This window comes from Chloroflexota bacterium (genome assembly GCA_014360905.1).
In the GTDB taxonomy this organism is placed as follows: domain Bacteria; phylum Chloroflexota; class Anaerolineae; order UBA2200; family UBA2200; genus JACIWX01.
In genome coordinates this window covers 1-57,671 of record JACIWW010000015.1, presented here as the reverse complement: position 1 = coordinate 57,671, position 57,671 = coordinate 1, and the positions used below count along the sequence as shown (strand labels likewise).

The following is a 57,671-nucleotide window of genomic DNA, read 5'->3' as shown; positions in this document are numbered from 1 at the left end:
CACTGGCCGCGGCTATCGCCATCGTACCCCCGCTGGCTTTCCGTGCGCCGTTTTCCCTCTGGTTCTACCGCGCCTTAGTGTTGCTGGTCATCTCCTGCCCCTGCGCATTGGTTATCTCCACGCCCGTGGCCATTGTTTCAGCGATTTCCAATGCTGCCCGTCACGGCGTTTTGATCAAGGGAGGCATGTACCTGGAAGCGATTGGGCACATTCGGGCTGTGGCCTTTGACAAGACAGGGACCTTAACTGAGGGAAAAGCCGCTGTTACGGATGTGGAGTCTATCAACCTTCACACAGCCGATGAGGTCCTCGCCTTGGCTGCCTCCATCGAGGCACACTCCCAACACCCGGTCGCGCAAGCCATCTACAAAGAAGCCCAGCATCGTGGTCTCGAGCTAATGCCCGTGAGGGATTATCAAGAACTGACCGGCTTGGGCGGTCAGGCGCGTATCAATGGGCGAATTCACTACGTAGGCAACCACCCTCTGTTCTGCGAACGCGTGCCCCATGTGGAGCAAATCTGCCAGCGCATCGCACAACTGGAAGCGGAAGGCAAGACCACAATCCTGGTGGGAAGCGAGGAGAATGTACTGGGTATTATCGCCATAGCCGACCGAGTGCGGGAAGCCAGCCCAGGTGTGGTGCAGGCATTGCACGACTTGGGTATCGGACAAACCGTACTGCTCAGTGGCGACAACGAACGAACCGCGCAGGCCATAGCCAAAACAACCGGCATCAGCCATGTCCAAGCCAATCTGCTGCCGCAGGACAAAGTGCGCGCCGTGGAAAGCCTGCTGGCGGAATACGGCACTGTGGCCATGGTGGGCGATGGAGTGAACGACGCGCCGGCGATGGCGCGCGCGACCGTTGGCATTGCCATGGGCGCCGCTGGCAGCGACGCTGCATTGGAGACCGCGGACATCGTGCTCATGTCCGACGATCTGTGTCACATCCCTTATCTGATCCGTCTAGGACGACGCACCGTGCAGAATATCCAGCAAAACATTGCCCTGTCCCTAGTCATCAAAGGACTCTTTCTGGCATTGGCCCTAGCGGGCTTGGCCACTCTCTGGATGGCTGTTTTTGCTGACATGGGTACGTCCCTCATTGTTATTTTCAACGGCATGCGCCTGTTGCGCGATTCGTGATGGAGGATGAGATATCCGCAGTGTCCGCAGCAGTCCAGATACGCAAGGGATTGCGCTTTGATCCCGTCAGTACGGTGCGCGAATTGGAGCAATTCGTACAAGCGGAGGTTACGCGGCTGAACAAACGCGGTGTGGTCCTGGGACTGAGCGGAGGGCTCGATTCAACGGTCTGCGCTTATCTGTGCGTACGTGCTCTGGGCAAGAAAAGGGTCCTGGCGCTCATTTTGCCCGAACGAGATTCAGACCCACAGAACATACGGGATGCCGAACTCGTTGCACAAACACTAGGGCTGGATACGACCCGCATTGACCTGACGCCCATCCTGACCCAAATGGGCGTCTACGGGTTGATCTCAAAGGAAATGGCTGCCAATCGGCGTGTTCTCGAGTTGGGTTTACGGTGGTTGGCTCGTCTCACGCGGCAGCCATCGGCGTTCAGCCAGGGGCTGGCACTGCTCTATCATTCCCATCCCAATTGCTGGGAGCGACTTGCGCACAAACTGCTCTGGCGACCTGTTGCTCATGTCTATGCCTTTGCCATCTCTAAAGTCCGCCTGCGCATGATCCTTCTCTACTACCATGCCTTTCTGAACGACTGCTTGGTAGTAGGCACAACCGATAAATCGGAATGGAGCATAGGTTTCTACGATAAATATGGCGATGGAGCGAACGATATTGCCTTGCTGCGCCACCTGTACAAAACGCAAGTGCGTGAACTAGCACGTTACCTAGGCGTGCCACTGCAAATTGTGAACAAGGCATCCTCAGGCGATTTAGCCGCCGGACTACCGAACGAAGCGCTCATCGGTCTAACTTACGAGCAACTGGATGCGGTACTCTGGGGGATAGAGCAGGGCCTGTCCGACGAGGATATTGCCAGGCAGGCTGGAGTCAAACCAGCGATGATCAAAGCGGTGCACAGGGCAATGCGCGCGGCACGCATCCGCGATGAACTTCCAGCGTATTTGTGATCGAGCATACATCAATAACCGGCTTACTTGAACGCATTGGCATGCAGTAGCGAGATATTTTGCGGTCAAGTCATGCCGAAAACAGGGAATAGGCATCCTGATAGGATGCCCATTCCCTTTATCTACGCCAAACCTCTATGGGACGCACGTAAAAAGAAGTGAGCAACGCACCATAGCCTGTCCGCATCAACACCTCATCATCATCCACAATGTGCACATCGAGCTTAGAGCACAATGCATTGGCATGCGGGCAACTGAATTGTGTGAATCCTTGTGCCAAATGGGAACCAATCAGGCTGATAAGCGATGACAAAGCAGCACTTTTTCGAGTGACCCAGGCGATCATGCTGATGCCCTTCGAGAGGCTGCCCTTGTCGGGCACTGCCCCGTCCACGCGGTCGCATATTCGGGCTCGTACACGTAAACTGCCTTCACAGTCTGATCTGCTGAACCTAGGTATTCTGCTATCTTTTGAGCCAGGCCGTAACGCAAGTACTCACAGACAGAGCAATCTCCGCCGCGCAGTGCTTCGAGAACCTGCTCCTGATTCTTGTACCCTGTTTTCTGCGCACTGAAATCTAGTGCATATTCCATCATACTTGCCATACCAACATCGTCGGATATGAGCGCAATTTTCTCTGTGATTTCTGTTGACATTTTCCATACCTCCTAAAGATTTTGTGATTTAGATGATGCATGTAACCAACCGCGTGATTCCATCGCCTTGACCACACGATCAACCGCGATCATATAAGCTGCATGGCGCATGTATACACCTCTGATCTGAGCCATCTCTAAAACGCTTTGAACAGCTCTCGTCATTTTCTGCTCGAGCCCGGCATTGACCTCTTTTGCATCCCAATAGTAGTTCGTCGTGTTCTGCACACTTTCGAAGTAGGAGCAAATCACACCACCCGCATTACATAGAATATCTGGGATAACAAAGATCTTGCTTTTCGCCAGTACCTCATCAGCCTCAGAAGTGGTTGGCCCATTGGCTGCTTCAGCCAATACCTTGACTCTGTTGCTAATCTTATGCACGGTCTCGCCTGTGATGACTCCTTCAATCGCCGCAGGGATAAGCACATCTACCTCTTGCGATAGCCAGGCATCGCCGTCTTCAACGAGATAGCCAGCATTCTGCGCTTTTTCAATGTCAATAGTGCCATACTTATCCGTAATGGACTTGAGAAACCATGGATCTATGCCGCTTTGCTTCGTGAAAGTGTAAGCCTGTCTATCCCTGGGTGACCAGCATGAGACCGCAATGACCTTGCACCCCAACATCTCAATCAAACCAACAGCAGTATGCTGGCTGACATTGCCAAAACCTTGGATGGATACTGTACAGCCTGTTGGATCAATGCCCAAGTGTTTGAGTGCTTCTCGCACAGCTATGGTCACGCCAAAACCAGTGGCGCCAGTTCGTCCTTCACTTCCTCCAACACTCAGTGGTTTGCCAGTCACAACACCAGGGGCATATCCGCCCACTAGTCTGGAATACTCATCCATCATCCAGGCCATCATTTGAGGAGTAGTACCAACATCCGGAGCAGGGACATCCCAATTGCTGCCTATGTTTTTCCATACCTGGCAAACCCAACCACGGCACAACCTCTCCAACTCGTTTGTTGATAACATAGTCGGATCAACCACGACCCCTCCTTTGCCTCCGCCCAAGGGGATATCGGCTACCGCGCACTTCCAAGTCATCCACATCGCAAGGGCACGTACAGTGTCTATATTTTCAGCTGGGTGAAAGCGGATGCCACCCTTGGCCGGACCGCGGGCCCAGTTGTGTTGCACACGAAAGCCATCAAAGACACGCAACGAACCATCGTCCAGACGCACTGGGATGCGAAAGTGAATTTCCATCAGTGGCCAACGCAATATCTCCCGCGCTTCGTGCGAGAGAGCAAGTAGGTCGGCTACTTCGTCAAATTGCCTCTGCGCCAAAGTGAACGGGTTCACTTCTGGTCCGTGCCTCGCCTGCTTTCCTTCAGGACGAAGCTGTTTAGTCTTCTCTGGCGTTGAAACGACACCAGACACCGGTTTATGAGTTGTTTCTATAAACTCCGTTGCAATCAAATCTCCCACGCTGTTCTCCTCCTACACTGGTAGAGCGAATCGCAATATCATGACCTCAACCCCATGTGCAACAAACTATGAGCACTGGCTCTTGACCAATCGCGCTTCACACTATTCCACCTCAACAATAGCATAAAAGCCATGAGATTCGCATAAAAACATGATTCCAAAAATAAAAAATTCATAAAAAAGACGAGGCTTGCCAGCATTGGCAAGTCTCGCCTTTAATCCAGAATATAGGTTGTCGGAAGGGAACAGGCTAGTTGGATTGTTCAGTAGGACAAGCGAGCATATAGCCTACGCCAGGTGTGGTGAGAATGTATCTAGGGTTGGCTGGATCTGGCTCAATCTTGCGACGCAGGTATCGGATATAAGCCCTGAGGTAGTCGATATCGTTGCGGTATTCAGGCCCCCAAACAGCCGTGAGGAGTTGTTCATGCAACATGATGCAATTTGCGTTCAGGGCCAACCAACATGACAACGCCCATTGTTTCATTGCCAGAAAACAGAGGAAAGGCAAGAACGCTCTTGGGACAATCACAGTCGAGCATTGCTTGACTGAGGTAAGCACGATTCTGTGTGCTCATGTCTGCCATTGCCTCGGCTACCGCCTCTGGCGTAGCATATAGCCTAGCCTGACCAGAGGAAAAGACTTCGCCCGCAATGCCCTCATCAACCTGCAACTTGATTCGATAAGCGGGATCCATGTCATAGCCAATGGCGCACTCCGCCACTAGTTGGTTAGGTACTTGCCGATGGAGGAACAGTACTATAGCATCAGATTGCTCGAAAATGTCGTGCAGACTCTCCAAGATCGCTTTGAGCAGTATCGAAAAATCTGCACTGTGGGCAATGCCTCTGGTGAAATTGCGGAAAGCCAAGAGTTCTCTCTTCTCTTTTTGCTCCTCAACTTGATCCATAGCCTTTGTACGCCCTTGTGTTCTGCAACTGCCACTTCGCATGGCTACGCCTTACATGACTCCTGACCATAGAGGTGCTCTTCTATGCAAGTATACCTTAGATTATTCGGTTCTGTCAAAAGCAGCTCCCTGCCAAACCTGGTTGGTTACCTTGCATAAATCAGGCATGTGGGATAAAATTTCTTCCATCAACCTTATCACTGGAGGTTTTATTATCATGTATCAATACAAGGTCATCGTGAACCCCATCGCCGGCCGAGGTGCCGGAGAGAGAGCTATCCCGCTTATCAAGCAACTACTGAAAGGTTACGGTCTGGACTTTGACCTCATCCGCACCGAGCGCCCCTGGCACGCGGCGGAACTGGCACAACAAGCCGTTGCCGACGGTTACGAGGTGGTTGTCGCGGTGGGTGGCGACGGCACGGCAAACGAAGTACTGAATGGTCTAATGCTGGCCAAACAAGCCGGGTTAGGCACAGCCACCATGGGCTATATCAGCGTCGGAAGGGGCAACGACTTTGGCTTTGGAGTGGGCGTGCCAGCAGGGGTGGAAGCCGGCTGTAAAGTGCTCCAACAGGGCTATCGGCGGCTGATTGACGTCGGTCGGGTCGAAGGAGGGCTATACCCCCAGGGTCGCTATTTCGGCAACGGCGTGGGTATTGGATTCGATGCTGTGGTCGGCTTCGAAGCGGTAAAAATGAAATACCTAACTGGCTTCCCGAACTACCTGGTCGCTGCCCTGAAAACCATCTTCCTGTACTACCGCGCTCCGCAAGTGCAAATCGAGTACAATGAAGAGGACATCACACAGCTATCGCTGATGATTTCTATCATGAATGGGCGCCGCATGGGTGGCGCTTTCATGATGGCTCCGCAAGCACAGATTGACGATGGATTGCTCGACCTTTGCATCGCAGCGCAAACGAGCCGCCCACGGATCTTTGCGCTGATCCCCCAGTTCATGAAAGGGACGCAGTCCTCCCAGCCCGAGATCAAGACAGCGCGAACCAACCGCATTGTGGTTACTGCTCTTGAGGGTGTCCTTCCTGCGCACGCTGATGGCGAGACATTGTGCACCGAGGGAAAACGCCTGGCTGTGGAGCTTTTGCCGCGCCAGATCGAAATAATTTGCCAAGTGGCGGAGGCAACTTCATGACGTTGGTCCAGAAGATCGTGCTCTTGGTCCTGAGGGGATTGATCAATATCCTCTGCCGGGTAGATGCTGAGCAACTGAAAAAAGTGCCGGCACATGGGCCGCTCATCCTAGTGGCCAACCACGTCAACTTCCTGGACGTCCCCTTGCTTTTCGTCTACCTGCAGCCGCGACGAGTGACTGCCTTCGCCAAAATCGAAACGTGGGATAACCCCATTCTAGGCTTTCTATTCACCCTTTTCGATGCCATTCCTCTGCACCGAGGCGAAGCCGATACGGTTGCCTTTCGCCGCGCACTAGCCGAATTGGAAGCAGGGCACATCCTGGCCATAGCACCAGAGGGAACGCGCAGCAGACACGGACGGTTACAACGCGGACGTCCCGGTGCGGTCATGTTGGCCTTGCGCACAGGCGCGCCACTGCTGCCCGTCGTCTACTACGGTGGTGAAAACTTTTACCGGAATCTGTCTCGCTTACAGCGCACTGATTTTCACATCGTGGTCGGCCAGCCATTCTACATACAGGCCAATGAAGTGAAAATAACGCGAGAAGTACGCTGGCAAATAACCGATGAGGTGATGTATCAGTTGGCAGCCCTGTTGCCTCCCGCCTATCGAGGCTATTATTCCGATTTGTCGGCAGCCACAGAGACGTATCTGCGCTTTCCGCCAGGCTCGGAGAGCAATCTCCGCCGTGCGCTTGCCGATACAACGACCATGCCATAATCAATCTCAAGAGAGCCATGCATTCCTTGGGCAAACACTCACAAAGGTAAGCAAAATGTTCGTGTCACAGAGTGATTACCCACCAGTGCTCTTTCGAGACCGAGTGGAAGCGGGCAAGAAATTGGCGCAGAAACTGCTGGAGTTGAAGCTGAGCGATCCGCTGATCCTGGCCATCCCTGCGGGTGGAGTGCCAGTTGGCGCCCAGATAGCCAAGGCGTTAGGCGCTCCACTGGACCTGATGATTGCGCGCAAAATCCAGTTCCCCTGGACAACCGAGGCGGGGTTTGGAGCCGTAGTATCTGACGGCACGGTGTATCTCGGACCGCATTCTGCGCATCTCCCTAGAACGGTAGTCGAAGCGCAGACGGAGAAGGCCAGAAGAGAAGTGGAACATCGCATGAGAGAGTTTCGAGGAGATAGAGCCCCTGTTGACCTCGCAGGCAAAGAAGTCATCCTAGTTGATGATGGCCTGGCAACTGGTTCGACCATGCTTGCTGCGGTGCAATCGGTTAGAAAGAAACAGCCGAAAGCAGTGATCGTCGCCGTCCCGACGGCGTCTGGGACTGCGGTGAAGCTGCTGAAACCCCACGTAGAGGCGCTCATCGCTCTTTATGTCCACCCAGAGCATCTGCCTTTTGCTGTTGCATCCACATACGAGCATTGGTACGATCTGAGCGACGATGAAGTAAAGCAATACCTGGCAGAATGGAGTCAGATGACCCACAAAAACTCCTCTTCTGACAACAACCTGCCTCGCAAAACTGGTTAGGAGACGGATAGCAATGAAATCCTGGAAAACCCTGGAACGGCGTATTGTCTTCCAGCATAGTAAGTACTTGACCGTAGAAAGCCACACGGTGGAATTGGCAGATGGGCGCATTATCTCCGACTGGCCGTGGATCATCACGCCCGACTTCATCAATGTCATTGCTGTGACGACAGAGGGGAAATGGCTCTGTTTCCGCCAGACGAAGTACGCGGTGGAAGGCACATCGTTGGCACCAGTAGGAGGCTACATCGAGCCAGGAGAGGATCCACTAGAAACAGCAAAGCGGGAACTACGCGAAGAAATGGGCTATGAGGCTTCGCAATGGATTCATCTCGGTAGCTATAGGATGGGTGCCAATCGTGGTATCGCAACTGGACACTTTTACCTTGCACGTGATGCCCATTATGTGACAAAGCCCCAATCGGATGATTTGGAGGAGCAAGAGCTGCTCTTACTTGACTCTTCAGAAGTGGAAGAAGCGTTGGTTAAGGGCGAATTCAAAGTGCTGGGATGGGTCGCGAACGTGGCCCTCGCTCTGCTATACCTACACAGATCAAGCGAGCCATCTTGGGATCAGAAATAGCCAGCCGCCTGCAAGCGACGCATAGTTTGTATCGTATCTGCTTCAGCGGCTGACTTGTCTGACCGGAAACGGACAATACGTGCAAAGCGCAAAGCCAGGCCTGATCGGTAATGTGGACTTGCCTGGATATTGTTAAAAGCGACCTCCACCACTACCTCTGGGCGGACAAATACCGTTCCGTGCGCCTCGCAAACCTTCAGTGCCAACAGCCTTTCGGTCATCTGTTGGAACTCCTCATCGGTCAGTCCCTTAAATGTCTTTCCTACCTCCAGTAACTCGCCGCTCTCCTCGTCCCGTGCTGCCAAATGGTAGTTGGATAGCCAACCGTGGCGCCGTCCGTACCCCCAATCGGCAGCCACAATAATCAAGTCCAGCGTCACCGCTGGTTTAATTTTGAGCCAGTGACGGCCACGGACACCAGGAGTATAGGGACTGTTTAGGTTTTTGACCATGAGGCCCTCATAGCCTGCCGCCCGAGCTGCTTCTAGGAAAGCCTCACCATCGGCTACAGAAGAAGTCACTAGCCTTTTCACTAGAGGAATCGTTCCATGCACTCTCTGCAACACCTCTATGCGTTCTCGATACCTATGATCGAGCAATATTTCCCCATCAGCGTACAACGCATCGAACAAGTAGAGCTGCACCGGTACCTCTTGTTGCATGGTCACAATGTCGTGCACCCGACCTAGTCGCCGCATCAAATGCTGGAAAGGCAGCGGTCGGCCATCGGCACCAACAGCAATCACCTCCCCTTCCAGAATCGCCTCCTGTGCTGTGATCTCTTGCCTGATCAGCTCACAGACCTCAGGTAAACTGCTGGTCAAATCAGACAGATTGCGCGAGAAAAGCCACACCCGTTGGCCCTCTTTGTGTATCTGCACACGGGCACCATCCAGTTTGCACTCCAAAGCCAACTCACCACCGAGTAGGTCAAAGGCTTCAGCGATAGAAGCAGCAGTCTGAGCTAGCATGGGTTTGATGGGTTGTCCTAGCTTCACGCTGCTGCGCTCTAATCCGGCATGACCCAGGCGCAAAGCGATATCCGCTACAGCCCCGACATCGCCGATCAGCATATTGGCTCTCTGCACTAGCTCCAACGGCACACTAGCAGCGAGAGCAATGCTGTCTAGAAGCAAGCCCTCGCTTACGCCATGCCGCATTTCACCCACTGCTAGCTTGACGAGGTACTTTGCCTCCAACGGAGTAGCTCGTTGCAAAAGCGCTCGGAATCTCTCATCCTTGTATTGCCGTGACCGTGGCCCGCTGATTGCTGCAATATCCTGGAATGCCTGCCAGACCTCTCGCAGAGCAAGAGCAGGCCCCTGTGCGTGCAAACGGGCGCCTCTTTCCAACATCATCTGTACGCTCTGTCCGAAATCTACTGCTTCGCTGGCAATCTTCTGGTGCTGCTCAGCAGTGGTTTTCACCACCTCATTGACCACACGCATCACAGCCGCACCGCTCAGATTCAGTGGCCGGCCTGCCTGCTCAGGAAAGACGCGTCCAATGATCATGCGGGCTGCTAGGGCAATCTTGTCCTCTGCTACCGAACGCAGATATTGCGCCACTAGCGCGGTCATGACTTTGCGTGCGCGAGTCGCCTCTAATTGCTCCCCCAATTGCACAAAGTCGGAGAATGAAGACACGAACGCCATCTCCTCAAAACCAAGAACCGGGTTTGTGCTACAAACCCGGTTCCTCGACTGCTCATATAATGAAGTTCTGCTACCCCGGCTTACTTCGGTTCCTTATCAGGGTGGAGCTTCTTGAACTTCGCTAACAACTGTTCCTTTGTCTCCTGGTGATCCGGATCCGGCACGCAAGCATCCACGGGACATACAGACGCACACTGCTGCGTATTGTAGAAGCCCACGCACTCGGTGCACTTGTTCGGATCAATCACAAAATATTCCTCGCCCTCGCTGATTGCCTCGTTAGGGCATTCCGACTCGCAAGCCGCACAAGAAATGCAATCCTCAGTGATCTTGAAAGCCATCGGTTTTCCTCCTTACATAGTTTATTGCCGCTCTAAGGGACAACATGACCATGGTACAGGCGACAGCAGGACCACTGGTCTCCCCGAGAACTAACAGTAAAAATTATACTACCTTTCGTGCAAAGATGACAAATCAAAACCAAGGCCCGACTTACATGCCGTCGCTGTTCGTCGCTTTTTCCAGTTCCATAGCCACCAATATTTTCGCCAGTTGCTCAATCGCTATGCGCTGCTTGCGGTAAAAATCTGACTCACTGATGGCCATGCGCTCGGCAATCTCGCGAATGGGCCGCCCCTGAATGAATTTCATCTCTAGAATATTGTAGACCACCCATTCGCTGGCAGTCAAGCTACGCTCCCCTGATGGCCTCAAACGTTCAATTGCCGCTCCCAACACTGCGCGCAGTGCACGAACGGGTATGCCATCGTTCTCCTGCAGGGCCTGACGCACAAGCCGTGTGCGCATCAGCGGACTGTCCACCAAACCTGGTCCACCCCAATAATGCCTCAGTGCATCTCTCACTACTCTGGGGAAATCAGGCGCATAGACTGGATTGCTCTCCAATCGCTCCAGTCGAGCAGGGGCAGGGTAAAATGGCGCACTGCGCCAACGTTGAATCTCTTCGATCTCTGGCACGATCTGCTGCAGCGCCGTAAAGACATCCTGCTGTAAGTGCATGTCTTCCAGAGCTAGTTCAGCCTGGCTAACAAAGTTGGCCACCGTGGCTAATGCCTCCAACGTTAGGGCAGGTGCGCGATTATGCGCCTCTACCCCCAGGATGCCCAGTGTAGATTCTCTATCCTTGCTGCGCAATGGTAAAAGCCAATAGCCATTACGCTGTATGAAATCCTCGTTGCGTAGCTCGCCCCGTCGGCTGGAACTGGCCGCAAATAGAGGTAGGAGATTATGCCAGTCACACTCTTTCAGGAATCGAGCGGCTGCTTCACGGGGTCCACAGAACACTTGTAACTCAAGTGCGCCTTCTTGCATCGCAACCACAAAACCACTGTGCACCCTGAGCAGATCACACAAAGCAATTAACACGTTCTCCAGCAACTGTTCAAGGTCCGTGGTCGTCAGGAGATGGGTGTCCAACTGTTCTATCCAAGCCACTTCATCGCGATCCTTGCGGTAGATCAAGCGATCTATGTACGGCTTGGCCAGGTTAACCATCACTTGCAAGAGCACGATGCTCGCAATCACTGCGAAGATAAGCACCGTATCACGCGGTAAGCCCAATATAGCCTCGACTCTGGGAATAACCAGCATCAAGAAAATTACCACCGAGCCGACCAACGGCCCACGCAGAAGATAGTGAATCAAGTTGTGCTTGATCACGCGATCGGGCATGAACACACCCTGATAGGCTACTGTGTATGCACTGACCACAGTCATCAAAGCAATGCCTAGATTGCCAATAATAGAAAGCCCTAACACAAGGTTAGAAGACAGGGTCCGCGCCATGGTCGGCACGAGCAGATAAGGGAAAACCCCAAAGCCAGGAGCGATAATCGCTATTGATAAATAGGTCATGCGCCGCCGCGAAGTAGAGGTCAAACACCGTTGCCGCGCACGAAAGACATTGACCACAGCCGCAAAGACGGTGACGAAGAAATAAAGCGTGAATGCTCCAAAGTAAGGTCCTGGAGCCAAGTGCGAAATCTCACGAGAAGTGACCCCATCTTCTACGATCAGGTCAGTCGCTATAGCCAGAACAAGCGACACCAATCCGAGCGCATAGCTTGCCGTCACCGCTATTCGCCGCAAGGATGAGGTAGAGTTAGTCGTTCGCAACAAGGCATCGGAGAAATGGAAACAAGCTGCCGGCACAAAAGCAATGCCCAACCACTGAAAACGTAACCAAAGCAGCGTCAGCGGTTCGGAAATCACGTTGAATACGAGGATATCGCCCACATATACGATAATGATAAAGGCCAGTAAGGCGGAGAAAGCTCGGGCAACTGGACTGCGGAAGTTATTCGTGATAATGTAGGCCAAGAGCGAAAAGCCAATAATGACGTTTGCCGAAGCGAGAATCTGATTGCCCAGTGATAATACGGATGTTATCCAGTACCCTACCATGATCCAACCCCATCGAGAGCACGGATCAAGATGAGAATGAAGGGATTGATTCTATAATCTTGATTGGGTAAACCAATGCGGCAATTCACCTGTAGACTATCCACAACACAAAATAATACATGATGACGCCATTGAACAACAAACTATCTACACGATCCAACATGCCTCCATGACCCGGAATGAGAGAACTCGAATCCTTGACACCCACCTGACGCTTTATCAGAGACTCTGCCAGGTCGCCAAAGGTAGCGCCTAGAACCAACAAGATTCCCAAGAGAAGGCTCTGCCACCCCAGCAATCCCATCCAACGCCCGGATACAAGCGCTGTCACAATCCCAGCGAGGAACCCAGCCATTGCCCCCTCCTGAGTCTTATGAGGGCTGATTTGAGTAAAGAAACCACGCTTTCCCCAAAACCGCCCAGCGAAGTAAGCCGCTGTGTCACAGACCCACGTGATGGCAAAGGTCAGCAGCAACCATCCCAGCCCATTGGAGAGGTTACGCAAGGCAATGAGATGTGCGAAAAGTCCACCTACATATAATGCACCAGCCAAGGTAAGTGCCCAACTGGGCAAGAAATCTTTTATACTTCCTTTGAGAATCTGCCACACCATTGGCAGCATGACCGCAGTCGCCAATCCCCATTGCCATACCTGCCACTGTGGGTAGTAAGCATTCAACAAGAGGATTGCGATGACAAACAATCCCACAGCATAGGATGGCTGATAGCCCCCTTTGTACATGATGTGATAGAACTCATAGCCAGCTCGTAGCGCTGCTACGGCCACCAATGCAGCAAAGTACGAGCCCCCTGCGTAGGATAGAGCCAGAACTATTGGAATGAGGACAATGGCACTAAGAATGCGTTGCTTGAGCACGTTGCAGATTCTCCCGGAGCCTTCACAAGCCCCATGATATATTGCACTAGGGATCGATGTGCTATTGAGATTGGCTCATCACTGAGCAGGCAGGCCGCCGAATTTTCTAACCCGCTGACCATAAGCCAGCAATGCCTGATACAGTTCCTCAGGACCAAAATCAGGCCAATACGTTGGGGTCGAATAGAACTCGGCGTAAGCTGCCTGCCAGATGAGAAAATTGCTCAGACGCATCTCGCCCGCAGTGCGGATGATCAGGTCAGGGTCCGGCAGACCCGCAGTATATAGATAACCTGCAAGAGCCTGTTCGGTCACCTGATCTACGGCTACACCATCCCTCATCATGCGCTGCACTGCTTCGACGATTTCCCTGCGTCCACCATAGTTCAGTGCTACATTCACGATGATGCGCTCACCGGAGGACGTTGCTGCTATCGCCTCGCGGATTCTGTTTTGCAAATGATCCGGCAACCCTTCCAGTGCACCTAGATGACGCAACTGTACGCCGTTCTTGCGCAACTCTTCCAATTCGCGGTCTATCACCTGCGAAAGCAAAGTTAGCAGCCCTTCCACTTCGTCGCGCGGTCTGCTCCAATTCTCAGTTGAAAAGGCATAAAGCGTCAATATCTTGATGCCGTATTCAACGGATGCACGCAGAATGCGCCGCACGTTTTCGGTTCCTGCCCGATGGCCGGCCAAACGCGGCAAGCCTCGCTGTTGCGCCCAACGGCCATTGCCATCCATAATGATGGCTACGTGTTGAGGGATTACCGATAACTGGACTCGAGGAACTGTCCCTTGTCCTGCGTTACTGCTCATCTAAAACTTAAATCTCCAGTATTTCTTGCTGCTTCGCTTTCCCAATCTCATCCATCAGCGCAACGTATTTGTCATGGATTTCCTGCAGCTTCTCGCGGGCCTCGAAAAACTCATCTTCTGTAATGAGTTTTTCCTTTTGCAACTCACGCAAGTCCTCTTGTATGTCCCGCCTGATGTTGCGTATGGCAATATGCCCTTCTTCCACACGGCGACCTACGACCTTGCTCAATTCCTTCCTGCGCTCTTCGGTAAGGCGCGGGATAGGCAAACGGATCACCATACCATCGTTGTTCGGCGTCAGCCCAAGGTCTGATTTGAGTATCGCCTTCTCGATCTCCCCAATGCTGCTTGGATCCCAAGGTCGAATAACCAGGAGCCTCGGTTCTGGCGCAGAGATGGCAGCTATTTGATTGAGTGGAGTAGGAGTGCCATAGTAATCCACGCGCAGGCGCTCCACCAAGGCAGGCGAAGCACGCCCGGTCCGGATGGCCATCAAATCCTCGCGCAGTACCTCCACTGCCTTGCTCATCCTAACTTCTGCTTCTTTCAATACGTCAGAAACCATCGTCCCTCCTGGTTAACGACTGATAATCGTCCCAATTGGTTCCCCACAGACCACCCGCTCAATGCTATTGGCCTCGGCCAATTTGAAGACGATAATAGGCAAATCGTTGTCCATGCACAGGGATAAAGCAGTGCTATCGATTACCTTGACACCTATGTTGAGTGCGTCAATATAGGTTAGCGAAGCAAAACGATGCGCTTTAGGGTTAATCATGGGATCGTCATCGTAGACGCCGTCCACCTTCGTCGCCTTGAGCAGCACATCTGCTTCAATTTCCATAGCCCGCAGTGCGGCAGCAGTATCCGTGGTGAAGTACGGGTTGCCAGTGCCTGCACCGAATATGACCACTCGCCCTTTTTCCAGGTGCCTGATCGCCCGACGTCGGATATAAGGCTCAGCCACTGCGCGCATTTCGATTGCTGTCTGCACACGCGTAGCCACTCCGCCTCTCTCCAAGGCATCCTGTAGCGCCAGAGCATTAATCACCGTGGCGACCATGCCCATGTAATCAGCAGTCGCGCGCTCCATACCCCGTGCCAGTCCGTTGATGCCCCGCCAGATGTTGCCTGCTCCGATGACGATGGCAACCTGAACTTCGAGGTTGTGAACTCGTTGAATTTGTGCCGCGATGCTCTCCACAGTGGGTACATCAATGCCCCAGCCTGCTTCTCCTGCGAGTGCTTCACCATTTACTTTGAGCAAAATACGGTTGTATTTGGGTTTTGCCACCGCTAGCCCGTCCCGAAATTGTTATGGTTCGCCTAATTCCAGGCGAACGAACCGGCGCAGCACGATATTCTCACCTGTTGCCGCGATCTTCTCACTGATTACATCCCGCACAGTTCTGTTTTCATCCTTGATGAAAGGTTGGTCCAGGAGACAAACCTCTGCATAGAACTTTTGCAGTTTATTCTCGATAATTTTGTCCAGCACATGTGCTGGCTTATTTTGGTCAGCCATCAGGGCGCGATAACGACCTTTTTCATCCTCTACTACTTCAGGCGGTATGTCCTCCGGCTTTAGATACCGTGGTCGAGTGGCTACAACTTGCATCGCTAGATCATGCGCAAGTTGCTTGAACTCAGGTAAACGAGCCACAAAATCGGTCTCACAATTCAATTCAACCAAGGCACCGATCTTGCCCATATGCACATAGGATTCCACTAGCCCTTCCTTGGCCTCGCGTTCAGCCTTCTTAGCGGCGATGGTCAAACCTTTCTCACGCAAGATTTCCTGTGCCCGGGCCATGTCACCATTGGCAGATTCCAGCGCTTTCTTGCAATCGAGCACTCCAGCACCAGTGAGCTCGCGCAGTTCTTTGATCATTTCAGATGTAACCTTCATTCTATGTTTCTCCTGTGATGGTTTGCTACAATCTATTTTCGTTCGTCTTCTTCATCAGAAAACGTCTCAATCTCGGCTTCTGGCACTTCATCGAGCGCCAGCTCTTCAGGCAGCTCGCCCATTGCTTCTTCCACTAGTTCCTCCTGTGCAACAATACCTTCCTCAGCCAACACGGCTGCTTCCGGAACCGGCGCGGCTTGGGTCTCACCCGGTACGGGAACTTCTATTCCTTCCTCGGCCATGATGACACCACGCATTTGTTGCCCTTCGATGATCGCATCGGCAATCTTCCCAGCGATGAGCTTGATCGCACGAATAGCATCATCGTTTGCTGGTATGATGTAATCAATGGGGTCCGGATCACAATTGGTATCCACCATGGCGACAACGGGAATGCCCAGAATATTGGCCTCTTTGACAGCAATTGCCTCTCTGGCTATATCGACCACGAAGAGGGCACTAGGCAAATAATACATGTTTTTAATGCCTCCAAGGCGCTTTTGCAGCTTGAGGAGTTCGCGCTCTTTCCACAGCGCCTCTTTTTTGGACAAAGCAGCAAACTGCCCCAGTTCCTTCTGCTTCTCCAGTTCGAGCAAGTAATTTGCGCGCTGGCGAATAGTGCGGAAGTTGGTGAGCGTTCCGCCCAGCCAGCGCTCGGTCACATAGGGCATGCCACATCTCTTGGCTTCTGCCTCTAGGCTTTCCTGCGCCTGTTTCTTGGTGCCGACAAAGAGAATGGTCTCACCTTCCGCGGCTGTATCGCGGATGAAATTGTACGCCTCTTCGAGCAGCCGGATAGTTTGCTGCAGATCAATGATGTGAATGCCGTTACGCTCGGTGAAAATATAGGAGCGCATCTTGGGATGCCAACGGCGGCTGCGATGCCCAAAGTGCACCCCCGCTTCCAAAAGTTCCTTCATCGTTACAATTGCCACTGTACTTCATCCTCCCTTTCGTTTTGTTCTTCCGTCCTCTTCATCCCAAAATGGAACCAGTCATTGATCAACTGGCACGCCATTTCGGTCCGAGAACGTGTTTGATAGATTTGATATCCGCACTATAATCATACTACAATCTTATAGAATAGCCAAATCAACCAAAGTATGCGAAACGCTCAGATTTTGGCTAGCGATTTTGAAGCAAGTGCCAAATAGCCTTTTCTTGCCTTGCTCTAAGTCACCAGAAGGCCAGTCTCTTTCTTTTGACAGAATATAGTTTTAATGCTATAATAGTTATACGTTGAGCAGCAATACAAGTTGATCTGAGCCTTTGACAAGTTTACTTGCCCTGTTAACGTGGTGTAGCATGATCAGCACTCTATAAAAGTGCACCTGGTTTTGTAACTTACTAGAAACCGGGCAATAGAGAAGGATAGCATCCAATAAGGTATTGAAAGGATGCGTTTTTACCACGAATCAATGGCGATCGGGAGCAAATTATCTGAATTGTTTTGCTGGGGAGCTTGCGAAACCCTAGTGATTTAGTCCTGTCTGCAGGCTAACGTTCACTAGGGTTTTTGCATATTGGGTGGAAACACATCGCGCATGGCAATAGAGCAACGCCCTTCTATGAAGAAAGGGGGTGAAAACAGAGCTGACTCGGTTTGTACGGTTGGCTAGCGATGCCTATTCTCAAGGAAAAGGGGGAAATTCTATGGATCGGAAAGTTTTGACGATGCTGCTGGTCCTGGTTCTGCTTGTGTCATTCACGGCATGTAAGCCTGCAGCCCCAGCGGAGATCAAGATCGGTGTGAATGCTGAGCTCACCGGTGGCATTCCTGTGGTCGGTGCTTCGTGCAAGAATGCAGCGGAAATGGCCGTAAAGGAAGTGAATGATGCAGGTGGGTTGGAAGTTGGGGGCAAGAAGTACAAGATTGTACTGCAGGTCGAGGACAACGAGGACAAGGCTGAATCAGCGGCTGCCGTAGCTCAGAAGCTCAACACTGCTGGGGTACTGGTCCATATCGGTGCCAATGCCAGCCGCAACGCTATCCCAGCCTCTACCGTTTGCGAAGATGCCAAATTGCCGATGATCAGCCCCTGGTCTACAAACCCGAAGACCACCGCCGGCAAGAAATATGTCTTCCGCGCCTGCTTCATTGATGACTTCCAAGGCGTGGTCGCCGCGAAATTCGCCATCAATGACCTAAAGGCCAATACTGCTGCTGTCCTTTACGATGTGGCCAGCGAGTACAACAAGGGCATTGCCGAGATCTTTAAGAAAACTTTTGAGGAAGCAGGCAAGAAAGTAGTGGCCTTCGAAACCTATACCACTGGTGACAAAGATTTCTCTGCCCAACTCACCAAGATCAAGGCCTCCGGTGCCGATGTCCTCTTCCTGCCCAACTACTACAGCGAAGTGCCACTACAGGTGCAGCAAGCACACAAGCTGGGCTACACAGGGACTATCTTCGGCAGCGATAGCTGGGGCAACTTGGAGCTCATTGACCTCTGCGGTGCAGATTGCGAAGGGTTGTTCTTTACCACCCACTACGCGCCAGACATTGCCACGCCCAAGGCGCAGAAATTCATCCAGAACTATGAAAAGACCTATGGCAAAACACCGGATGATGTTGCGGCTCTGACCTATGATGCATTTGGTCTGGCCTTCCAGGCCATTCAAACGGCAGGAAAGATCGATCGCCAGGCTGTACGTGATGCTTTGGCCAGCATTACCAGATATGAGGGTGTGACTGGCACAATGCAGTTCAAGGGCACCGGCGACCCGATCAAGAGCGCGGTCATCATCCAGATCAAGGGTGGCAAGTTTACCTACTATACATCTGCTGCACCGTGATCGATTCTGCGCGCTACAGACCCTAAGGGTTTTCAAACCCTTAGGGTCTGACCTAAGAAATCTATCGAAAAGAGGGAATCTCAAGTGCAATTCATTGTCCAGCAAATTCTGAATGCTCTGCAGTTGGGTAGCGTATACGCGCTTATTGCCTTGGGCTACACGATGGTTTACGGCATCCTGCGCATGATCAACTTCGCCCACGGCGATATTTTTATGGTGAGCACCTACATTGGCTTTTTCAGCGCCTCCTTCTTGCTGGGACGCCTCCTGCATTTGCCCGGGGTCATCATCTTTGTGCTAACCCTGCTTGTGGCCATGCTGGGCACTGCATTTTTGGCTGTGTTCATTGAGCGGGTTGCCTACAAACCACTGCGCCAGGCACCGCGTATCTCGGCGGTGATCACCGCGCTGGGAATCGGCCTTGTCCTGGAAAACACGACCTTGGCCACTATCGGCCCAGAGCCCCGTATCCTGCCTCAGGTGATCCCAGTAGTCAACTTCAGCATCGGTGGGGTAGCCATCTCCACCATTCAGATTGTGATCCTGATTATCTCCGCTATTGTGATGTTTATCCTGGATACCATCGTGCGCAAAACGATGACCGGCATGGCAATGCGCGCCATCTCCTTTGACAAGACAGTGGTGCCATTGATGGGGGTGCCCGTGGACCGTATCATCTCCATTACCTTCGCTCTGGGGTCCTCCATGGCCGCGGTTGGCGGAATCCTCTATGGCATCGCTTATATGATAGATCCTTATATGGGCATTCGCATTGGCTGGTGGGCCTTTATCTCCGCTGTGGTGGGGGGTATTGGCAACATCCGTGGGGCAATGGTAGGCGGTTATATCCTGGGTTTTGTGGAGATCTTTGTGGCTGCTTTCCTCCCCTCCACCTATCGCGATTTTGTGGCTTTTGCCCTGCTCCTGATCCTCCTGGTGTTCAAACCCACAGGCATCTTGGGCATGCCTGTGGTACAACAAAAAGTATAGAGGGCCAAGATCATGATGAAACGTCTTGCTATCCCGTCCCGCCGACCCTTGTTAACTGCATTTGTCCTGCTATTGATCCTCCTACTAGCCATTCTGCTCCCGCAGCTTGGCATCTTGAACCTGTATCTGCAGCAGGTGATTATGTATGTGGGGATCAACATCATCCTCACCATCAGCCTGAACCTCGTGAACGGCTATATGGGAGAATTTTCAGTAGGGCATGCTGGCTTTATGGCCATCGGCGCTTACATTTCTTCCCTACTGACCGTGCTGGTCTTTCCAAGGTCATGGGGGCCGTTCATCTTCCCATTAGTACTGATCCTTGGCGGCTTGGGCGCTGCCCTGGCCGGACTCATTGTAGCCTTGCCCTCTTTCAAAACACGAGGGGATTACCTAGCCATTGTTACCTTGGCTTTCAACATGATCATCAAGAGCGTATTGGAGAACATTGATGCAATCGGTGGTCCCCGTGGCTTCATGGGCATGAGCAAATTGACTAACGTTGCCTGGGTGTACATCTGGGTGTTGATCACCATATACGTCATCCGCAATTTTGTTTTCTCCAATTATGGGCGGGCTATCCTATCTATCCGCGAAGATGAAGTGGCTGCCGAGTTAGTCAGTGTAAACACGCGGCAGACCAAAGTATTGGCATTTGTGGTTTCTTCTTTCTTCGCTGGAATTGCCGGCGGCTTGTTCGCTCATGTGTTGCAGTTCATTAACCCCAGGAGCTTCACTATTCTCAAGTCCACCGACATGCTCGTGATGGTATATCTGGGCGGCATTGGGAGTATCACTGGCTCCATATTGGGAGCCACGATCTACACGGTGCTGTTGGAGCTACTGCGACCGTTGGGCGTCTGGCGCTGGGTTGTTGGACCATTTTTGCTGGTTATCCTGATGATCACACGTCCACGAGGTATCTATGGTTTGCGGGAGACGCGTTGGTTAGCTCCCGCAGAGGAGGTGCCGGCAGATGCCACTGCTACAGGTTAAGGGGCTCAGCCATTATTTCGGTGGCTTGAAAGCCGTCTCCAATTTCAATCTCGATTTAGAGCCTGGCGAACTGGTGGGCATCATTGGCCCTAATGGGGCTGGCAAAACCACTGTTTTCAACCTCATCACCGGCGTCTACCGACCGATGGAAGGTCAAATATTTTTCAATGGGCACAACTTAGTGGGGTTGCATCCCCACCAAATCATCAGCAAAGGCATCGCGCGCACTTTTCAAACCATTCGCCTGTTCAAAGAACTAAGCGTATTGGATAACGTGCGCATTGCCTGTCACTCTCAAGTTCGCTACGGCCCGTTGTCGTCATTTCTCCATAGCAGGAACTTTGACGAAGAGGAACGGAGAATACGTCAGGAGGCATTGCACCTCTTGGACATTTTCAACTTGCGTGGTTATGCCCAGGCTCAGGCGAAAAACTTGCCCTATGGAGAACAACGCCGTCTAGAGATGGCCAGGGCATTGGCGACCAGACCCAGGTTGCTCTTGCTGGATGAGCCAGCCGCAGGGATGAACCCTGGTGAGATCAAGCGTCTGATGGAACTCATCCAGTGGATTCGCCAGCAGTTTGACTTGACTATCATCCTGATAGAACACCAAATGAGAGTGGTGATGGGCATTTGCGAACGCATCCTGGTACTGGACTTTGGCGAGACCATCGCTGAGGGAAGCCCAAAAGAAATCCAAAACAACCCCCGCGTGCTGGAAGCGTATCTCGGAAAGGGGGTAGAACGATGACCAACAACACGCCTCTGCTGTCCGTGCAGGACCTGTTCGTCTCCTATGGGAATATCAAGGCTTTGCGTGGCATTTCCTTTGAGGTATATCCCGGTGAGATCGTGACCCTCATCGGAGCCAACGGCGCCGGCAAGTCCACTACCCTGCGTGCTATCTCCGGTCTGATTCCATTGGAGAGCGGAAGCATTATCTTCAACGGTCATAACTTGCGGGCTTATCCTCCTCACCGCATCGTTGAGTTGGGCATTTCCCATGCACCCGAAGGGCGTGGCATCTTCGGAAACCTGACCGTTATGGAGAACCTCAGGTTAGCCACTTACGCGCGAAAAGACAAGGAGCAAATCGCCAAAGATTACCGGCGCGTGTTTGGCCTTTTCCCGCGCCTGGAAGAACGCAAGAACCAGATCGCCGGAACACTTTCTGGCGGTGAACAGCAGATGCTGGCCGTGGGCCGAGCGCTAATGACCCGTGGTCGGCTGATGCTCCTGGATGAACCTTCGATGGGTCTAGCGCCCATACTAGTGCAGGAGATCTTCCGCGTCCTGCAGGAGATCAACCGTTCAGGCACAACCATTCTGCTGGTCGAACAAAATGCCCACATGGCTCTGCAAGTAGCCAATCGCGGCTATGTTCTAGAGACTGGTACGATCACTGTGCAAGGCCCAACAGAAGAACTAGTGCGCAATCCCAAGGTAAAGGAAGCCTACCTGGGCGGATAGTCAAATAGACAATGCCAAGGACAAGCCACAGTAGAACCAATCACGCATATCAGGAGCCAAGATGGCTTCACCGATGACATGCAACGAGCCTACCTGGGCTGAAATCGATCTGGATGCCATTGCCCACAACACACGTCAGTTGAAACAGTACGTGGGAGAGCGCACCGAATTGGTGGCGGTGGTCAAAGCCAATGCCTATGGCCATGGTGCGTTGCCTGTTGGCCTAGTAGCGCTTAAGAATGGCGCGACACGACTGGCCGTTGCCCGCGTAGGCGAAGGAGTACAGCTACGAAGAGGCGGAGTTGCTGCTCCTATCCTGGTAATGGGCTATGCCACACTGGGCCAGGCCAACGAAATCGTCCGGCATCGCCTCACTCCTACGGTGAATACCCTCGAACTGGCGCACGCTCTTTCCGCAGCCATCGCTGAGCAGAATGCAGCACCGCTGCCAGTGCATGTGAAAGTGGACACTGGACTCGGACGCTTTGGCCTCTTGCCCCATGAGGTGCTCGATTTCAGCCGCGCATTGTTGGCTGTGCCCAATCTATTCTTGGAAGGGCTTTGGACGCATTTTGCCTCCGCTGATGAAACCGATCAATCCTATACCTACCATCAATGCGCAGTATACAACCAGGTTCTGCGCCAACTAGAGGAAGCGGGCATTCACATCCCTCTCAAGCACGTGGCCAATAGCGCCGCTACGTTGACCTTGCCAGAAACACACCTGGACATGGTGCGCTGCGGCATTGCCATTTATGGACTACGTCCCTCTGCTGAGGTGAAAATGGTTGTTCCCCTGCGCCCGGCCATGACGATCAAGGCACGCGTGGCTCGTGTCCGCATCCTTCCCGCTGGCTCCAGCATCAGCTACAACCGCACTTATGTCACGTCGAGACCCACTACCGTGGCACTAGTGCCCATTGGCTATGGCGATGGCTACCGTCGTGGCCTATCCAACCAGGGCATGGTGCTCATCCATGGCCAGCGCGCCCCCATCATTGGTCGGGTATGCATGGACCAGTTCATGGTGGATGTGAGCAACATCCCAGATGTGCAACAGGGTAACGAAGTGGTCGTATTGGGACGTCAGGGAGAAGAGGAGATCAACGCCGAGGAGATTGGCGCTTGGGTGGGCACCAACAATTACGAAACTGTCACGGCTATTCTGCCTCGGGTACCACGGGTATATCTGGCAGGAGATAACAAGACTCCGTAGTCTATGTGAGACTTCGGAGATTTACAACGCGAAATACCAACGAAATCGAACATAGGACATAAAACACGCGGCAAAGAATGTCTTTTACAATCCCGCTTTCTTCCCCACACTATGCTTTATGTTTTTCGCCTTCTTTGTCCTCCCCACCAGATCCCGAGCCATATCAAATAGAGCGCATTGGTCACGGTTATCACTGCAGCAGGGAGGGCAACTCGTTCGGCAAACAGGCTCAGGACAGTAGCAGCGGTCAGGCTGGTGTTTTTGATCGTGCCTATCAACACGCTGCTTAGGCACACAGCACGATTGACCTGCAATTTTTCCAAGATCCATTCAAGCACAAGACCCAGCCCCAAACTACTGGCTAGCCCAATCAAAGCAATCAGTAGCAGCATCTGGGATTGTTGCAGTAATCCATCTCGGTTTAGCCCAACCGCGGTGAAAATGACCAAGGCAAAAGCCCAGTTGACGATTGTGCTGCTCCAACGCTCGATAGATATCTTGAGCGGGCTAATAGTGATCAAACGCGAGACACCCAAGGGGATCAAAACTAATTGAACCAGGATGGTCAGTAGCCTCATGGGTTGAATCAAGACAGATCCACCCAGAAAAACAGCCGTCATAGGCATGATCACAATGGCGGCCAAATAGGTTGCAACGTAACCGACCAGCGCAAGAACTGCATCGCCTTCCAAGACATAACTGAAAGGAACGACGGCAATGCCAGGTGGTGTAGCGGCCAATAAGACAAAGCCCAACCATAGCTCTACATCTCTTACCAGAGGTCGGGCCAATACCAATATCAGCCCTCCCTGAATAAAGAAGGTCAAGATAATGGACAGCACGGTGGCGTAGGCTACCTTGCGCCAGGAGCGAAAGTCACTAGCCACAATTCCAGTCATAGAGACTGACATGGCTACAGTCAGCGCTGGCAAGCTGAGTGGCTCTATCCACCTCGCCTTTCCGCCCAAGAGCAACCCAAGGACAATGCCAAGAGCCATCACCGAGATAGAGTTGGCGTTTTGCAGCAAATCCAGCAGTTTGTTAGGCTTGGTCACGATGGATTCCCCCACCATCTGCACGTCATGTGCCTCATCCTCGTCCTTACACTTTCCGTTTCATATCTTCCGCCCTCTCGCCCCACCACATCCCCAGCCACACCAAATAGAGCACATTGGTCACGCTGACCACAGCAGCCGGCAGAGACACAGACTCACTGAACAACGCCAGCGCAGTGGCAGCAGTTAGGCTGGTGTTCTTGATTGTGCCCATGATGATGCTGGTTACACGCCAGGCACGGTTAAAACCCAGCCGCTGCAGCACCCATTCCAGCACAAAACCCAAGCCAAAGTTGGTACAGACGCCAATCAAGAGCAATAGCAACAGTACCTGCGGTTGCTGTAGGATGCGGTCGCGATTGAGGCCGATAACCGTAAAGATGACCAGGGCAAAAGCCCAGTTGACAATGCTACCGCGCCAGCGCTTGATAGGTTCTTTGAGCGGGCTAGCCACGATCAGCCGTGAGGCGGCAAGCGGCAGCACCAGCAATTGGAAAAGGATAGTGATCAAGCGCATCGGGCTTACCGCGGTAGGACCAAGGAATGCAGTTACGATCAACGGCATAAGCAGCACTGCCGCCAGGTAGATCCCTACTGAACCAACAAGTGCGAAGGGGATATCACCGCCCAGCAAATAGCTGAAGGGGATCACAGCTACACCTGTAGGCGTAGCGGCTAGGAGCACGATGCCTGCCCATACATCAGCCTCGAGCGTCAGCAGACGCGCTAGCACAAGCAGCAGTGCACCATTGAGCAGATAGGTCAGCACGATGCCAATCAGCGTCATTCTTGCTACCTTGGCCAGCGGACGGAAATCGTGCAGTTGCACCTCCGTCACGGAAACGGCCATCGCCACTGCCAACGCCGGCAGTGTGAAGCCTTGCGTCAGGTGTGCCGTCCTGCCCAACGCAAACCCCAAAACAAGCGAGGAGACGAGCAAGAAATTGCGGTCGCGCAACAAACGGAGCAGTTTAGATAGCATGCGGCAGCGTTTCGTCCTTTCGTGAACAAGGTCGAGAGATGCGGAAAGCCTGAAGCCAGAGGGCTATTCTCTAATCAATCATTCGCACCTTCGCCGGGTCATAGCGGTCCTCGCGGCCCTTCTTCTCCGCTGGATAGCCCAGAACTACCAACGCTAATGGCACCAAGTGTTCTGGCAGACCTAAAACCCGGCGCAAAGCCATGACGCGCTCTTCCCGGGGATAACAACCGCACCAGACTGCCCCCAGTCCCTTGGCATGTGCAGCAAGCAGCAAATTTTGCGTCGCGGCGGCACAATCTTGAACCCAGAAACCCTTGCTCAACTCGCGCTGCAAGTCCCCACAGACCAGAATGGCCAGCGGGGCACCCTTGACAGGAGCATAGGGGTGGGCCTTGCCCAATTCATCCAGCACTTGGCGATTGCGCACGACGACAAAGTACCAGTCTTGTTGATTACGAGCCGAAGGTGCAGCCATCGCCGCCTGCAGCAGTTCCTTGACCACCTCATCGGGTACAGGCTGCGCAGTGTATTTGCGGATGCTGCGTCTGGTCAGGATGGTTTCCATCGCATCCATGTTGTTCGTCCTCCGTAGAGATATATAACAACCCCAGCCGAAGCGGTCAGGGCCTTTGCATTGCAACACGAAAATTGTAACACGGACTTGGTTTCCACGCAAGTTGCCTACATGGCAAACTTTGGACGCGAGTTGGTAATCCCGGCTCTTTACCTCAGGCTACGCACCCCGCCAAGCGCTTTTGTCACCATACTCAGCCGCAGGTATAATGCGTTTGTGGGGCAGCAAGTGCAAGGAACTCGCACTGCTCTATGAGCGTCTATAGCGTGATTCTACAACTCGTGGAGTCTACTGTCGGCTAATGAAGTATCACAATCCTGATATCAGGGATAACAAATCCAGGCTATGGCTAGCCTATCCTGGCGAAGATTGGCGCAGAGCCTTTGTCCAGGGGATGCTCGTGATCCTCCTTGTGGCTGGGTTGCTGCTGTGTGTAACTGCTCTGCTGGCCACAGGTGTCTATGCCTACGTCGCGGCGCAGTTGCCCTCGCCAGAGGAATTGAGCATCCGTGCCAACACCTTTGCCAGCACCAAGATCTATGACCGCAACGGGGTGCTGCTGTACGAGGTATTTGACCCAAGCGGTGGACGCCGCACTGTCGTGCCCCTCTCACGTATCCCCTTGTATGTGCGCCAGGCTACGATCGCAACCGAAGATCCCACCTTCTATGCCAACCCCGGGTTTAATCCACTGAGCATCGCCCGTGCTCTTTGGCAGAACCTGCGCGAACGGGACATTGTCTCAGGGGCCAGCACGATTACACAGCAATTGGTCAAGAATACTTTCCTCTCACCTGAAGTTACCCTCAGGCGCAAGATCAAAGAAGCGATCCTGGCTGCCGAGATCACCCGTCGCTATACCAAGGACGAAATCCTGGAGCTGTATCTGAACCAGGTTTATTACGGAAACATGGCCTACGGCATTGGCACTGCCGCGGAGGTCTATTTCAACAAGCCAGTGGAGAAACTAACCCTGGCCGAGGCTGCCTTGCTCGTTGGCATCCCGCAAGGCCCGGCTATCTACGATCCCTATACCAATTTGGCTGCCGCTAAGGTTCGGCAGGGCATTGTGTTGGATCTCATGGTAAAACGAGGCTACTTGAGTGCGGAAGAGGCGAGGAAAGCAAAGCTCGAGGAATTGCACTTTGCTCCGCAGCGCATTGAAATGAAAGCGCCCCACTTTGTTGTCTACGTACGCGAACAACTGGAAGCGCAATTTGGCACGCAAATGCTCTATCGCGGTGGGTTGCGCGTATACACTACCTTGGATATGAAGATGCAAGAGGCAGCTGAGCGCATCATCCGCAATCACATCGCCTCACTGGCCGAATTGGAGGCAACCAACGCGGCACTGCTCGCCTTGAACCCGCGCAACGGTCAGATACTGGCTATGGTCGGAAGCGCTGACTTCTACAATGAGGAAATTGATGGGCAGGTGAACGTCACTCTGCGGCTGCGCCAACCTGGGTCAGCGATCAAACCTGTTACCTATGCCGCCGCTTTTGAGCGTGGCTGGACGGCGGCTACCTTCATTATGGATATCAAAACCGAGTTCCCAGACGGAGCCAACCCGCCCTATGTGCCCCATAACCACGACAAGAAGGAACACGGCCCAGTGCTGGTACGAGATGCCCTTGCCCGCTCGCTCAATATCCCGGCGGTCAAGACCTTGCAATTCGTGACCCTGCCAGGCATGCTGGAGATGGCGCACCGTCTGGGCATTACCTCTCTGAACAGGGCTGACTATGGCCTGTCCCTAACTCTCGGTGGCGGCGATATTACCTTGCTAGAACTGACCAGTGCTTACGCCGTTTTTGCCAACGGCGGGCAGCGTGTTCTGCCTACGCCTATCCTGCGCATCGAAGACAGTGCCGGACGTCTTATCGTCCAGGCTTCCGAGGAAGCAGGGGCACAAATCCTGGATCCGCGCCATGCCTACTTAATCACCAGCATTTTGTCAGATAAGGAAGCGCGAATACCCACATTTGGTCGTAACAATCCCCTCGAACTCTCCCGGCCAGCCGCAGTGAAGACGGGCACAACCGACGATTACCGTGATGCATGGACCATAGGCTACACGCCAGACCTGGTCACTGGTGTATGGGTGGGAAACAGCAACCAAAAGCCAATGAAGGGCGTTTACGGCTCGCGTGGAGCCGCACCTATCTGGCACGACTTCATGGAAGAGGTCCTGCGCGATACCCCTGTCCACGATTTTGTCATGCCTGAGGGGATGGAAACCGCCGAAATCTGTCCCGTGTCGGGCAAGCTGCACACGGACAAATGCCCCTCCGCACGCAAGGAAATCTTCCTCGCCGGCACAGCGCCAAAAGAGCCATGCGACATACATGTGGATGTGCGTCTATGCACAGTAAGCGGTCAGCGTGCTAGTCCGTTCTGTCCAGTGAACGTCGTGCACACACAGTATTTTGAAGTCTACCCACCTGAATACCGCGCCTGGGCTGAGTCCCAAGGCAAGCCTCAGCCACCTGCTGAGACTTGCACTGTGCACACACGGCCACCACGTGCGGAAATCATGGAGCCACGAGATAGCAGCATCGTCGAGGGCATTGTCCCTGTTTACGGCAGCGCACGGATAGATGACATGGATCACTACGAGGTGCAATACGGCATTGGTGAAAATCCCATCGGATGGGGGATAATTGCGCGTCAGAACATCCTCTTAGAGGATAGTGTGTTAGCGGCATGGGACACCCGAGAATTGCGCAATGGCCTCTATTCCCTGCGTGTAGTGGTTTATGACCGCCACGGGAATCACGCCGCCTCGCCGGCGGTGCGAGTCACCGTTGCCAACCCCACACCGACTGCTACAGCAACACCGACGAATACGCCAACGGCTACGATCACACCGACAAGCACACCAACATCTACAGCTAGCCCCACGCCAACCGTAACACCGACCATTCCTGATACAGCCACATCTATCCCCACTGCAACCATTCCCGAGCCCGCCACACCGACGCCCATATTGGAACTACCGACCGAAACGCTCATACCAGCAATCCAATCTGCCCCATCTGCAACGCCAGAGGTCACACCTGGTTTGTAGCAAGTGCTTCAGTGCTATGATCAACGCCTGCTACGGCTTCACAAAATGGGGCACATTGCTTTTTGACTATGATCTCTGCATGAGATAGAATTAGCAATAAATGCCCCACAAAGAAAGGCGTAGATGCCACAGAGATTGCTGCAGTTGCGAGGAATGTGGTCAAAACGAACAGCCTTTCAGACGCTTTTTGGCGCCTTTGTTTGCCTATGGCTAGCCTTCATGGCGCAACGCGCTCTAGACCAGCACAAGTCCAAAATACTCCCCCTGGCAATGCTCGGATTAGCGGCTTTTGTTTTCGCCCTGCTTTCACGTCACACTGCACTTGAGGCCGCAGAAAGCAGAGAGGAAAGTCCCCGCTCCTTATCCATGTCTCTATCGGCTGTGGCCATAACCCTAGCCATAAGCCTATTGGGCTGCCTGGATTTCGGTGGCAATCGCTTCCGGCCGCTGGGACTTGTCCTCTGGATAGGTGGCTTGCTGTTGACCCTTCTCTACCTATGGCTGATCTCCCCGGACAACGCTTTGGGCGAGCGTATCAATCTGTGGCGCAAACAGAAGAGGCTGTGGCTTCCGGCCCATTGGTTCATCATTGCTGCAATCGTACTGGTAGGGGCGTGGTTCCGCTTGCGACTCATTAGCAAGATCCCTGCGGAGATGGGCTTTGACCTGGCTGAGAAATTCTTCGATACGCTGAGCATTGCCCGCGGCTCCTATCAAATTTTCTTCCCAGCACGTCTAGGTCGAGAGGGACTGTTCTTCTACACCGTGGCCTTTGTCGGACGCATCATGGGCTTGAGCAAATTGACGCTGCATGTAACTTCCGCATTGATTGGCACGCTGACAATCGTAGCAGCTTTCTGTCTGGCGCAAGAAGCTTTTAACCGACAAGTGGGACTGCTGGCCGCTTTCCTGCTGGCTATTAACCGCTGGCACATCGTTCTTAGCCGCACCGGCTTCCGCGCTATTACCATGCCTCTCTTCACGATCCTGACCCTATACACGCTCGTCCGTGCGCTGCATAAACGAAGGCCTCTGGACTTTGGCTGGGCTGGCATTGCTTTAGGGACAGGTGTTTATAGTTACCGTTCCTTTCTCTTCGTGCCTATGGCCATTACCGCTGGCCTTGTGCTGTGGTTTCTAGCCAGAGGTTGGTCAGAGTTTCGCATGCTTCTCCCTGGCCTTGCGGTTCTTGTCTTGGTTGCCGCGGTAGTTGCCGCTCCTTTGGCACGTTACGCCTTGGAGAACCCCGACAAATATCTGGCGCGCGAACGATACCAACTACAGGCGATCCAAGCACAGAAGAAACAGAGCCAGGGATTCCTTGCTTATTACTGGCGCTGCATGCTCGGCTTTAACTACATGGGCGATGGCGATCCTCGTTTCAATGTCCCCTTTGCACGTCTAATGGGGTTCGTGAGTGGTACTTTCATGGTATTCGGGTTGGCATACACGTTGTGGCGCTGGCGGCAGGGATGCAATACCTTCCTGATCGCGTCCTGGTTTGTCCTCATCCTGCCTTCAGCTTTGAGTATGTTGCCCAACGAGTACCCGAGCGTCCTGCGCATGTCTGGAGTCATTGGGCCTGCGATTATCCTGGCAGCCTTGCCCTTGCCTCTCATTGGCAAACGGATTCAGCAAGCGCAAGCCGTTGGTCAGCCGCTCAGTACGCCATCTCTCGCTCCTGCAGAACGAGATGCCACGAAAAGCAAGTGGGAATTCGCACTGACACTGACCACAGGGCAAAGACAGCACACATGGATATGCCAGTGGCGTTGGGACAACATAGCACGCTGCATCCTGATCTTGGGAGCGATTCTGCTGCTCGCTTTCGAAACCAAAGAGGTCAACCGCTTCTACTTCCAGGATTACATCGTGCGCTTACCAGATATGTCCAATTATTCTCTAGCAAAAGCGATTGCAAGTGAAATAGCACACTATGGCGATTTGCGCTCCACCTATATCAAACCCTGGCCAAATTGGTTTGACAGCACCGTACTGCAATTGCATGTCGGAACTGATCGAAGTTGGGACCCCTTCGTAAAAGCCCTGGTTCCCCATCAACCTCCTCTATCTACTATCGAAGGGACAGCACTTTTTATCCTAAACCCGGCTGACCATGACGCGCTGGCAACGTTGCAAATGTCCTTCCCACGTACCGTGATTATTCCACACTATTATCCCAATGGTGAACCAGCCTTCAATGTCATCTATTGCGAGCGCTGAGAGAAGAACAGTGAACGAGGGTGATATGCACAGCCTTCCGAACGCATCCCACAACGATAGTATGCATCCCACTAGCCTGCAATTTTGGCAGGGTTTCTGGCGACTGCGTCCAGTGCAAATCGCACTCATCGCCTTTCTCTGTCTGGCTATAGCTGTGGCTGCACAACGGAGTCTGGACCGCCAGCGGGGCACTGCTCAAGGTGTATTGGGCTATGCTGTCGCAGCCACCATCTTCGTGCTTCTTACGCACCACATCGCTCTGGAAGCGAAAAGCCGCGAAGATGAAGCTATTGAGGTTGCATCTCCATCGTACGCTACCTTGGCCATAGCGCTGGGCACAGCTCTATTGGGATGCCTGGACTTCGGCAATAACGAATTTCGCCCATTAGGTCTAGTGCTCTGGCTGGGCGGGTTATTTACGGCTATGTGTTATCTGCGCTTGATTTTGCCTGGTAACTCCTTTAGACAACATCTCAAAGCCTGGTGGCGTGAGAAGGGTACATGGGTTCCCGCCCATTGGCTACTGCTGGTAATAATCTTAGCGGTGGGTGCGTGGTTCCGCTTTCACCGCTTGAACGAAATCCCAGCAGATCTTGGGCCCGACTTGATCTACCACTACTATGACACTCTGGACATCCTCGAGGGCAAATATCGCATCTATTTCCCTGAAAGAGAATCCTTGATCTTTTACTGCACCGCTTTGTGCGCCCGTATCATCGGACTGAGCCAATTCACGTTGCACTTTACCTCAGCGCTGGTAGGCATGGCTACTATCGTGGCACTATACGGCTTGGGTCAGGAGCTCTTCGATAAGCAGGTCGCGCTGTTGGCTGCGTTCCTGCTGGCGATCAACCGCTGGCACATCGCGTTAAGCCGCTCGGCGTACCCAGCGGTATTTACGCCTTTGTTCTGCACTCTTCTGCTCTACACGCTTATACGCGTCTTGCGCCTCAGGCAATTTGGGGACTTTGCCTTGGCTGGCATGGTCCTGGGATTAGGTTTTTACACCTACACGCCCTTCAAAGCATCTCCACTATTCGTGGTGGTTGCCCTCGTCCTATACCTTCTCAGCCGGCGTAGGAAGGCAATGCCGTCGCTATGGCCGCAACTTCTAGTGATGGTAGCGGTGGCGCTTGTTGTCCTTGCCCCTGTAGCCCGCTTCGCTATCGAGAGACCCAGGGAGTACTTCGTGCGTGAGTTGGTGACACTCAGACTGAAGCGAGAGCAGGCAGAGTTCGATCGTGGATTGCCCACTTACTACTGGCGAAGCATCCTTGGCCTGAACTACTTGGGCGATGGCACCTCGCGTTGGAATGTTCCAGGAGCCCGGCACATGGGCTTTGTCAGTGGCATGTTCATGGTCCTCGGACTGGGATATGCACTCTGGCGCTGGCGACATGGCTACAATTACATCCTGCTCGCCGCTTGGTTCATCCTGATCCTGCCTGCTGCCTTGGGTATGCTGCCCAGGGATACTCCCAGCAGTTTGCGCATGTCAGGGGTACTGCCGCCAGCGGTGCTCCTGGCGGCTTTGCCTTTACCTCTTATGGCTCGGCTGATGCAACAAGCTGGGTTGTTGGGCAAAACGGATGCAGCCCAGACACAGCGCAGCGAAGAAAGCACGCCTGCCAGTGCAGAAAGCAAGATCTCTCTGAGTATAGAATCGCCAACCAAATGCTTTGCTTGGACCTGGCGACCGCATTGGGTGAACCTCTGGTCTCTGGTATTGATTGGCATTACAGCCTGGTTGCTGATCTATGAAACGCGCGAAGCCAACCACTTCTACTTCCAGGACTTTGTCAGAACTGCTCCAGATAGAGCTAATTATTCCAATGCCAGGGAAATCGCACGTGAGATAGAGCACTATGGCGACCTGCAGTCCGTTTACATCAAAATTTGGGAGTTCTGGTTCGATGGCAGCGCACTGCGCGTTAATCTACGCCTAAAAGATCGCAACTGGAGCCCATGGGTGACGGTGCTTGACCCTCAGCAGCCCCCTCTATCTACCATTCAGGGCCCGGCTCTGTTCATCGTGCATCCCAATGACCAGCAAGCGCTGGCTACACTACGCGCTTTCTTCCCTCGTGGCGTGGCGCTACCTCGCTACTATCCCGATGGGGCTATCTCATTCTATGCTTTTTATGTCGAGTAATGGGTTGCGCATGCTCACAGCAACTATGGTTCACGATGTGCAGGACAGCCAGCAACGAATAGGGGCGCGGATAAATGACCGTGTTGCGCCATGAATTCGTTGACGGCCGAGACGCAATAACTCGCTCCCCAGGTTGAACTCAAACCCTGCCCGCCGCGTTAGTTGCACCTTCATGGGTTTCGATGTATAATTTGCGCGGAGTTTAACCAAAGCATTTTCCAAAGGAGGAGCAAAATGCCAGATTTCCCTAACCCATTTGTTGGCAATGTGCCAGATCGCAAGTTGAATTTCGAAGAATTGATCAGAGCTATCCGCATTGACATCGCCGGCGAATTAGAGGCTATCCACCTCTATCAGGCACACGCTCAAGCAACCGATAATGAGTTGGTCAAAGAAGTGCTGCTGGATATCGCCAACGAAGAACGCGTGCATGTCGGTGAACTGCAACGACTGCTCACCCTGCTGCTGGCTGATGAAGAGACACTATTGGCCGAGGGCAAAGCCGAAGTAGATGCTGTGGCTGCCAAGCTGGGGGCAAAAGCGGTCCCAGCAGAGAGCAATAGGACAGCTCCGACTGGCGATGCGCCCACTATTGGCTCCTTGAAGCCATAGCATAGTCGCAACGAACAAGGAGGAACAGAAAGATGGCAAACAAGTATCTAGGTCGAGAGGATGCCCCTATTAGCGCCGCAATATGGGAAAAACTTGACGCAGCCATGATCGAGGCAGCAAAAAGCCAGCTTGTTGGACGCCGCCTGCTGTACATTGAGGGCCCCTATGGATTGGGACTAAAGACTATCCCTCTGGAGGATGCAGTTGTTACAGCCGCTGCCGACACCCCAGAAGTGGTCGCTAGCGCGGTTATCCCTGTACCTTTGATTCGCACTACCTTTGTGCTCGGGACGCGTGACCTCGCTAACTATGAGCGGGATGGAGTAACCCTGGATTTGAGCAAAGTCGCCGAAGCGGCCATTGCCTGTGCCAGGTTGGAAGATGATCTCGTTTTCAACGGCATGGCCAAGTTGCGTTTGCCCGGCTTGCTCAATGTCCCGGGACACAACAAGGTCAAATTGTCTGCTTGGGAGAAACCAGGGGATGCTGCTGAGGATGTGATCAAGGCTTTGACGGCGTTGGATAGCAGTGGCTCTCATGGCCCATACAGTCTGGCCCTGGCACCAAGCCGCTACAACTTGCTATTCCGCCGTTATCCCCAGGGCAACCAAACAGAGCTGGAACACGTAGAGACGATGATCACAGCGGGCATCTTCAAAGCCCCCATCCTCAAAGATGGCGGCGTTTTGCTGGCCTCTGGGTTGCAATACGCTTCCATCGTTATCGGGCAGGACATGAGCATTGGCTTCATTGGCCCCAGTGACGGAGATCTGGAGTTCTCCATATCCGAAAGCGTGGCCCTGCGCGTTCGCCAGCCCAAGTCTATCTGTGTGCTGGAAGCTTAGCTACACCTGAGAAAGGGCATACAATTCAGGGACCCGCTTCTGCGCGAAGCGGGTCCCTGCTTCCCCATGCTAAGGCGGACCATAGTCCGCCGCTATCCATTGACCATTCACTGCCGAGTTCCCACCCACCACGCTCACGGCGGACAACAGTCCGCCGTCATTATTCACCGCCGAGCGCGCCGAGAACGTGGGGATTTATCAAATCGTTCTTCGCACCGCCGTCACGCGGCGTGGACTGCTGTGCACGCCTAGCATGGTTGTCCACGCAAAGCACTGACCTCTGTGCTTCAGGCGGACCACAGTCCGCCGTCGTCATCGCCATTTACCGCCGAGCACGCCGGAGCGCAGAATGGCTAGGGAATCAATCGCCGGCGCTTTTCCCCGCGATATTGTATTGGGCGTAGTCTCCGTCGAACTCAGTGGGAATGGTGCGCAAGATCTCCACCCAATACAATACACGGTCTCCCCCTTTGAGCAATTGCAGGAAGGGACCTTGTACTTTGAGCTTGCGCATGGTGATGGCTTTGGTTGCTCCCAGTTTGCCGCGCAGGATGTCCACCCATGTCCCATAAGGCGCAGAAAGGGTAAATAACGTGGGCTTGGTGCCCTGCCAGATGTCCACGAACTCCCCATCACGACACTCAAAGCCCACAATGATCGGCTCTTTAACACCCTTATCAGGTTCAGCTTCTAGCACCAAAGTATAGGTTTCGAACTGCCCTTTAGCCAGGGCGCGGTACTTTTCATCCGCATTGCTGCGCTTCATCACTTCCTGTATATATTCCAGACTGCCCAGCTTCATTGCTTCTCCTCCTATCGCTCGCCTCCCGTTTTTCGTTTTCTTTCTTCACGCTTTCTGCCCCACTCTTACCAGCACCTTAATCGCCTCCGTATCTGGCTGCAACATGCGTTCAAAGCCTTTCTCCACCACATCCTCAAGCGCAATCTCGTGCGTGATGAGCGGCTCCACTTTTACCCGCCCTTGCGCCACATAGTCCAGAGCTGCTGGGAAGGCACCATGTCCTAGGTAACCGCCCCGCACATCCAGCTCGCTCAACACTAGGCTCATGAAATCGGTCGGCACTGGCTCTGGGCACAGGCCAAGGACAAACACCTGTCCTCCCCGCCGCACCAAACCAAGCGCATGCTCGAAAGCGGATGCCGCACCGGTGCAGACATACACAATGTTTGGCCCCAATCCATCGGTGCGCGCGGGCACTTCCACAGCTAAGTTATCCCGCTGTGGATGAAGGACGGCTGTTGCACCCAGCTCACGAGCCACAGTCGCTCGCTTTTCGTTGACCTCGACCACCAGAACCTGCCGTGCTCCAGCCAGAAGCGCGCACTGCAAAGTAAAGAGTCCGATCGTGCCCGCCCCGAACACCAATACCCAGTCCCCAGGTCGCAGCGCAGAGGAACGCACTCCATTCAGCGCGACAGCCAACGGCTCTACAAGCGCTCCCTGGCGGGTACTTACACTCTTAGGCAGGCGATGTAGCAACGTAACGGGCAAGCGCACATATTCAGCAAAGCCACCATCCAGGGTAATACCAGGAGCCAGCAGTTCTTGACAGAGTGCCGGACGTCCCTGACGGCAAAACCAGCAACGACCACAAGGCAGAGCATCATCCGCAGTGACAAAGTCCCCCACTGCCCAGCCATGCACTCCTTCGCCCAGGGCAACAATCTCTCCGGTGAACTCGTGTCCCATGATGAGACCTGGCTCGTACATCCCGGTTTGATACGCTTCCAGGTCAGTGCCACAAATGCCGCAGTAATGTACGCGCACCAGCACTTCGCCCGGCCCAGGCTCTGGCGTAGGCACTTCCGCTACGTCAATTTGACCAGCACTACGAAAAACCGCTGCTTTCATCGTTTACTCCTCCGGACGTGGCGGCTCTACACCTTCCATCCATAAGCCATCCAGCACTTCCAAATCAGGCGGTACCAAATGCGCCTCTACATCCACGATCACATCCAGCACCGCCGGGAGTCCGGAATCCACTGCACGCTGCAGAGCCGGCTTGATCTGGGCTGGCTCTGTAACCCGCTCCCCATAACAGCCTAACGCTTGCGCCAGTTTGTCATAGCGCGCATCGCTGAAATCTACGCCAATGTACCGCTCATCATAGACCAGCTTCTGCCCACCCTTGATCATCCCCCATGCCCGGTCGTTGGCAATGATGACTATGATAGGGGCATTCTCCCGCCGCGCGGTTTCCATCTCCAAGGCATTGAAGCCAAAGGAACCATCGCCCGTGATGCAGTAAACCGGGATGTCTGGACGAGCCAGCTTAGCAGCCACAGCGTAGGGCACTCCAGCGCCCAGATGACCTGAGTCGGCAGCCCATAGGAAGGAGCGAGGCTCATAGACCCGGTTCATGTAAAACGCCCATACTGCGGTAGTGCCACCATCTACAGCGCAGATAGCATGGCGGGGGAAGAATTCGCGCACTTCGCGCATCAGGCGCAAGGGGTGAATCGGTGCAGCATCGGAATGTGCACCCTCTTCCCATTGGTGGAACCAGGCTTCTTGACCCTCACGGGCATCTCTGAACTGGGGATTCTCTGCCTTTGGACCTGTGCGTGCCTTGACCGCCTCCAACAACGCTCGCAGAGTGGATTTCGCATCCCCGGCCAAGGCCAGGTCAACTGGACGGTTGAGTGCAATGTTCTGCGGCTCGATGTCAATCTGGATCCAGCGTTGTGCCCCAGGCTCACCCCAGGCTGGTGGACGCCCCCAGAAATCCAAATCGCCCATGCGACCACCTACCAGTAGTACAACATCTGCGGTGGCCTGTGCCCCCAGTGCGCCAAAACTGGAAGGAATGAGACACAGCCGATGGTCTTCCGGGATCACTCCCCGTGCGCCTACGCTGGTGGTCACCACTGCGGAGAGGTACTCCGCCAACTCCACGAACTCCGGCCAAGCGCCAGCGCGTAGCACTCCCCCTCCAGCATGGAGGAGCGGCCACTCCGCATTGACCAGCATCTCCGCTGCCTGCTCGATGAGCCGCGCATCCGCCACCGGCGGCGTGTCAGCACGGTAGCGCCGAGGAGACAGGATAGGATACTCGTCCGTGTCCAGTTTGTCGCAGAGCACATTGGAAGGCAGATCTAAGTAAACTGGTCCTGGACGACCGGACAATGCCGCGCGAAAAGCCCATTGCACCAACTGGGGCATCCGCCGCACATCGTTGACTAACGCCCGCCATTTGGTAATGGGTGTCATCAACGAGATCTGATCCAATGCCTGCATCGAGCCATGTTCTGGGTAGCAGCGCCAAGTCTGATTCTGCGCGCCGAGGACGATCATGGGGATGGAGTCAGCCCACGCGGCGTATACGCCTGGAACCAGGTCAGCAACCCCTGGCCCCACCGTGCCCAGGCACACTCCTGGTTGCCCAGTGACCCGTGCCCAGGCATCGGCCATGTGCGCTGCTGCCTGCTCATGGCGCGTGGTGATGAATTTGATTCCGGAATCACGCCCCAGGCGGTAGATAGCATCCGTGATGGGGTTACATTGATCGCCTGGGATGCCAAACACGCGCTGCACGCCTTCTTCGATCAAACAACGCACCAGAGTCTCTGCACCACTGATTCGCACCATTGCCTTTCCCTCCTTTAACATTTATAGTGAGCAACCGCTGCTTCGATTAGAAATAACACCCCGCACTGCCACATGCCTCACACAGCTACAGCAATCACTCTCCGACTATCACGTGCCTCGTTTAAGTTGTCATGGCGGGAACACACGAAGATGAGCCAAAAATTGAGCATGTATCTGCTCTAGTTCGTTGCGATATTCCGCTCGACCCGCGACCTCGATGAACCAACGCTGACCATATGACTGGAAAGCACTTATCCAGCGTGTGACCTCCACCACTTCCCTGCCCAAAACTACCCTTGCGCTATAGACGGCTTCCACTGCTTTGCGGTCGTCAATCAGGACAGTCTGCGGGTAGATCAGAAATTGCTCGTAGTATTCTTGCGTTAGCCAGTGAGTTATTTCGCGTAAGAAGTCCTCGTCGCTGTAGTCTGTGATAGCGGGAGATGTACTCACAGAGATGAAACGAAGCCCCGCATCCTTTGTGCCAGCAGGTGCGTTGAAACTGACCATGATCAATTGCGCGTCTGGATCTTCCTTCTTTGCGATGAGCCACCCATCGGGATAGCAAGCGAAAAACCCCATCACATGGTCAGAGTACAGCGCATAACCCAGAGGACATACGGAAGGTGTGAGAACGGGTTTCGCTGCAGTGGTAGTAGCCGGCACTGTAGGTGAAGGCATAGCAGGAGGTATAGGAACAGGAGTTGGGGTAGGCATGACAAGCGGGGAACAAGCGCTCATGAGCACAAGGATGGCTAAAAGGCAGGCCAGTATAGATCGTGAATTCATGACATCTCCTTCCAGACATCACCTCCCCTACACCCGGCTATGCCTTGCGGATTCTTCATTGCGACACGGATTATAACACAGGGACTATTGCATGGCAAGTTTTGCCAGGAATAGATCGTCTTCGCCTTTTGCCAAATTGCTGGAGACCACTTGCGGAGAATACAAAACTCGGCTTCTGGTCAGAAGCCGAGTTTTGGACAACATGAAAAATGAGCAACACGCAAATTCGCCGTGCATAATCCACTACCTGCGGATATGCCACATCGCATCTGTGCTCAACCATTATGGACCAGGTAGGGGCACATGGTCAGGCTTTTACAATGTTATTATAGCATATCAATGTAACGTCAAGGTTACTACAAGGTATCAGTAAGGTAACAATTTGCGAAAAGCCCAGGTTTCTGCATAGAAACCTGGGTCCTTACCTGATGAGCCGCACAGGACTCGAACCTGTAACCCGCTGATTAAGAGTCAGCTGCTCTACCGAGTTGAGCTAGCGGCCCACGGCACTCATTATAGCCAAAAATAGCTCCCTGTCAAACGCAGCATGACACTCGCAACCAGACGCGCCTTTGGCGTATAGACGAGAACGTGCTATACTAGACTGTGTAAGGGAATCAATGAGGAGTGAATCATGTCCATCGTCTATCTGAATGGTGAGTACTTGCCAGTGGAAAAGGCAACTGTGTCCATTGAAGACCGCGGTTTCCTCTTCGCCGATGGCGTCTACGAGGTAGTACGTGTCTACCGTGGACAGCCATTCCATCTCGAAGCGCACCTACAACGCTTGCAACGCAGCGCTCAGGGAGCGCGCCTGCCCCTGCCCCAGCCAGTAGCCAACCTGCCCGCCATTATCGAGCGCCTACTGGTCGAGAACAACCTGCTGGATACCAACATCTACATCGAATGTACCCGCGGCGCAGCGCATCCCCGCACTCACGCCTTCCCGGCTGAATCGCATCCTACCGTGCTAGTGATGCCGCAGACCCTTCATGCCTTGCCGCCGGATGGACGCACAAGTGGCGTGAGTGCCATCACCGTTCCCGACCTGCGTTGGCAGCGTTGCGACATCAAGAGCATCATGCTGCTGCCCAATGTCATGGCCAAGACACAGGCGCGGGAGCAAGGAGCATTTGAGGCTATCCTGGTCCGTGATGGCATCGTTACCGAGGGGTCAAGCACTAATATCTTTGCCGTATTCAACGGCGTACTGGCTACCCACCCCGCTAACCACCATATCCTTGCAGGCATCACCCGTCAGGTAGTGTTACGACTTGCTGCTGATCTTGGATTGTCTGTCCGCGAAGATCTGTTCACGGTAGAGCAGTTGTACCAGGCCCAAGAAGTCTTTCTCACCAGTACGACCTCGGAAGTCTTGCCCATCACCCGGATTGATGGACGAACGGTGGGCACTGGCCATCCTGGAACGGTAACGACGTGTCTGTTCCGAGCTTTCAAGAGGATAACAGGGGAAGAAAACTAAAGAGCGGCCAGCAACGTGTCTCTCTTCGATTGCTCTCTGGATAGGATGAAGGAGCAAGCGAGATGAACCGAATACTTTTGATCAGCTTTTTCTGGCAGCAGCGCTATTCTGCACCATCCCCATAATCATCCATCCACAGCAAGAGAATTTCTCCGTTACAATTTGTACGGAGAATTGCACTAGCCCAACTGGAACCATTACCATCTATCCTCCCAACCCTACGTCAAACGATGAAATCCTGGTCATTACCTCTGGGCTGTGGGGCAGTTCCTGCCCCGTGGTGACCTACGTGCACTGGATGTGTGACTATGACATTTACTTCGACTTTTACGTTATGGATATGTCACGCCTCCATCCCCTCATATGCCTGACAGTCATCACTACCTGGACAGTTACTCATACGTTGGGCACCCTCTCCCCAGGCACCTATACAGTGCAAGCGGAAATCCACGCCGACCCTTGCTGGAGCACGCGCGAATCCAGGACCTTTACCGTGATCCCAGCGCCTACGCCACAGAGAATATACCTGCAGTATTTGCCTTGGGTAGCCAGCTCGCGCTAAACTGGTGGCCAATCCAGAGAGGCGCAGCAAACTGCGCACTACGAACCTTTAAGATGCAGGGTTGACTAAAAAGGCGAATTCAGTTAGACTATACCTGTAATTCGTAGTGACTTCAATGGGGGAAGTGGTGTGGCAATAAAGGTTGACCTTATCGTGTATGGCGCCAACCAGTTGCTGACGTTGGCTGGCAATGGGCCCCGTTCTGGCGAGGCAATGAGCGAGCTAGGTCTCATCGCCGATGGCGCTATCGCTATTGCCAATGGGCGTATTGTTGCCACAGGTACTACCTCCGAAGTGCACAACAGATACCATGCCGCTTGCGAAGTGGACGCAACCGGGCGGGTGATCTTGCCAGGTTTCATAGATGCCCATACGCATCTGGTCTTTGCCGGCTCTCGGCACGACGAGTTCGAGCGTCGCATTGCTGGTGCTACGTACCTTGAGATCATGGCAACAGGAGGCGGGATCATGAGCACAGTGCGCGCCACACGCTCCGCTTCGGTGACGCAGCTCATGGAGGAAGCGCAGCCTCGCCTGGCGCGGATGCTGGCCCATGGGACAACCACCGCCGAAGTCAAGACCGGCTATGGTTTGACCACTGCCGATGAAATCAAGTGTCTGGAGGTTATCCATCACCTGAACTCCTCCCAACCAGTGGAATTGGTGCCCACTTTTCTGGGTGCCCATGCGCTGCCAGAGGAATACCAAGACCAGGCTGAAGCCTATGTCAATGTTGTTGTGAACGAGATGTTGCCTGCCGTGTACACAAAGCATCAGTCCATGACGGGCAGTAGCCAACATCATGCGCTGTTTTGTGACGTCTTCTGTGACGAAGGGGCTTTTGATTTGCATCAGACGCAACGCATCCTGAATGCAGCCAAAACCCTGGGCATGCCATTGAAAGTACATGCTGATGAATTTGCCCACCTGGGTGCAGCGCGTCTAGCAGCGGACTTGGGCGCTGTATCGGCAGACCACCTGCTGCGTACGCCAGCAGAAGAGGTGGCGGCTCTGGCTGAAGCAGGAGTGATCGCGGTGCTGTTGCCAGGTACACCCTTTGGCTTGGGCCAGCACGAATATGCAGACGCGCGAGCCATGATCGCTGCAGGACTGCCTGTGGCGCTGGGGACGGACTTGAACCCCGGCACCTGCTATTGTGAATCCATGGCCTTTATCATAGCTTTGGCCTGTCGCTTCATGAAAATGACTCCAGCGGAGGCCATCGTAGCCAGCACGGTCAATGCGGCCCATGCGATTGGCCGTGGTGCAGATTTGGGGCGTTTGCAGCAAGGGTTTACGGCTGATTTGATTATCTTGGAGGTTGACGACTACCGGCATCTGGCTTACCGCTTTGGCACTAACCTCGTGCAAACGGTCATCAAAGGTGGCAAGGTGGTCTTTTCACGCTTCTAGAAGCTATCGCGGGGACTTTGCTAGTTGTCCGCAAAGTCCCCGCTACACAACATCATGAGCATGAATGAAAGGAAGAGCATGGTAGATCAGGCAAAGGTTGAGGAACTGAAAAGAATAGCCCATCGCATACGCTGCGACATTATCTGGGCGCTTGCACATGCACAGTCTGGACATCCAGGCGGTTCGCTATCGGCTACTGACATCTGCGTGGCACTGTATTTCTACGCCCTCAAGCATGACCCCAAGGCTTGCCAGTGGGAAGGGCGCGATCGGGTGATCTTCTCCAAGGGCCATGTGTCTCCGCTCATCTTCTCCTTGTTGGCAGAATCGGGATACATCCCTAGAGAAGAACTAAGAACTTTCCGCAAATTTGGCAGTCGCTTGCAAGGGCACCCAAACGTAGAGTGCCCGGGCATCGAAGTGGGTACAGGTTCCCTCGGGCAGGGGCTGTCCATCGCTGTTGGATTGGCGTTAGGGCTGCGCATGGATGGCAAGCCCAACCGCGTCTACTGCATCATGGGCGATGGAGAAAATCAGGAAGGCTCCACTTGGGAAGCTATCATGTCTGCTGGGCACTACAAGTTGGATAACCTGTGCGTTATCCTGGACAACAATGGCTTGCAGATTGACGGCTGGGTCGAGGATGTGATGGGACTGCAGCCATTGGCCGACAAATGGCGCGCGTTCCGCTGGCATGTCATCGAGATAGATGGTCACGACATGGCCCAGTGCATGGAAGCCCTTGATCAAGCGAAGCAAGTGAAGGGCCAACCAACGGTGATCATCGCCAAGACGGTCAAAGGCAAAGGCGTGTCCTGGATGGAAAACATGGCTGAGTGGCATGGCAAAGCCCCGAAGCAAGATCAATGCCGTGAGGCACTGAAAGAACTGGCCTGCCCGGCTGAATACTTCGACTTCTAAGGAGTTAACGATGTCCGAAATCAAATGGAAAGCGACTCGTGATGGATACGGAGATGCGTTAGTTGAAATGGGTGCCCAGGACGAGCGTATCGTCGTGCTGGGCGCTGATCTGACCGACTCAACACGCGCGCTCTGGTTTGCACAGAAATATCCCGATCGTTTCTTCGACTTTGGGATTGCAGAGCAGAACATGCTCAATGCTGCGGCGGGGTTTGCACTGGCGGGCAAGATCCCCTGGGTCAGCACCTATGGCGTGTTCGTGGCTGGACGAGCCTGGGACCAGATCCGTACCACCACTTGCTACAGCAACCTAAATGTAAAAATTGGCGGGGCACACGGAGGCATTTCCGTAGGGCCGGATGGAGCAACGCATCAAGCCCTGGAGGATGTGGCCACCATGCGTGTCCTCCCGAACATGACCGTTATCGTGCCAGCCGATTACTATGAGACAAAGAAAGCTGTTATCTGGGCCTGCAAACACGTCGGCCCTGTGTACGTGCGCTTTGGGCGTGAGCCAGTGCCCGTTGTTACCAAGCTGGATGACCCATTCATCATGGGCAAGGCGAATCTCATCAACGATGGCACGGATGTAACCATCATAAACAACGGCCCTGTTCTCTGGGAGTGCATGAAAGCAGTACACACGCTGAGAGAGAAAGGCATTTCTGCACGCCTAGCCAACATGCACACGGTCAAGCCAATAGACCGGGAGACCATTGCAAAGGCTGCGCGAGAAACCGGGGCTATCGTCACGGTCGAAGAGCATCAGGTCATGGGGGGCTTTGGCAGCGCCGTAGCCGAGGTAGTGGTGCAGACCTGCCCCGTGCCCATGCGCTTCATTGGTATACAAGACCGCTTTGGCGAGTCTGGCACACCAGAGGAACTGTTCGAGGAGTTTGGTCTCACCGCCAGGCACATCGTGGCAGCGGTGGAGGATGTGCTAAAAGCGAAGCGGGGATAACCTCCTTCGCTCTGCTATTTACTCTTCTGCCCCACCAGGCTGGGGTGCATCCAGAATGATGGGGTCATTGTCCTCGGGCTTGTGCTCACACGCTGGCAGCCAAAGGGCAACGATCAACAATACAATGGGTAGCCAAAGATGATTCGTGTCCATGGTGTCCCTCCTGATTGTGGATCGTGGATGCGGTAGTAGATTGCATCATCTTTCACTTTGCTACCTCCTGAAAACATACAAGTAGAGCGTTTGTTTATCAAGACGCAAAAACTTGCCCCATCGTTCCGTTGCCTCACGAAAAGAGTCAGTTGGATAACATTTCTTCAGGGGGTTATGTACATGCAAGCCACAGAAAGGATGAACCCTTTGTGTTCCGATGAGGTATTTGTCAGCACCGATGTCGAGGCGGATGGTCCCATCCCTGGCCCTTATTCCATGCTCAGTTTCGCCTCAGCCGCGTACCTGGCCGACAAGACGCTGCTGGGCACATTCTCTGCGAACCTCGAAACCTTGCCCGGAGCATCCGCTCATCCACAGACAATGGAGTGGTGGAGAGAGCATCCAGAGGCCTGGAGAGCAGCGCGTGAGAACCTTGAGAAGCCTGAGGCAGCCATGAAGAGGTACCTCGAATGGGTCAAAACCTTGCCTGGCAAGCCCGTGTTTGTCGCCTATCCTGCCGTCTACGATTTCATGTTTGTCTACTGGTACCTCATCCGCTTTACTGGCGAGAGCCCCTTTGGCCACTCAGCGTTGGACATCAAAACGTACGCGATGGCCATGTTGAAAAAGCCCTACTACCAGAGCATCAAAGCACATATGCCACGCCAATGGATTGCGGAATTGTCGCACACGCACCGTGCTCTAGATGATGCCATCGAGCAGGGAGCGCTGTTCTGTAACATGCTGGCAGAGAACTGTGGCCAACACCAAAGGGACAGGGACTGAGGCACTAGTAGCGGTAGCCACGCGCTCTCGTCGCAACAGCCTGCTGAGCTACACTGTTATTCCCGTGCTATCAGGTTGGCCATAAGCAGCATTCCTCGGCTCTTTCACTAGCCAGTGCAGCATAGCCCAGGACAATGAACTGAACACAGTTGCAGTAAGGAATAGCGTCTGATAGCTTCCGCGTGAGGCAATCCAACCGCCAAACAGTGGCGCGATGGCTGAGAACAAGCCAGGGATCGTGTTAGCCAGGCCAATGTACATTGGCCGTTCATCGGGGACAGCGAACTCCATTGGGATCATGATGCTGGAGAGGATATCAGCAGCGACAACCGAACCAATCACGGCAAAGACTGCGTACATCCACATTGGAGAAGGTGCGAGCACGGCGATCAACATCGCAAGTGCCGACAATCCCTGGCCGATTTCCAATACCAATTTGTGTCCATAGCGGTCAGCCAGCGCACCCGCGAATAAGTTCGCGGCTGCCTGCCCTGCCATGAACACCGTGGTATACAGACCAGCCTGGCTATCGGTCAAGTTCCACTGCCGTACTGCATAGACGGTCACAAAACCGTTGCCCATATAGCCAAGCACTGCCATAATCCTGCTGAACAGGTAGGTGGCAAAGTTGCGATCCTTCCGCACTACGACTGGCAGGCGATGTCCATATTCGCTCAAGGGCACGGTTGGCTTATTCGATCTCAAAGGCGGTTCGCGCGTCAGGGATAGAGCAACCCACGAAGCCAAAATAAACAGGGCTGTCAGGGACATGCAGATACCAAAATTGACGGGAAAGGGATAACGGCCCAGGATAGCTGCGGCAAGGCTCGCACCAACCAATCCCATGGCCGTACCAGCAAAGTTCGCAATGCCCAGCAGCCGCCCACGGTAGTGGACGGGAATTACCTTGGCCACCATATCCTGCCAGGCAATTGCCACAGCGCCAGCACCTATATTACGCCAAATCAAAGTAGCGAAGAAGAACAGCAGCGCTAGAGTTGGTGCATGCCCCGCAAACAGAAAGACCGAGGCAGCCATCAGTATAAAAGGCAACCGCTCCGTAAAGAAACCAACGTTGATCACCAGTTTCTTCTTGACCGGCAGACGCTCCACATATTTGACCGTGAATAACTGCGGCAAATACCAGCCAGAGCTTACGATCGCCGCAACCAATCCAATAAGGATGCGGTTATTTGTCAAATGGCTCACGTACAGAGGCAAAATAGTGCTAGGCGCGGCAAAGCTGAGCCCGAGCCAGAAAAGGGCGCCATCCAGCACATTCACCACGAAATTCCAGCGAAGGTTCCGCTCAATTTCTACCCGAAAAGCATCATCCTCTGCAGCGTATTCGATCTCGTCTGTCACGAAAGTCTCAAATTAAGATGATCGTTCGCACTTGTTCAAGTTTATCCAGTTTGGGCCTAGCTACAAAATACCCCATTTTGTGCGCTTTGCTTCGTTACAGGCTCTGCTTGCCAGGCCAGGGAAATCGAGGCAATATAAATATAATGCGTGGTCCGTAATGCGTAAGGAGTGACACGTGCTCTTGGCTACGGGGCGTCAGTTCAGCTACAGAGCGAGCAAACGAGTTCTTTCCTCTGCGTTCTCAGCTTACTCTGCGTTGAAAAGAACAAGCCGCTAAGAAGCCGCCTTCAACGCGTCTGCGATGCCATCCGCCCAGACGGCAATGAGGTCCCAATCGCGGTAGTCGCCTACGTGAACCTTGATTGCTCGGATAACCACTTTCTCCGGCACAGTGAGCTTGTCGATATCGAGCATGCCATGGAACACGACGATATCACGGGGACGGATGCGCTCTGCTACAGCCCATAATGACTTGGGGAAGCGCCATGTTTTCAACAACTGTGCCACAGGAGCAGGGCCAGTGGGTCCGCTGGAAAAGAGCCACACCATACGCTTGGCCAGCTCATCTTGGTTGTTCCGTAGGAAATCCGCCGCCTCCTTGAGCCACTGACCCATGTACACAGCACTGCCCAGCACTACTGCCTGGTACGGGTTCAGGTCGGTTACCTGATTTGCTGGCAACACCGTGGTAGGAAAACCAGCTTCAGAAAGCACTTCTCCGATCTTCTCAGCGATCTCTGCCGTCGCTCCATGCCGGGAGGCATAAGCAACCAGCACTTGCATGTTCATGGATGATCCTTTCTATGCGCGATAATTGCAGCCAGATACACGTTCCCATCATTTCCGCTGTCCATTGCTGGGAAAGAGGCGCAGGAATGCGCGCAGCGATATCCATATGACAGCCGCCCCAGTGGCAATGAACAACAGGCCACGCACCGGCCGCGGAATGAATTGAAGGGTCAGATACCAGACAAAGGCAGGAAATGGCTGCACACGGTAGAGATGAGTAAGGATATAGGCAATGCCCAGGCTGAGCCATACGCCGCCAAGGATAAAGATCAGCAGCCATTGCCGCGCACTGCGGCTTAACTGAGGTATGTTGAACAGCAATGCCCCCCTCAATCCAGGCACTGGCGACAGCAGCCTAAGAGTAGGCATGAGCTCGGGTGCCTCAGCCGTGGGCGCCAGCCCCTCCAATTTCGAGATGGGGGTAGGCTGACGCGGATGGCCCCATTGCTCGTTTGCATCCTCCTCGCACAAGATGTATTGCACCGCCATAGCAAAATCGCGGGCAATGGGGAAATCACGTGGCTCTGGTTGATGGCCGTCATAGAGGTCGCCAATAGTGCGGCTATCGAGGATCAGCATGGGTCGGCAACCCACCCTGTAGGCCAGGAGTACGTCATTAGCCTCATCACAGAGTAGGTAGCACTCCTCCAGCCGTAGGTCAAGCTGCGCAGCCGCAGCGTAGAGAAAGCCGGGATATGTGCCCCAGCAGCCACACTGGGCATCTGGGCGATGCGGGCATTCGAGCAGTGCATCCACGCGTCCACCCCGGGCACGGATTGCCTCCAGCATGGGCTGTGTCACTGTGGCGTTCGCCACAGGCACAGCCTCGGGCGCAAGTGCACATGACGCCGTATCCAAGATGATGAGAAACAAGTCCTTCGCTGCTAGTGCTGCCAGTCCTTCGACTACGCCAGGACGAAGTTTAACCTGGCCAGTTGCCTGCGCAGAAGGGGGCTCCAGCAATAAATCCCGTTTGATGAATACCGCTCTCAAGGGCAGACTCCTCGCTCAGAATGTACGTCAAATGATAGCACATAGGGACAAGTTAGGCAAATGGGGGAGGGAAGAGTGGGGAGTATGAGTAATGAGTGATGAGTGATGAGTGGGGGTGGTGCGTGTTTCGTGTTGCGTGGCACTCGTCACTCCTCACTCGTCACTCCTCACTCATCACTCGTCACTTGTTGTTCTCTATGGTTGTGGCGGAGGGCCGGCAGCCTCGGGAATGGTCGGGCCGTCGGGGATGCTGCGCAGGTACTCACACGTAACAAAACGCACATCCTCCCAGACATGTCCCTCGGCGACAAAGGTCTCAATGTCCTTGATCCAACGCTTTTGCTGGTTCTCCAGCCGGTAGATGTGTGGACTGTCCGGGCATTTGAGCAGCACATGGATAGGACGCCCCTTCTCGAATTGCTCCAGAAAACTGTCCTCCACAACATGCACATCGCCCCAGACCAACCCCAGATGCTCGAAAGCATCTAGGCTGCTGATCCAGCGCAGTTTGTTGTCTTCCAGAATGTAAATTTCAGGACCACTGCCCTTCAGCACTAAGCCATTGCGGATGATGAGCGCAGCGGAATCGGGCAGGATACGCGCCAAACTGACGCCATAGCGGTTCAGCGGTATATTGACCAGGACGACGAGCACTACAATCAGGATAAGGAATCGGGACAATACCCACTCCAAATGCATGGAGGGCTGGCGTGGTGGCGGCTCCCAGCTTTCCTCGCCGGGTTCTGGTTCGCATTGGCACGGCTGTGGTGCAGGCGCTTTGAACTGGGAAGCAGGACTAGGAGCAGAGGTTGGGGTGGAAAATTTTTCGCCCTCACGCTCCCGCGCGGCCAGGCGTTCGAGCAAGGCATCCAGCAGCCAATCCAGGACCTGTGCAGCAGTGATGGATTTCTGGTCAGGAGTCTTGGTAGGCATCTCTCCCTCCTATCGCACAATGAAAAAGCCGAGCAATTCGCCTATGCTGGCAAAGATGTTGGCGTAAAAGTTGCCGCCCAATTGACGGAACAGCTCGAATTTCATGCTCGGTGCGCCGATGAAGGGGCGCAGCGTCCAGGCCATCTGGCTGCCGACAAAGCCGTAGAGCAGTATCCACAAACGCACCACATTGCGCCGCGCACTGGCGCCCTCTTTGCCCGCTGCAGAGACGATGCGCATGCCCTGGCTGAGGAACATGACGCCCATCCACCCGCTGATGGCGCAGATGCCGACATTGAGCAGCTTGAAGAACTGATAGCCACTGGTGGTCAGCAGGAAGAAGAGGACAATGGGCGTGAAACTGAGCAGCAGCACAGCAGTGACGGTGATGGCGGTTAGGATGAGCGAGACATTCTGCGTCAGACTCTGGTTGGAGCCAAAGAGCACGTTGAAGAAGTAGAGCGTCGGCGAGCAGACGACTAGCGTAGCCAGGAACAGGATGGGCATCTTGACTGCCGAGCTCAGTGCTTGCCACAGGCTGTGCGTCGAGCCCAGCACTGCGCCATACAGCGCCAGGAAGATAATGCTGGAAACAAGCATAGCGCGCATCTTGGCGCCCAGCCCCACTCCATCGCGGATCTCGATGAAAAAGTGGTAGCGGTTGCGCAAGATCGTTTCGATGACCGCAAGGTCTTTCATGCGTTGGTTGCCTCCTTGGTTCGTGATGAGTATTGCGTGTTCCCTCTTACGTTTTCCCTTTACGTTTTACGCTTTCTGTTCTTCCCGTATTCCGCCTCACCAGCGCAGGGCAGGCCAGGTGACAAAGATGACGGTCAGACCCCAGAAGATAACCCAGCCCGCGATGGCGTAGCGCCAGCGTCCAAACTTGAGCAGCGGGATGAGCAACATGAGCAGAGCCAGCACCCAGAAGGAAGGGCGGTTGAGCAATTGCGGCCAGCCCAAGGCGGTGCCATCAGGAGCGAACACCAGCCAACGCAGGATAAGCGCGCACAGTACCGGCAACCCAGCAGCGATGACGCCATCCGCCGTGCCCAAGCCGGCATGGGCATCCTGCAATGCGCGACCCACTTCCTCCACCGACCCAAAACGAGACATGACATGCGCTAGCGCTGCGGACTCATCCAGTCCCTGGGCACGTGCTTCGGCTAGCGCTTCTTCCAGATGGGCGCGGATCTCGCTCAACACCTCGTGTTCGGTTTCGCTATCCAATTCCATCTGCGCTCGGATTTGAGTTAGCAGACGCTCTACATCTGGATTGGACAAGGAACCTCCGATGTGATGTAAAAAGTAATGAGTAAAACGTAATATGTAAAAGGTAAGGTCTAAGCAAATAGACAGAGGGCGATGGCGAGCAGTTCCGGACACCTGCTCTCAGGAACCAGCACCCAGCCCCGCTCCGTGCGCAAGAAGAAGCAACCCGGGTTGTCCCCCCTCTGTCCTCACGGCGCGGCCACCGCTGCGGCGTTCCGCCCACACTCTGGCATCGACAAATCAGAGGTTATCCAACCAGGGCAAAGCTTGTTCAGCGCGTACAAGCTCCACCTTCTGCAAAGCAGTATAGCAGTTAGCGACGAAGGCAAGCATACCCTCCTCGGGGCTAGGATATGCGGCCTGGCTCTGCAGCATTTGCCGTTGCCCACGGCCATAGGCGTACAGCACAGCGAGAACACAACCCATCGCCATCAGCAACAAAAGCCCAAAAACAGACACCGCTTCACGTTCATCCTCCTCACTCTCCTCTGCTCCCGTGCTCACTTGCCGCCTGGCTCGCCCAGCACGGACAGCATATGTGCGGCGAAGGTGGCCCACTCGCGTTGCGCACGAGCCAACTCCTCACACCCTTTCTCGGTCAGATGATAGTACTTGCGCGATGGCCCCTCCTCCACTACCTGCCACTGGCCATGGATGAGCCCCTCCTGCTCCATGCGGTGCAGCGCTGGGTAGAGGGTGCCTTCCTTGAAGGAAAAATAGCCCTTGCTACGGCGTTGTAGTTCCTTGCTGAGCTGGTAGCCGTACATCGGTTGCTCTTGCAGCAGAGTCAGGATCAGGAGCTGGACACTGCCTTTGCGCAGATCGCTTTCTCGTGTCATGTCGCAATCCCTTCCTATGATACATAGATCATCTATGTACATAGATAAGTATAGCACAAATCGCCGTTTTTGTCAAGTCTGCATGTTGAGAGTGTTGAAAAAACAGCCTCTAGTGTCATTCTGAGCGCAGCGAAGAATCTGCTCCAGTTACATGAGATACTTCACTTTGTTTAGCATGATAAGGAGGGTGGACTTGCTCCGCATGACCAAGCGTTCCTCGGTACTCCCCCAGTCCTCACTCATCACTCATCACTCATTACTCATCGCTCATCATTTTTCACTCCCCCTATCGTCATAAGATTGGAGAATTCAACCTGCTAACTGTATTTTTTGACTTCCCTCATCCTCTTCTTACATGGATGGGGTCTTGCTGAGGGAATGCTTTGCCGACGGAATACACCGATGCGCAACTGATTACGGCGTGCTTGAACGGACAGGCTTGGGCATGGGATACGCTCGTGGATCGCTACAAGCGCTTGGTCTACTCCCTTGCTCTACGCGCCGGACTGGGAGAGGAGGATGCGGCCGACGTCTTCCAGACCGTGTTCACAGTGTTGGTGGAGAGCCTACCTAACCTGCGCGCACCACAGGGGCTGGCAGCATGGCTCATCACCACAACCAAGCGCACCTCTTGGAACGTGCTGCGCAAGCGCAGCCGAGAGTTGCCACAGAGCGTGGCGCGGCAGGGCGATGCGCAACCGAACCCACCCACTGAGGAGTGGCTCCTGAGTGGGCACCCCGATGAAAGCACATGGGTGGACCAAGCCTTGGTGCGTGAAGCGCTGGAACGACTGGGGGGACGATGCAAGGAATTGCTCCAACTGCTCTACTACGATCCAACGGAGCCTTCCTATGAGCAGATCAGCCAGCGCATGAGGCTACCCTTGGGCAGCATTGGTCCGACACGCGCACGATGCCTGCAGAAGATGCGCAAAATCCTGCAGGCGATGGGAATGGACAAAGCATGAGATACCATGAAGTACACTTCACGAACCTAGTAGATTGGGTGGACAACCGCCTGGACCCAGAAAGGCGCCAGAGGCTGGAAAAGCACTTAGCGGGCTGCCCTGCCTGCCGGCGCGACCTGGCCTGGCTGCAGCGGGTCATCCATGCCGCGCGCAGTGACGATACGGTCGAACCTCCTGCGGAAGCCGTGGCACGGGTGAAAGCGCTGTACCACACAAAAGCTAAGGCAATTGCCGCTGCGAGGACCTCCAGGGTATGGCCTACCATTCGCGTGCCACGCCTGGCTTTCGCTTTTGCTCTGACGCTCGTGCTGCTGGTCAGTGTGGTGCTCTACCTCACGCAGGTACCCACGCTCTTCGCCCATGCAGCGATGCTGACCACGGTGGTAGGGTCCACGCAGGCGCGGCACATGGGCGAGGCACAATGGCAAGAGATAGGCGCTGGTGGAGCCTTGTGCGAAGGGGACGCGGTGCGCGTCGTGGACGGTGTAGCTTTGCTCATCCTGTTCGATGGCAGTGCACTGGAGATGCAAGCGGGGAGCGAGCTGGCCTTTTCCTCTCTACGCTCAGGACTACTTGGCACGACGTATCAGATTGTGTTGCAACAAACCTCCGGATCAGTGGATTACAATGTGGCTTCGTTGCGCAGCTCACGATGCCTCTTTGAAGTACAGGCACCGACAGCGCGGGTAGCCGTGCGCGGGACGCGCTTTGTAGTCGCGGTGCAGAGCCGGGAGGAAACTCACGTAGCGGTGTTGCAAGGCAGCGTGCAGGTGATCAGCGCGATGACGACAACTGTGCTGGCCGAGCGCGAGGTCGCTATCGTGCCGGCCAATGCACCGCTGGTCTATCTGCCGACATTGACGCCTCTGCCGACGCCAGAGCCTACTGCAATCGCAGTGCCATCTCCGCAGCCATCGCTGACTGCCCACGGATGGGCACCTTCCGCGACGCCCACGCCAGAGCCCACCGTATCACAACTGGAGGGCATCCCACAAACACCTACCATGCCACACGCAGGCAGAGTGGCCTATCCCGAGCCCAGCCATCAGAGACCAAGCCCTGCTGCAAGTTCATCTATCACGCCCACGCTAACGGTGTCACCATGGTCCAGCCAAGTGCACTTCCGTGGCATCATCGAAAGCTTCCCGCACAATCTGCTGGGGCTGTGGACTATCAGCGGACAGAGTGTGCTAGTCACACCCAGAGCGGAGATTACAGGAACGCCAGCAGTGGGTCGGCAGGTCATAGGCATCGCTTTAGCCATTGCTGGACATCCGCTCGTGGCCTTGCAGATGGAGATCGAAGAAGTAGAGCCACGGGGAACAGTGCCTCCGTCGCCTAGGCCTGGGTTGGGTCTGTATCCCACGCGAACATCCCCGCCGTCAAGGACAATCGAGCCCGGTTCGAGGCCCTCACCGGCAGTTACCGTGCCGCCTATCCGCACACCACTGCCCATAGCCACCATACTGCCACACCGCACGCCCGCTCCGATGGTTACACCATCTACAGCCATCATACCGCCACGCCGCACACCTATTCCGACAGCTACAGCGCCGCCCACACCATCGCCACAACCAACTGCCTCACCGGGAGCAACGATAACACCTGAGGCAATAGAATTCGCCGAGGCAACCCCCAAGCCAGAGCCCACGACGCCTACAGGCATTGGCCCCAGAGCAGATCGCTGAATCCATTCAACAACGGGCACCACAGAGCCAAAGATCGTAGTTTTCAATGCAGAGCACGTTGCGCACTCGGAGTGCGCAATTCGTTCCTCATTTGTTGATAACCCTCCGCACGCTTGGCGCTGAGAGAACCGGTGGTGCCCTTCGGTAAACCTGCTCGTCAGTTTTGCAAATGAGATAATATTGTGTAAAATATTTACTATGTAGGTTAGAAAAAAGCCCATTGGGATGACTTGATACTGCTTATGACTCATCCGATACAGATGGGAGGGGTAACCATGTCCCTCGCGACAAAAAAAGAACCCCGTAAACGAAAGCGCAGCGTAGCATCCATCGCTCCCGCTCTCGCATTGCTGGCACAGGGCCAGCACGCTACACAGGTCGCAAGCACCGTGGGTGTATCCACGACAACAATACTGAACTGGATGGATTGGGCTTGGAAGCATCGTCAGGAACTCGATGCTTATCTGGACAAGCATTACCCCGACCTGACCAAGGAGCAAGTGGCAGGCCTGTGGGAGCGCATCGCCCGGCGACGCATCAAACGCGAGCGTCGCCTCGACTTCGAAAGTCTGTTATTACCAGAATGAGGAATATACCCCTCACTTATTCGCTTTTCATCTATATGCTTACATCCGTGAAAGGAGTATCCCATGCCCATACCTATTGCTGATCTGGCAGTTCAATTCCTGCGCGATCTGATCCGCTTCGATACGACCAACCCACCTGGGAATGAGTTACCTGCCGCACAGTACATTGCGGATGTTCTACGCCAAGAAGGGCTGGAACCAGTGGTGCTCGAGTCGGCTCCTGGACGCGGCAATGTCGTGGCTCGTCTGCGTGGGAGCAGGTCTGACGGAGCATTGCTACTGATGTCCCACCTGGATGTGGTGCCTGCCGATGCCAAGGAATGGGATCACCCACCCTTTGCGGCAGAAGTGGTGGATGGCTATATCTGGGGGCGCGGCGCAGTGGACACGAAACAGCTCACAGCGATGGAACTGGCCGTGTTGGTCACGCTTGCGCGCGAGAAGGTGCCCCTGCAGCGCGATGTGGTTCTGGCCGCGACCGCGGATGAGGAAATGGGCGGCACACAGGGCATGGCCTGGCTGGTGCAGAACCATCCGGAGCTAGTGGAGTGCCAGTATGCCATCAACGAAGGGGGTGGCTTTGGGGTGCGGATTGCCGAGCGCAGTTTCTATGTCTGCCAGACAGGGGAGAAGGGCGTGTGCTGGATGAAACTGACCGCACGCGGTACACCAGGGCATGGCTCCTTACCTCGTGCCAACAATGCCGTTGCCAAGTTATGCGCAGCGGTGGCGCGTTTAGCACAGGCACGCCTGCCCATGCATCGCACGGTTACGGTGGAACGCCTGGTGCATCATCTGGCAGCGATGCAAAAATTCCCTGCTTCGTTCCTCCTGCCTCTCGTGCTCAATCCCTTTTTCGAAGGGGCTATCCTGAAGCAAGCGGAAAAGCAGAGCGAGATCGCTGCCGTCTTGCGGGCTACGCTGCACAACACCGTCTCACCCACCATGTTGCAAGCAGGGCAAAAAGCCAATGTCATCCCCAGCGAAGCGACAGGCACCGTGGATGGGCGCCTGATACCGGGTCAAAAGCCCGAGGACTTGCTGCGGGAGATACGTCCCTATATCGGGGATGAAATCGAAGTGGAAATTCTCGGGCGTTCCCAACCCTACGAGAGCGACCCAGCCAGTCCGCTCTTCGACCTGTTCCAGCAGGTTTTGCACGAATACGATCCTGGCTGCACCCTGGCGCCATTCCTGGTGCCGGGCGCTACCGACGGTCGCTTCCTGGCGGAAAAGGGCGTCAAGGTCTATGGCTTTTCGCCGACGAAGCAGGAACCTGGCTGGGCCGTCATGGAAATGGCCCATGCACGTAACGAGCGCATCTCGCTGGCGAATGTGGAGTTTGGCACCAAGGTGCTCTACGATGTGGTGCGGCGCTTTTGCAGTTAGAGCAAGTAGCAGCCTTTTCCCTTTTTAGCGCAGAACACGCGGAGATGAGAAAACCTAGACCTGACGGGTTTGAGAGACCTGTCAGGTCTAGGTCCTAAAAGACGGCGGACAATAGTCCGCCTGGAGCGTGAGGGGAGTGAGCGGCGTGGGAATCTCTGCTTGACTGGAGCTATAGCCAGGGAATCAATTTCCTGGCTAAATCGAGATTCTTCGTTGCTGCGTTCCTAAGAATGACACGGGAGCTAGCGCTGAAGCGCTCACTACAAACTAGCCCTTCTTTTACTACGCTCACTGTCAAGCAATGGCTTCTTTGGCCTTGCGCGCCGCCGAACTGGCATCGGGTGCGTAGAGGTCGGCGCCGATTTCATCGGCAAAACGCTGCGTCACCGGCGCACCACCGATCATCACTTTCACCTGCTCCCGCAGACCGGCTCTGCGCAGCGCCTCGATCGTTGCCTTCATCGCCATCATCGTCGTGGTGAGCAGCGCCGACATGCCCACGATCTGCGGTTTATTCTCATGCACTGCCTGTACAAATTTTTCTACCGGCACATCCACGCCCAAATCAACGACGCGGAAGCCGGTCCCTTCCAGCATCATGATGACCAGGTTCTTGCCAATGTCGTGCAAGTCCCCGGCCACCGTGCCAATGACGACCGTGCCAATGGGCTTTACCCCTGCATCCACCAGGTAAGGGCGCAATACTTCCACTCCCGTTTTCATGGCACGGGCAGCAACCAACATCTCGGGCACGAAGAACTCCTGCCGTTCGAAGCGTTGCCCCACTTCTGTCATGGCGGGGATCAGTACTTCATTGAGCAGCTCGCTGGCAGAGAACCCTTCCTCCATCGCCTGAGCAGTCAATGCTTTGACTTTTTCTGCTTGTCCCAAAATGACATTCTCGTAGATTTCTTCCTTCAGTGTCATGCAGCGACTCCTTTCGCATCCATGAATTGTTCTATGTCGTTGGGATAACCCCACATCAAATTATTCTACATTCATACAGCACGATTTTCAAAACTCCGTGTTCTTTTATCTAAAATGTCACTAAAGAGGTATAGTTCTTTCAAATGATAATATCACCGGAGGGACTATGCCTAACGAAGAGAAAATGACCATTGATGAGCGCTACAAGTATCTACGCATCA

56 protein-coding genes and 1 tRNA gene (1 of these 57 running past the window's edge) are annotated in these 57,671 nt (G+C 54.2%); 27 read left to right on the top strand and 30 right to left on the bottom strand.

Annotated features, from left to right (window positions below; all coding sequences use genetic code 11):
• Positions 1-1,148, top strand: partial view of a cadmium-translocating P-type ATPase gene (gene cadA, locus H5T67_07840; protein ID MBC7245233.1) — the final stretch only. It extends 1,198 nt beyond the left edge of the window; the window shows 1,148 of its 2,346 coding nt (coding positions 1,199-2,346); its start codon lies beyond the left edge, outside the window; its stop codon occupies positions 1,146-1,148.
• Between the two features lie 20 nt (positions 1,149-1,168).
• Positions 1,169-2,119, top strand: a complete 951-nt coding sequence (gene nadE / locus H5T67_07835) for an NAD(+) synthase (GenBank protein MBC7245232.1) — start codon at positions 1,169-1,171, stop codon at positions 2,117-2,119.
• A gap of 342 nt (positions 2,120-2,461) precedes the next feature.
• Here nadE and H5T67_07830 read toward each other — a convergent pair whose 3' ends face one another.
• The 4 genes from H5T67_07830 to H5T67_07815 form a co-directional block, all read right to left on the bottom strand.
• On the bottom strand, positions 2,462-2,776 hold the full coding sequence (locus H5T67_07830) for a hypothetical protein (GenBank protein MBC7245231.1): 315 nt from the start codon (positions 2,774-2,776) through the stop codon (positions 2,462-2,464).
• A 12-nt stretch (positions 2,777-2,788) separates the two neighbouring features.
• The gene (locus H5T67_07825; protein ID MBC7245230.1) at positions 2,789-4,090 is read right to left on the bottom strand and encodes a Glu/Leu/Phe/Val dehydrogenase; all 1,302 of its coding nucleotides are present in this window, start codon (positions 4,088-4,090) and stop codon (positions 2,789-2,791) included.
• 376 nt (positions 4,091-4,466) lie between these two features.
• Entirely contained in the window at positions 4,467-4,703 is a 237-nt protein-coding gene (locus H5T67_07820; GenBank protein ID MBC7245229.1) for a winged helix-turn-helix domain-containing protein, read from the bottom strand.
• On the bottom strand, positions 4,642-5,127 hold the full coding sequence (locus H5T67_07815) for a GAF domain-containing protein (protein MBC7245228.1): 486 nt from the start codon (positions 5,125-5,127) through the stop codon (positions 4,642-4,644). The genes H5T67_07820 and H5T67_07815 overlap by 62 nt, the downstream gene beginning before the upstream one ends.
• A gap of 217 nt (positions 5,128-5,344) precedes the next feature.
• Between H5T67_07815 and H5T67_07810 the strand changes: the two genes are divergently transcribed.
• The 4 genes from H5T67_07810 to H5T67_07795 all read left to right on the top strand — a co-directional run bounded on the left by H5T67_07810 (position 5,345) and on the right by H5T67_07795 (position 8,357).
• The gene (locus tag H5T67_07810; protein ID MBC7245227.1) at positions 5,345-6,283 is read left to right on the top strand and encodes a diacylglycerol kinase family lipid kinase; all 939 of its coding nucleotides are present in this window, start codon (positions 5,345-5,347) and stop codon (positions 6,281-6,283) included.
• Complete coding sequence (locus tag H5T67_07805) at positions 6,280-7,005, top strand: 1-acyl-sn-glycerol-3-phosphate acyltransferase (protein MBC7245226.1); 726 nt, start codon at positions 6,280-6,282, stop codon at positions 7,003-7,005. The genes H5T67_07810 and H5T67_07805 overlap by 4 nt, the downstream gene beginning before the upstream one ends.
• An 85-nt stretch (positions 7,006-7,090) precedes the next feature.
• Positions 7,091-7,774, top strand: a complete 684-nt coding sequence (locus H5T67_07800) for a phosphoribosyltransferase (protein ID MBC7245225.1) — start codon at positions 7,091-7,093, stop codon at positions 7,772-7,774.
• A 13-nt stretch (positions 7,775-7,787) separates the two neighbouring features.
• Positions 7,788-8,357 carry an NUDIX hydrolase gene (locus H5T67_07795; GenBank protein ID MBC7245224.1) on the top strand — a complete coding sequence of 190 codons (570 nt, stop codon included), beginning with the start codon at positions 7,788-7,790 and terminating at the stop codon, positions 8,355-8,357.
• Here H5T67_07795 and H5T67_07790 read toward each other — a convergent pair.
• From H5T67_07790 to rpsB, 9 genes are all read right to left on the bottom strand, one after another.
• Positions 8,348-10,003, bottom strand: a complete 1,656-nt coding sequence (locus tag H5T67_07790; protein MBC7245223.1) for an ATP-dependent DNA ligase — start codon at positions 10,001-10,003, stop codon at positions 8,348-8,350. The two genes, H5T67_07795 and H5T67_07790, sit on opposite strands and share 10 nt — an antisense overlap.
• Before the next feature lie 89 nt (positions 10,004-10,092).
• Complete coding sequence (locus tag H5T67_07785; protein ID MBC7245222.1) at positions 10,093-10,353, bottom strand: YfhL family 4Fe-4S dicluster ferredoxin; 261 nt, start codon at positions 10,351-10,353, stop codon at positions 10,093-10,095.
• Between the two features lie 151 nt (positions 10,354-10,504).
• Positions 10,505-12,436, bottom strand: coding sequence for a hypothetical protein (locus tag H5T67_07780; protein MBC7245221.1), 1,932 nt, complete (start codon positions 12,434-12,436; stop codon positions 10,505-10,507).
• Positions 12,437-12,521: 85 nt separating this feature from the next.
• Positions 12,522-13,313 carry a phosphatidate cytidylyltransferase gene (locus H5T67_07775; protein MBC7245220.1) on the bottom strand — a complete coding sequence of 264 codons (792 nt, stop codon included), beginning with the start codon at positions 13,311-13,313 and terminating at the stop codon, positions 12,522-12,524.
• A 78-nt stretch (positions 13,314-13,391) separates the two neighbouring features.
• Positions 13,392-14,132, bottom strand: coding sequence for an isoprenyl transferase (locus H5T67_07770; protein MBC7245219.1), 741 nt, complete (start codon positions 14,130-14,132; stop codon positions 13,392-13,394).
• Between the two features lie 7 nt (positions 14,133-14,139).
• The gene (frr, locus tag H5T67_07765) at positions 14,140-14,697 is read right to left on the bottom strand and encodes a ribosome recycling factor (GenBank protein MBC7245218.1); all 558 of its coding nucleotides are present in this window, start codon (positions 14,695-14,697) and stop codon (positions 14,140-14,142) included.
• Positions 14,698-14,709: 12 nt separating this feature from the next.
• The gene (locus H5T67_07760; GenBank protein MBC7245217.1) at positions 14,710-15,426 is read right to left on the bottom strand and encodes a UMP kinase; all 717 of its coding nucleotides are present in this window, start codon (positions 15,424-15,426) and stop codon (positions 14,710-14,712) included.
• A gap of 21 nt (positions 15,427-15,447) precedes the next feature.
• The gene (gene tsf, locus H5T67_07755) at positions 15,448-16,041 is read right to left on the bottom strand and encodes a translation elongation factor Ts (GenBank protein ID MBC7245216.1); all 594 of its coding nucleotides are present in this window, start codon (positions 16,039-16,041) and stop codon (positions 15,448-15,450) included.
• Positions 16,042-16,073: 32 nt separating this feature from the next.
• Complete coding sequence (rpsB, locus tag H5T67_07750) at positions 16,074-16,976, bottom strand: 30S ribosomal protein S2 (protein ID MBC7245215.1); 903 nt, start codon at positions 16,974-16,976, stop codon at positions 16,074-16,076.
• 718 nt (positions 16,977-17,694) lie between these two features.
• Between rpsB and H5T67_07745 the strand changes: the two genes are divergently transcribed.
• From H5T67_07745 to H5T67_07720, 6 genes are all read left to right on the top strand, one after another.
• The gene (locus tag H5T67_07745; GenBank protein ID MBC7245214.1) at positions 17,695-18,837 is read left to right on the top strand and encodes an ABC transporter substrate-binding protein; all 1,143 of its coding nucleotides are present in this window, start codon (positions 17,695-17,697) and stop codon (positions 18,835-18,837) included.
• 84 nt (positions 18,838-18,921) lie between these two features.
• The gene (locus H5T67_07740) at positions 18,922-19,827 is read left to right on the top strand and encodes a branched-chain amino acid ABC transporter permease (protein ID MBC7245213.1); all 906 of its coding nucleotides are present in this window, start codon (positions 18,922-18,924) and stop codon (positions 19,825-19,827) included.
• Positions 19,828-19,842: 15 nt separating this feature from the next.
• Entirely contained in the window at positions 19,843-20,823 is a 981-nt protein-coding gene (locus H5T67_07735; GenBank protein MBC7245212.1) for a branched-chain amino acid ABC transporter permease, read from the top strand.
• Complete coding sequence (locus tag H5T67_07730; protein MBC7245211.1) at positions 20,804-21,574, top strand: ABC transporter ATP-binding protein; 771 nt, start codon at positions 20,804-20,806, stop codon at positions 21,572-21,574. The genes H5T67_07735 and H5T67_07730 overlap by 20 nt, the downstream gene beginning before the upstream one ends.
• Positions 21,571-22,293: an ABC transporter ATP-binding protein gene (locus H5T67_07725; protein ID MBC7245210.1), complete on the top strand. Its 723-nt coding sequence runs from the start codon at positions 21,571-21,573 to the stop codon at positions 22,291-22,293. Before H5T67_07730 ends, H5T67_07725 begins: the two co-directional genes overlap by 4 nt.
• Before the next feature lie 73 nt (positions 22,294-22,366).
• The gene (locus tag H5T67_07720; GenBank protein MBC7245209.1) at positions 22,367-23,509 is read left to right on the top strand and encodes an alanine racemase; all 1,143 of its coding nucleotides are present in this window, start codon (positions 22,367-22,369) and stop codon (positions 23,507-23,509) included.
• A gap of 116 nt (positions 23,510-23,625) precedes the next feature.
• Here the strand turns inward: H5T67_07720 and H5T67_07715 are convergent, their stop codons facing one another.
• From H5T67_07715 to H5T67_07705, 3 genes are all read right to left on the bottom strand, one after another.
• A complete protein-coding gene (locus tag H5T67_07715; protein MBC7245208.1) occupies positions 23,626-24,588 on the bottom strand; it encodes a hypothetical protein in 963 nt (320 codons plus the stop codon).
• 22 nt (positions 24,589-24,610) lie between these two features.
• Positions 24,611-25,546, bottom strand: coding sequence for a hypothetical protein (locus tag H5T67_07710; GenBank protein MBC7245207.1), 936 nt, complete (start codon positions 25,544-25,546; stop codon positions 24,611-24,613).
• A 70-nt stretch (positions 25,547-25,616) separates the two neighbouring features.
• Entirely contained in the window at positions 25,617-26,120 is a 504-nt protein-coding gene (locus H5T67_07705) for a nitroreductase family protein (GenBank protein MBC7245206.1), read from the bottom strand.
• A 301-nt stretch (positions 26,121-26,421) separates the two neighbouring features.
• Between H5T67_07705 and H5T67_07700 the strand changes: the two genes are divergently transcribed.
• From H5T67_07700 to H5T67_07680, 5 genes are all read left to right on the top strand, one after another.
• On the top strand, positions 26,422-29,190 hold the full coding sequence (locus tag H5T67_07700) for a PBP1A family penicillin-binding protein (GenBank protein MBC7245205.1): 2,769 nt from the start codon (positions 26,422-26,424) through the stop codon (positions 29,188-29,190).
• Positions 29,191-29,313: 123 nt separating this feature from the next.
• Positions 29,314-31,413, top strand: a complete 2,100-nt coding sequence (locus tag H5T67_07695; GenBank protein ID MBC7245204.1) for a glycosyltransferase family 39 protein — start codon at positions 29,314-29,316, stop codon at positions 31,411-31,413.
• 25 nt (positions 31,414-31,438) lie between these two features.
• Positions 31,439-33,565 (top strand): glycosyltransferase family 39 protein, encoded by a 2,127-nt coding sequence (locus tag H5T67_07690; GenBank protein MBC7245203.1) that lies wholly within the window; start codon positions 31,439-31,441, stop codon positions 33,563-33,565.
• Between the two features lie 234 nt (positions 33,566-33,799).
• Positions 33,800-34,177 (top strand): demethoxyubiquinone hydroxylase family protein, encoded by a 378-nt coding sequence (locus H5T67_07685; GenBank protein ID MBC7245202.1) that lies wholly within the window; start codon positions 33,800-33,802, stop codon positions 34,175-34,177.
• Between the two features lie 32 nt (positions 34,178-34,209).
• Positions 34,210-35,022, top strand: coding sequence for a bacteriocin family protein (locus H5T67_07680; GenBank protein ID MBC7245201.1), 813 nt, complete (start codon positions 34,210-34,212; stop codon positions 35,020-35,022).
• Between the two features lie 361 nt (positions 35,023-35,383).
• On the opposite strand, the gene H5T67_07675 is transcribed toward H5T67_07680, so the two are convergent.
• The 5 genes from H5T67_07675 to H5T67_07655 form a co-directional block, all read right to left on the bottom strand.
• On the bottom strand, positions 35,384-35,824 hold the full coding sequence (locus tag H5T67_07675) for an SCP2 sterol-binding domain-containing protein (protein ID MBC7245200.1): 441 nt from the start codon (positions 35,822-35,824) through the stop codon (positions 35,384-35,386).
• A 45-nt stretch (positions 35,825-35,869) separates the two neighbouring features.
• The gene (locus H5T67_07670) at positions 35,870-36,895 is read right to left on the bottom strand and encodes an alcohol dehydrogenase catalytic domain-containing protein (protein MBC7245199.1); all 1,026 of its coding nucleotides are present in this window, start codon (positions 36,893-36,895) and stop codon (positions 35,870-35,872) included.
• A gap of 3 nt (positions 36,896-36,898) precedes the next feature.
• Positions 36,899-38,632 (bottom strand): thiamine pyrophosphate-binding protein, encoded by a 1,734-nt coding sequence (locus H5T67_07665; protein MBC7245198.1) that lies wholly within the window; start codon positions 38,630-38,632, stop codon positions 36,899-36,901.
• A 129-nt stretch (positions 38,633-38,761) separates the two neighbouring features.
• The gene (locus H5T67_07660; protein MBC7245197.1) at positions 38,762-39,421 is read right to left on the bottom strand and encodes a hypothetical protein; all 660 of its coding nucleotides are present in this window, start codon (positions 39,419-39,421) and stop codon (positions 38,762-38,764) included.
• Between the two features lie 429 nt (positions 39,422-39,850).
• A tRNA-Lys gene (locus tag H5T67_07655) sits at positions 39,851-39,924 on the bottom strand.
• A gap of 131 nt (positions 39,925-40,055) precedes the next feature.
• Here H5T67_07655 and dat point away from each other — a divergent pair.
• The 6 genes from dat to H5T67_07625 all read left to right on the top strand — a co-directional run bounded on the left by dat (position 40,056) and on the right by H5T67_07625 (position 45,700).
• Positions 40,056-40,904, top strand: a complete 849-nt coding sequence (dat, locus tag H5T67_07650) for a D-amino-acid transaminase (GenBank protein MBC7245196.1) — start codon at positions 40,056-40,058, stop codon at positions 40,902-40,904.
• 277 nt (positions 40,905-41,181) lie between these two features.
• On the top strand, positions 41,182-41,466 hold the full coding sequence (locus H5T67_07645; protein ID MBC7245195.1) for a hypothetical protein: 285 nt from the start codon (positions 41,182-41,184) through the stop codon (positions 41,464-41,466).
• A 129-nt stretch (positions 41,467-41,595) separates the two neighbouring features.
• Positions 41,596-42,879: an imidazolonepropionase gene (locus tag H5T67_07640; GenBank protein ID MBC7245194.1), complete on the top strand. Its 1,284-nt coding sequence runs from the start codon at positions 41,596-41,598 to the stop codon at positions 42,877-42,879.
• A 78-nt stretch (positions 42,880-42,957) separates the two neighbouring features.
• On the top strand, positions 42,958-43,800 hold the full coding sequence (locus H5T67_07635) for a transketolase (protein MBC7245193.1): 843 nt from the start codon (positions 42,958-42,960) through the stop codon (positions 43,798-43,800).
• Positions 43,801-43,810: 10 nt separating this feature from the next.
• Positions 43,811-44,761 (top strand): transketolase family protein, encoded by a 951-nt coding sequence (locus tag H5T67_07630; GenBank protein MBC7245192.1) that lies wholly within the window; start codon positions 43,811-43,813, stop codon positions 44,759-44,761.
• Between the two features lie 351 nt (positions 44,762-45,112).
• On the top strand, positions 45,113-45,700 hold the full coding sequence (locus tag H5T67_07625; protein MBC7245191.1) for an exonuclease: 588 nt from the start codon (positions 45,113-45,115) through the stop codon (positions 45,698-45,700).
• Positions 45,701-45,748: 48 nt separating this feature from the next.
• On the opposite strand, the gene H5T67_07620 is transcribed toward H5T67_07625, so the two are convergent.
• The 8 genes from H5T67_07620 to H5T67_07585 all read right to left on the bottom strand — a co-directional run bounded on the left by H5T67_07620 (position 45,749) and on the right by H5T67_07585 (position 51,891).
• A complete protein-coding gene (locus H5T67_07620; protein MBC7245190.1) occupies positions 45,749-47,065 on the bottom strand; it encodes an MFS transporter in 1,317 nt (438 codons plus the stop codon).
• A 273-nt stretch (positions 47,066-47,338) separates the two neighbouring features.
• Positions 47,339-47,854, bottom strand: a complete 516-nt coding sequence (locus H5T67_07615) for a flavodoxin domain-containing protein (GenBank protein ID MBC7245189.1) — start codon at positions 47,852-47,854, stop codon at positions 47,339-47,341.
• Positions 47,855-47,902: 48 nt separating this feature from the next.
• Positions 47,903-48,847, bottom strand: coding sequence for a hypothetical protein (locus tag H5T67_07610; protein ID MBC7245188.1), 945 nt, complete (start codon positions 48,845-48,847; stop codon positions 47,903-47,905).
• 195 nt (positions 48,848-49,042) lie between these two features.
• On the bottom strand, positions 49,043-49,780 hold the full coding sequence (locus H5T67_07605) for a hypothetical protein (GenBank protein MBC7245187.1): 738 nt from the start codon (positions 49,778-49,780) through the stop codon (positions 49,043-49,045).
• 9 nt (positions 49,781-49,789) lie between these two features.
• On the bottom strand, positions 49,790-50,479 hold the full coding sequence (locus tag H5T67_07600; protein MBC7245186.1) for an actin-binding WH2 domain-containing protein: 690 nt from the start codon (positions 50,477-50,479) through the stop codon (positions 49,790-49,792).
• 96 nt (positions 50,480-50,575) lie between these two features.
• A complete protein-coding gene (locus H5T67_07595; GenBank protein MBC7245185.1) occupies positions 50,576-51,064 on the bottom strand; it encodes a hypothetical protein in 489 nt (162 codons plus the stop codon).
• A 228-nt stretch (positions 51,065-51,292) separates the two neighbouring features.
• A complete protein-coding gene (locus H5T67_07590; protein MBC7245184.1) occupies positions 51,293-51,556 on the bottom strand; it encodes a hypothetical protein in 264 nt (87 codons plus the stop codon).
• Positions 51,553-51,891 carry a PadR family transcriptional regulator gene (locus H5T67_07585; protein ID MBC7245183.1) on the bottom strand — a complete coding sequence of 113 codons (339 nt, stop codon included), beginning with the start codon at positions 51,889-51,891 and terminating at the stop codon, positions 51,553-51,555. Before H5T67_07585 ends, H5T67_07590 begins: the two co-directional genes overlap by 4 nt.
• Before the next feature lie 383 nt (positions 51,892-52,274).
• Here H5T67_07585 and H5T67_07580 point away from each other — a divergent pair, with 383 nt between their 5' ends.
• The 4 genes from H5T67_07580 (at position 52,275) to H5T67_07565 (ending at position 56,523) form a co-directional block, all read left to right on the top strand.
• Positions 52,275-52,859 (top strand): sigma-70 family RNA polymerase sigma factor, encoded by a 585-nt coding sequence (locus H5T67_07580; GenBank protein MBC7245182.1) that lies wholly within the window; start codon positions 52,275-52,277, stop codon positions 52,857-52,859.
• A complete protein-coding gene (locus H5T67_07575) occupies positions 52,856-54,547 on the top strand; it encodes a FecR domain-containing protein (GenBank protein MBC7245181.1) in 1,692 nt (563 codons plus the stop codon). Before H5T67_07580 ends, H5T67_07575 begins: the two co-directional genes overlap by 4 nt.
• A gap of 275 nt (positions 54,548-54,822) precedes the next feature.
• Positions 54,823-55,134 carry a helix-turn-helix domain-containing protein gene (locus tag H5T67_07570; protein ID MBC7245180.1) on the top strand — a complete coding sequence of 104 codons (312 nt, stop codon included), beginning with the start codon at positions 54,823-54,825 and terminating at the stop codon, positions 55,132-55,134.
• Positions 55,135-55,197: 63 nt separating this feature from the next.
• Positions 55,198-56,523: a M20/M25/M40 family metallo-hydrolase gene (locus H5T67_07565; protein MBC7245179.1), complete on the top strand. Its 1,326-nt coding sequence runs from the start codon at positions 55,198-55,200 to the stop codon at positions 56,521-56,523.
• A gap of 294 nt (positions 56,524-56,817) precedes the next feature.
• On the opposite strand, the gene H5T67_07560 is transcribed toward H5T67_07565, so the two are convergent.
• Positions 56,818-57,450, bottom strand: a complete 633-nt coding sequence (locus tag H5T67_07560) for a corrinoid protein (GenBank protein MBC7245178.1) — start codon at positions 57,448-57,450, stop codon at positions 56,818-56,820.
• Positions 57,451-57,671: the final 221 nt, after the last annotated feature.

Excerpts from the sequence above, each read along its gene's own strand:
- H5T67_07830 (MBC7245231.1), bottom strand. The coding sequence starts at position 2,776 with ATGTCAACAGAAATCACAGAGAAAATTGCGCTCATATCCGACGATGTT.
- H5T67_07820 (MBC7245229.1), bottom strand. The coding sequence starts at position 4,703 with ATGAAACAATGGGCGTTGTCATGTTGGTTGGCCCTGAACGCAAATTGC.
- H5T67_07815 (MBC7245228.1), bottom strand. The coding sequence starts at position 5,127 with ATGGATCAAGTTGAGGAGCAAAAAGAGAAGAGAGAACTCTTGGCTTTC.
- H5T67_07810 (MBC7245227.1), top strand. The coding sequence starts at position 5,345 with ATGTATCAATACAAGGTCATCGTGAACCCCATCGCCGGCCGAGGTGCC.
- H5T67_07805 (MBC7245226.1), top strand. The coding sequence starts at position 6,280 with ATGACGTTGGTCCAGAAGATCGTGCTCTTGGTCCTGAGGGGATTGATC.
- H5T67_07795 (MBC7245224.1), top strand. The coding sequence starts at position 7,788 with ATGAAATCCTGGAAAACCCTGGAACGGCGTATTGTCTTCCAGCATAGT.
- H5T67_07785 (MBC7245222.1), bottom strand. The coding sequence starts at position 10,353 with ATGGCTTTCAAGATCACTGAGGATTGCATTTCTTGTGCGGCTTGCGAG.
- H5T67_07780 (MBC7245221.1), bottom strand. The coding sequence starts at position 12,436 with ATGGTAGGGTACTGGATAACATCCGTATTATCACTGGGCAATCAGATT.
- H5T67_07770 (MBC7245219.1), bottom strand. The coding sequence starts at position 14,132 with ATGAGCAGTAACGCAGGACAAGGGACAGTTCCTCGAGTCCAGTTATCG.
- frr (MBC7245218.1), bottom strand. The coding sequence starts at position 14,697 with ATGGTTTCTGACGTATTGAAAGAAGCAGAAGTTAGGATGAGCAAGGCA.
- tsf (MBC7245216.1), bottom strand. The coding sequence starts at position 16,041 with ATGAAGGTTACATCTGAAATGATCAAAGAACTGCGCGAGCTCACTGGT.
- H5T67_07745 (MBC7245214.1), top strand. The coding sequence starts at position 17,695 with ATGGATCGGAAAGTTTTGACGATGCTGCTGGTCCTGGTTCTGCTTGTG.
- H5T67_07735 (MBC7245212.1), top strand. The coding sequence starts at position 19,843 with ATGAAACGTCTTGCTATCCCGTCCCGCCGACCCTTGTTAACTGCATTT.
- H5T67_07730 (MBC7245211.1), top strand. The coding sequence starts at position 20,804 with ATGCCACTGCTACAGGTTAAGGGGCTCAGCCATTATTTCGGTGGCTTG.
- H5T67_07725 (MBC7245210.1), top strand. The coding sequence starts at position 21,571 with ATGACCAACAACACGCCTCTGCTGTCCGTGCAGGACCTGTTCGTCTCC.
- H5T67_07720 (MBC7245209.1), top strand. The coding sequence starts at position 22,367 with ATGACATGCAACGAGCCTACCTGGGCTGAAATCGATCTGGATGCCATT.
- H5T67_07710 (MBC7245207.1), bottom strand. The coding sequence starts at position 25,546 with ATGCTATCTAAACTGCTCCGTTTGTTGCGCGACCGCAATTTCTTGCTC.
- H5T67_07705 (MBC7245206.1), bottom strand. The coding sequence starts at position 26,120 with ATGGATGCGATGGAAACCATCCTGACCAGACGCAGCATCCGCAAATAC.
- H5T67_07700 (MBC7245205.1), top strand. The coding sequence starts at position 26,422 with ATGAAGTATCACAATCCTGATATCAGGGATAACAAATCCAGGCTATGG.
- H5T67_07695 (MBC7245204.1), top strand. The coding sequence starts at position 29,314 with ATGCCACAGAGATTGCTGCAGTTGCGAGGAATGTGGTCAAAACGAACA.
- H5T67_07690 (MBC7245203.1), top strand. The coding sequence starts at position 31,439 with ATGCACAGCCTTCCGAACGCATCCCACAACGATAGTATGCATCCCACT.
- H5T67_07685 (MBC7245202.1), top strand. The coding sequence starts at position 33,800 with ATGCCAGATTTCCCTAACCCATTTGTTGGCAATGTGCCAGATCGCAAG.
- H5T67_07680 (MBC7245201.1), top strand. The coding sequence starts at position 34,210 with ATGGCAAACAAGTATCTAGGTCGAGAGGATGCCCCTATTAGCGCCGCA.
- H5T67_07675 (MBC7245200.1), bottom strand. The coding sequence starts at position 35,824 with ATGAAGCTGGGCAGTCTGGAATATATACAGGAAGTGATGAAGCGCAGC.
- H5T67_07670 (MBC7245199.1), bottom strand. The coding sequence starts at position 36,895 with ATGAAAGCAGCGGTTTTTCGTAGTGCTGGTCAAATTGACGTAGCGGAA.
- H5T67_07665 (MBC7245198.1), bottom strand. The coding sequence starts at position 38,632 with ATGGTGCGAATCAGTGGTGCAGAGACTCTGGTGCGTTGTTTGATCGAA.
- H5T67_07660 (MBC7245197.1), bottom strand. The coding sequence starts at position 39,421 with ATGAATTCACGATCTATACTGGCCTGCCTTTTAGCCATCCTTGTGCTC.
- dat (MBC7245196.1), top strand. The coding sequence starts at position 40,056 with ATGTCCATCGTCTATCTGAATGGTGAGTACTTGCCAGTGGAAAAGGCA.
- H5T67_07635 (MBC7245193.1), top strand. The coding sequence starts at position 42,958 with ATGGTAGATCAGGCAAAGGTTGAGGAACTGAAAAGAATAGCCCATCGC.
- H5T67_07630 (MBC7245192.1), top strand. The coding sequence starts at position 43,811 with ATGTCCGAAATCAAATGGAAAGCGACTCGTGATGGATACGGAGATGCG.
- H5T67_07625 (MBC7245191.1), top strand. The coding sequence starts at position 45,113 with ATGAACCCTTTGTGTTCCGATGAGGTATTTGTCAGCACCGATGTCGAG.
- H5T67_07615 (MBC7245189.1), bottom strand. The coding sequence starts at position 47,854 with ATGAACATGCAAGTGCTGGTTGCTTATGCCTCCCGGCATGGAGCGACG.
- H5T67_07605 (MBC7245187.1), bottom strand. The coding sequence starts at position 49,780 with ATGCCTACCAAGACTCCTGACCAGAAATCCATCACTGCTGCACAGGTC.
- H5T67_07600 (MBC7245186.1), bottom strand. The coding sequence starts at position 50,479 with ATGAAAGACCTTGCGGTCATCGAAACGATCTTGCGCAACCGCTACCAC.
- H5T67_07585 (MBC7245183.1), bottom strand. The coding sequence starts at position 51,891 with ATGACACGAGAAAGCGATCTGCGCAAAGGCAGTGTCCAGCTCCTGATC.
- H5T67_07575 (MBC7245181.1), top strand. The coding sequence starts at position 52,856 with ATGAGATACCATGAAGTACACTTCACGAACCTAGTAGATTGGGTGGAC.
- H5T67_07570 (MBC7245180.1), top strand. The coding sequence starts at position 54,823 with ATGTCCCTCGCGACAAAAAAAGAACCCCGTAAACGAAAGCGCAGCGTA.
- H5T67_07565 (MBC7245179.1), top strand. The coding sequence starts at position 55,198 with ATGCCCATACCTATTGCTGATCTGGCAGTTCAATTCCTGCGCGATCTG.
- H5T67_07560 (MBC7245178.1), bottom strand. The coding sequence starts at position 57,450 with ATGACACTGAAGGAAGAAATCTACGAGAATGTCATTTTGGGACAAGCA.